Source organism: Azospirillum sp. Sh1, from assembly GCF_008365135.1.
Lineage (GTDB): Bacteria > Pseudomonadota > Alphaproteobacteria > Azospirillales > Azospirillaceae > Azospirillum > Azospirillum oryzae.
Map to the genome: position 1 here is coordinate 172,683 of NZ_VTTK01000006.1, position 57,671 is coordinate 230,353.

Here is a 57,671-nt window from a genome sequence, read left to right on the forward strand (position 1 = left end):
GAGGGTAAGGTTCAAAATGCTGTTGGCGGCTTGAAGGATACAGCGCGCGAGGCGCTCAAGAAAAACTGACGATCCGGCGCGTTCCTATTACGATCTACGGTTCGTCTCACAAAGTGCGGGTCCAATCTCACGGAGTCCGAGCAAGAATGCCGGTTCTGGTCCTCCGGGAACTGGGACGCAGCCTTGCGCATCCCTGCCCGAACTATGGCGGCGGAGATACAAACCACGGCCGTCGACCACAAGAGGCTGCTGCGACTGGGCATCGCCACGGTGACCGTGACGGCCGCCCGCGCCGCCTCCACCGATACGGCGTCCCCGGCCGCCGATCGGCTTACAGGCCGTGACGGACGCTTTGGTGATCGCCCGCATACGGGGTTTGTCCAGGGATCGCGCCGATCACGCTGATGCGCAAGCTCTCAATGCGATGGGCCTGCACACGTAGACCGGAAAGGAGAGGAACAAGGCCCGTTCGATCAATGCGCAAACACTATAGGCTTCCAACCGGCTGCCCGATCCGGACCGGCTTGATGGAGCCTCGGGCGGATGCACGGGTTTCCACCAAGGCTGCGGCGCAACGGCCGGGCATCTTGCGGGCGATCAAGGAACGGATGAACTTCGAAAGGTTCATGGCGTGGCGCGCTTAAAATTGCACAACGAACGTCACACGATCTCCCGGGTCGGCTGGCTTCGCGCCGCAGTGCTGGGGGCCAATGACGGCATCGTCTCGACTGCCAGCCTCATCGTCGGCGTGAGCGCGGTCGCAGGGTCACGTAGCGAGGTTCTGGTGGCCGGCGTGGCCGGTCTGGTCGCGGGCGCCATGTCGATGGCGGCTGGCGAATATGTGTCCGTCAGCTCGCAGGCGGATTCGGAAGCGTCAAATATAGCCCGCGAAAGCGGCGAGCTGTCCAACCTGCCCGAGCAGGAGCTTGCCGAGCTGACAAGCATCTATGTAGGGCGGGGCCTGTCAGAGCCGCTCGCCCGTAAGGTGGCCGAACAACTCACGGCGCACAATGCCCTGAGCGCTCATGCCCGCGACGAACTCGGGATCTCGGAACACACAGTCGCGCGGCCGATCCAGGCGGCGTTCACCTCGGCGGCGACGTTCGCAGCGGGCGCAGCATTGCCAGTGCTCGGCGTTGTCATGACTCCCCTTCATTTGACAGCGATCGTGGTCTCGGCCTTCTCGCTCGTGCTGCTGGCGGGTCTCGGTGCGCTCGGCGCGAAAGTCGGCGGAGCCGGTGTTTGGCGCGCCACTCTTCGCGTGACCTTCTGGGGCGCGTTTGCCATGGCTCTCACCGCAGGTATCGGATGGCTGTTCGGAGCCACGATCTGAAGAGATCACCGGAGTAGGGTTGGTGGTAAGCGGAGCGTGATCGCAGTAGTGACCCCAATGAGACTTGTTAATCCGTATGGCTGTGGTTGGCCGCCGATCCACATTTTTCTTCTTCGCAAACCCACGGCATCTATGACGTTATCCCGAATAGGCTTTGGTCCCTGTCCCAACAGGTCGAGGCCGCGGCGCACCTCGGATCGGGGATGGCGCCGGGAGGCCGGCCGTCTCAGGGAAACGGAACGAGCTTTCCGTGCGCTTCGTCCCACAGCCAGAGCCGACCTCCCGCCAACGCCGCACCCAGGGTGAGAGCGGGCACTTCCTGGAGCACCGGAAAGTGCCGGTGGCATTCCTCGAGACGATAGTTGGGAATGCGGGGGTTCAAATGATGGATGTGATGGAAGCCGATGTTGCCGGTAAACCATTTGAGAATACTGGGGAGGCGCAGGTAGGAGCTTCCCTGCAAGGCCGCCAGTTCCGGATCCCACTCCTCCTGGCGGACCCACAGCGTGTGCTCGAACCGGTGCTGGACCGAGAACAGCCAGACCCCGGCGATGCCAGCGAGGATGGTGATGGGCAACTGCACCAGCAGCACGGTGCCGACGCCGAGCCAGGCCGCGAGTGCCAGCAGGACGACGGCGATCATCAGGTTGGTCGTATGGACGGACAGCCGCTCCCACCGCCAGTCGGGCGGCGTGTCGAAAGGGAAGCGGTACAGCATGAGGAAGACCAGAGGCGGCAGCAGGATCAGTGCCATCACCGGATGGCGGAGGAGACGATGGAAAAGACGCTCGCGACGGTCGAGCGCATTGTATTCACTCAGCGTCAGGCAGGATGAATAGATGTCGTATCCACTGTTTCGCCGGTCGAGATTGTTCCAGTTGGCGTGATGACCGGCATGCTGGCGCCGCCAGTTGGCATAGGGGGTCAAGGTCATGACGCCACACAGCGTGCCGACGGCGTCGTTGACCCGGCGCGACCGGAAGAAGGCGCCATGCCCGCAATCGTGTTGGATGATGAAAATGCGCACCAGAAAGCCGGCGGCCGGAATGGCCAGCAGCAGCGTGACGGCGTAGCTGATGTCGAGGCTGAGGACCATGAGTGCCCAGCACCCGATGAAGGGCAGGACCGAGGTCGCCAGTTGGGCGAGGCTGCGGGTGAGGCTTGGTGTCTGGTAGGGACGAAGCCGATTGCGCAAAAGCGCCTGTCCACCGTTACCGATGGAGACATCGTCGCGCGGAAGCATTTTTATGCCGGCGGCACCCTGAGTCATGGGCCCTCTCCTCGAAGACGCTATTGGAGGCCGGGGCATACTTTCACGGGGGTGGCGTAACGAACCTCAATCGTGACTGCGACATTTATACTCGATGTCGTTTGCCGAAGAGCTGTCCACCCGTGTCCAGATCTCGCTCCGCCCAAAGATCGGTAGCCCTATATAGGCACGAACTCTCAATGATTCATCCGACAGGACGGTGATGCCACCGCTATAGGTCCGGCCATCCTGAGGATTGTAAACGGACCCATCCCAATGATCCGGACCGGCTGGGGTGAGGCCGGTTATGACGACGAGGCCGCAGATCCGCTGTGCCTGCCTCGCCGGGTCCGGGTTCTTCTGATCCAGGCGAGGCGAACCGCTCCGATCCATGGCGTTCTCCAACCAGATGATCCGACCGCAGAATCGATCGCCACAGCGGGTGATCCTGAGGACCGCATCCTTGTCTGCGGTCAGCCAGACACCTTGCAGGTCGGCTGCCGAAGCCGCCCCCGTCAGTCCGGCGAGCGCCAGGCATCCGGCCGATACCACGACGCTCCGGAACATCGCCAGCTTGTCCAATGCCGCCTCCTCCTGATTTCACGGCACGCGTTGATATCGTGGACACCCGACCGGATCGCCATGGTCGACGTCCACCATCCTTATCAGCGGCACGCTTTCGTAACGGTCCATGTTCTGCCCGAAGGCAGCGTTGCAGAATTGCCGGCGGCCGTTCCGGCGTCACGCCGGGCTATCCCGTTCGCATCGTTCCCTCGTCACAGGCGATCCTCTAGGCTGGAGGCTGCCGCACAGCCCGGAGGCATGCCGTTGGTCGAGGACAGCGCCACCGACGAAGCCTGGAGCCGGCCGATCTCGGCCGTCCTGGAGACGCTGGGTGCGACCCCCGCCGGGCTGAGCCGAACCGAGGTGGAGACGCGCCGACGCCAATACGGCCTCAACCAGCCGCTGGCGCGCCGCCGCCGGCCATTGTGGCTGCAATTCCTGACACGCTTCCTCAACCCGCTGGTGCTGATCCTGCTGTTTGCCAGCGGCCTGTCGGCAGCCACCGGCAACGTCACCAGTTTCGTCATCGTCCTCGTGATGGTCGTACTCAGCGTATCCTTGGACTTTGTCCAGGAAATGCGGGCTGAGAATGCCGTGGATGCGTTGCGCCGCACCGTCTCGGTGCGCGTCCAGGTCCGCCGGGACGGCGTGGAGGTGTCGGAGCCGGTGGATCAACTGGTCCCTGGCGATGTGGTCCGTCTGGCCGCCGGCGATCTGGTTCCGGCCGACTGCCGCCTCATCGAAGCGCGCGACCTGTTCGTCAACCAAGCCATGCTGACCGGGGAGCCCTACCCGGTGGAAAAGCACGCCGATGCCGTCGCAATCCCGGCCGGAGATGCCGGACAGGCGCCCGGCACCATCTTCATGGGGACCTCGGTCATCAGCGGCAGCGCCATCGCCGTGGTCTGCCGGACCGGCAACATGACGGCGTTCGGCCAGTTGAGCGGCACCCTGCAGGCGCCTCCACCACCCACCGCTTTCGAGTTGGGCATCCGCCAGTTCGGTTTCCTCATTCTGCGTCTGACGATCTTCCTGGTGCTGTTCGTGCTGGCGGTGAATGTCCTGTTCCACCGGCCCTGGCTGGAATCCCTGATGTTCGCCCTGGCCTTGGCGGTCGGGCTGACGCCGGAACTGCTGCCGATGATCGTCACCGTCACCCTGGCGCGCGGGGCGATGCGGCTGGCGAAGCGCCGGGTCATCGTCAAGCGGCTGGCCGCCATGCACAATGTCGGCGCAATGGACGTCCTGTGCACCGACAAGACCGGGACGCTGACCGAGGCGACGATCCGGATGGTCCGGCACCTGGACTTCCGCAGCGAGGAGAGCGAGCGGGTCTTCCGCCTCGCCTATCTGAACAGCCATTTCGAGAGCGGCATCAAAAGCCCGCTGGACGAGGCCATCATCGCCTTCCGCAGCCTGGACGTGTCCGGCTGGCGGAAGATCGACGAGGTGCCGTTCGACTTCGAGCGGCGGCGCGTTTCGGTTCTCGTCACCGATGGCACCGAGCGGCTGCTGGTGGTCAAGGGGGCGCCGGAGGACGTGCTGCGGCAGTCCACCCATTATGAAGGAGAAGGAGGCGTCGAGAAGCCGCTCGACCCGGCGGCGCGGGCCGAGTTGGATGCCCTGTTCCAGAAGCTGGGAGAGGACGGGTTCCGGGTGCTGGCGATCGCCTCCAAGGCGATGGGACCGGAGCATGCCTCCGCCGCGCTGGGAGACGAAAGCGAGTTGGCCTTTGCCGGCTACGCGGTTTTCCTCGACCCGCCCAAGGCAAGCGCGATGGCGGCGATCCGCGATCTGACCGGGGCCGGGGTGGCTGTCCGCATCCTGACCGGCGACAACGAGCGGGTGACGCGGCACGTCTGCGCAGAACTCGGCCTGCCCGTCACCGGCCTGATCACGGGCGACGATCTGCGGGCAATGAGCGAGGAGGCTTTGCGCGCCCGCCTCCCCAAGGTCAACGTGTTCTGCCGGGTGACGCCGGCGCAGAAGGAACGCGTGCTGCTGGCCTTCAAGCGGTCCGGCCGGGTGGTCGGTTTCCTCGGTGACGGGATCAACGACGCCTCGGCCCTCCACGCCGCCGACGTCGGCATCTCGGTGGACAGCGCCGCCGACGTTGCCAAGGAAGCCGCCGGTTTGATCCTGCTCGACCACGATCTGTCTGTGGTGCACGAGGCGGTGATGGAGGGGCGCCGGACGGTGCAGAACGTCACCAAGTACATTCTGATGGGAAGCAGTTCGAATTTCGGCAACATGTTCAGCATGGCGGGAGCCTCGCTGTTCCTGCCCTTCCTGCCGATGCTGCCGACCCAGGTGCTGCTCAACAACCTGCTCTACGATGCATCGGAAGCCGGCGTTCCGCTCGACAACGTGGAGGCGGAGGCGTTGGCCCTGCCGGTGCAGTGGGATCTGCGGCTGATCCAGCGCTTCATGCTGGTACTGGGCCCGGTCAGCTCGCTGTTCGATTTCCTGACCTTCTACGCCTTGCTTCACCTCTTCAACGCCGATGAGGCGCTCTTTCAGACCGGATGGTTCGTGGAGAGCCTGGCCACCCAAGTGCTGGTCATCTTCGTGATCCGTACCCGCCGCAGCCCTTGGCTCAGCCGACCCAATGCGACCCTGGCCGGGTTGTCGCTGGGAGCCGCCGCCGTCGGCGCGTTGCTGCCGCTGACACCGCTGGCATCCTTCTTCGGCTTCGTGGTGCCGCCAGCATCCTTCTATCTGTTCCTGGCGGCGGCCGTCGTCACCTATCTGGTCCTCGTCGAGATAATCAAGCGGGTGTTCTTCCGCTATGTCGCTCCACGGCGCGGCGTGCGAGGCCAAGTTACATTGCGACGCTGATCTTGCGACCCATTCCTTCCGGGAGGTTTACCGGGTTATCGCCACGGAATGACGATGCCGGTCGGATCAGAACCTGTTCGCAGCGGGTGCGTCCCATCCGGCTTTAACCGGGATGCTACTTTAGGCTGAGCAAGCGTGTTGCGGCAGGAGCGTGATCTGGTAGGTCTGCCGCGCTCGATGTCACCGCTTGGAACCGCACTCCATGGGCACTGCCATTCGTCCCGCAAGCACCACCCCAGCCTCCCGGGACGCGTTCTCGGATGTCGATGCCTTTGTCGAGGAGGTGCTGTTCGAGTTGACGGCGATGGCGAGTGACGGCACTCGTCCAGCCCGCACCGGGCCCAAAGCGCCTCTCACCGGAGCGCCGCTGCGCAAGGCGACTATGGCGATCTGGTGTGTATGCTTCTGCGGCATGCAATAGCGCGCGATCGGGCAGCTCACCGGCATCCCGTTCGGCATGTTGTACATTCTGTTTGTCCGCTGGACCCGGCTCGGGCTGTGGCGCCGGCTCGACACCCAAGCCGGTAGCGCGTGACGTCTACGAACAGCTTCTGAGGACGATGTTGCCGTGGCACAGCCCGCTGTCGATGGATTCCGGCGGAATTGATGCCGATGGTCGCCAAAGACGCCGTTGACCCATCGCGGGTCTTGATGGTCGTCAGGCGTCCGGCGATGGCGAAACTTGTAGCGGAGCCATCGGCCTTCGGGCCAATTCGGGCATTCGTTCCGCCTGCCTACCAACAAGTTGATCGTGCCGGGGAACGGCATCGACCGCGAAACGCTGCGCGGGTTGCATATCATCTGTCGGACACCCCCAAACGCCGTTCTGTCAATGCCTGGAAGATGCGCTGGAAGTGATAAATATAGACAAGAAGTGACAGTAAAGTAAAATGAATACACTTGAGTGCTTTTTACCTCATATGTCGTATTAACAAGATAAGACATCCGCCTTTGGTGATTGACATAGGTCGTTTATCATTTTATTTCACGAAGCGTGGGCCTGGCGGAAGATGTCGTGGATAATAAAGCTTCGTCTATCTGACTCAGGCGATACTTTGAACCGACGTATCCGGTCAGATAATGGGGTCACGTACCTCTGTTCCCACACAATGCAAATGTATTCAACAATTTGGTGAGGAGCATTTAGTATGAGCAGCTTAGCAACGCTTTCCGTTCTGAAGCACGGCCCGAAGACCACGGGTATCAAGGCCTTCGTCGATTCGGCGAAGAACGCCGGCGCCGAGCCGTTCTACACCTATGTCTCGCTGAACGGCGATCGCTCGGTGAAGTTCGTGTATTCCCCGGTCGAGGGGCACGCCAAGCTTCTGAACCAGACCGCCACCCTGGAAGCCAAGCACGGCACCGAAACCGCCGTCGGTCTGGCTTCCGCCGCCGCCAAGGAGGTCGAGGCGCTGGCCATCCAGCACCTGCACGTCGTCGCCCGCAGCCATAAGAACGAAAAGCCCTCCACCTATGTGCAGGTGTGGGGCGTCAAGGTCTCGGACAGCGGCCAGTTCCTGGAAGCTCTGGGCGAGATCGCCAAGGCGACCGGCGACAAGGTCCGCTACGCGGTCCTGCGTCCGAGCGACTCGGGCGGCCATGGCAAGTGGCTGATCCTGATCGGCTTTGAAAACCTGTCGGATCTGGACGCCGACGGCAACCTGAACCAGGCCCATCTGGTGAACGCGGTCGGCCAGGAAGAAGCCGTCCGTATCGGGAAGCTGCTGGCCGGTTCGGTCGAAGGCTACCTGAAGCACACGCTGCAGTTGCTGCCCCACGTCAGCCACTTCTAATCGGCTGTCGTCCGGTCCAGCCGTCGACACGGCGGGTTCCGATGGCCGGGGGTCCGGAGAGGCGCGCTCTCCCCGGATCACCGGTTCATCGACGGCGCCTTTCTCGACCCTCCGATCGTCCCCATGCAGTAGCGGAGTACGTGGTTTGTCCATTGCTATCATTGGAATGGCCGCCGTCATGCCACAGGCGGCGTCGTTGGACGAATACTGGTCGAACATCCTGTGCGAACGGGACTGCATCACGGACGTTCCCGAGTCGCGCTGGAACCGGGACTGGTACTTCGACAGCGATCCGGCCACGCCGGACAAGACCTATGCCCAGCGGGGGGGATTCATCCCGTCCATCGCCTTCGATCCGGCACAGTTCGGGATTCCCCCGGCCTCGCTGGAGGCGATCGACACCACTCAGTTGATGGCGCTCGCTCTCGCCGCCGAGGCGTTGCGGGACGCCGGCTATCCGGCGGGGCGCGAAAGGGATCACAGCCGGACCTCGGTGATCCTGGGCGTGGTCGGCATGACGCTGGCCAACATGCGCGACCTCGCCTCGCGCACCGAAATCCCGGCGTGGGAATGGATGATGCGCCAGCAGGGGGTCGATGGGGAACGCCTGCGCGCGGTCGCCGACACCGCCCGCGCCTATTACCCGGCATGGTCCGAGGACAGCTTCCCCGGCTCCCTGCCCAATGTGGTGGCCGGGCGGATCGCCAACCGGCTGGATCTGGGCGGGCTGGCCTGTTCGGTGGACGCCGCCTGCGCCAGCAGCCTGTGCGCGCTGTCCTTCGCGATCGGCGAATTGCAGGCCGGGCGCTGCGATCTGGCGGTGACCGGGGGCGTGGATATGGACAACTCCCCGACCAGCTACCTGTGCTTCGCCAAGACCCATGCCTTGTCGCGGAGCCAGCGCGTGCGGCCCTTCGCCGATGGGGCGGACGGCACGCTGCTGGCCGAAGGGGCGGGGCTGCTGGTGCTCAAGCGGCAGGAGGACGCCGTCCGCGACGGCGACCGCGTCTACGCGCTGATCCGGGGGATCGGCGCCACCAGCGACGGTCGCCACCGCAGCATCTACGCCCCCCGGCCGGAAGGGCAGGCGCGGGTTCTGGCACAGGCGTACCGGGCCGCCGGTGTCGATCCGGCAACCATCGGCCTGATTGAGGCGCACGCCACCGGGACCGAGGTCGGCGACATCGTCGAATGCGAGGCGCTGGACGCGTTCTTCGGCCAAGCCGGCGCCCGCCCCGGCAGCGTCGCGCTGGGCAGCGTCAAATCCCAGATCGGCCACGCCAAGGCGGCGGCGGGCGCCGCGAGCCTGATCAAGGCGGCGCTGGCGCTCCATCACCGGGTGCTCCCCGCCACGCTCCACGCCGGACGGCCTGGCGGCTATCTCGGCCGGGACGGATCGCCGCTGAGCGTCAACACCGCCACCCGCCCCTGGTTCGCCCCGCGCGATGGGGAACCACGGCGGGCGGGGGTCAGCGCGTTCGGCTTCGGCGGCGCCAATTACCATGCGGTGCTGGAGGAGGCTCCCGCCCACGCTCTTGCCGCCTCCGTGGAACCGGCGTGGCGGCAGGCCGGAATCGTCATCGCCGCCGCCACGCCCGAGGAACTGGCCGGCTCGTGCGCCCGGCTGGGCGCGGAACTGGCGGGCGCGGAGGCGGCGGAGGTCTTCGCCCGTCTGGCCGCCGCCGATGCCCCGCCGGCCGATTGGGCGCGGATCGGCTTCGTCGCCGGGAATCCCGCCGAGGTGGCGGAACGGCTGGCCGCCGCCGAGACCGTGCTGCGGCGGCGTCGCACCGAAGTGGCGTGGAGCCTGCCCGCCGGTGTCTTCTATCGGCGCAGAGCGGTCGGCGGGCCGGGCGGCCTCGTCGCCCTGTTCCCCGGCCAGGGATCGCAGTTCGTCGGCATGGGCTGCCGGCTGGCGGCCCTGACGGACGAGGTGCGGACCATCGTCGAGGCGTTCGACCGTCGCCTGACGGCCGGTGGTCACGATCCGCTGTCGGCGGTGATGATGCCGCAAGGTGCCGCGCCCGCCACCGCCGACGCTGCGCTGCGCCGGACGCTCTACGCGCAGGCCGGCATCGGCGCGCTGGGCGTCGGGCTGTTCCGCCTGCTGCGTCAGGCCGGCGTCGAGCCGGATTTCGCCGGGGGGCACAGCTTCGGCGAGTTGACGGCGCTGTGGGCGGCGGGCGTCATGGACGAGGACACCTACATCGATCTCGTCATCGCGCGGGGCGTGGCGCTGACCCCCCCGGCGGATTGCGTTGACGCCGGCACGCTGCTGGCGGTGCAGGCCGACGAGGAGCAGCTTCGCCCGCTGCTGGCCGAGTTGCCCGGCGTGTCCCTGGCCAACGCCAACTCCCCGCATCAGCAGGTTCTGGGGGGCAGCCGCGACGCGGTGCTGCGGGCGGAAACCCGCCTCCAGGCGGAGGGGCTGACCGCCATCCCGCTGTCCGTGGCGGCCGCGTTCCACACCCCGCTGGTCTCCTACGCCATGCCGCGCTGGCGCGGGGCGCTGAGGGACGTCCGCCTGTCGTCCCCGCGCATTCCGGTCGCGGCCAACGGCTCGGGCGGAACCCATGGCGACGATCCGGCGGCCATCGCCGCCGTCCTGGCCGAACATCCGTTCCAGCCCGTGCTGTTCCGGCGGAACATCGAGACGCTCTACGACCAGGGCGGCCGCATCTTCCTGGAGATCGGCCCGCGCCCGGTGCTGAGCCGTCTTGCCGGCACCATTCTGGGCGACCGGCCCCATGCGGCCATCGCCGTCAATCACAGTTCAAGCGCCGACGCCGCCGTCCAGCTTCAAGAAGCCCTGCTGCAGCTCCGGGTCGCCGGTCTGCCGCTGCCGGCGGCGGCGGTCCGCAACGCTCCTGTGCCGACCAGCCCCACCACCATCCGTCTCGGCGCCCAAGCCATCGGCCGCCCGAAACGGACCGCCGTCCTTACCCGGACGCCCGCCGCCATGCCCAGCGAACCGACCATGCCCCGACCGATCCCGTCCGCGCCGCATCAGCCTGCGGCACATCCGGCTCCCGTAACCACGGCTCCCGTAACTCCGGCGCCGATCGTTTCCTCGTCTGCGGCCACGCTGGTCGGGGAAGGATTCGCGCTGGAGCGGGCCATGCTGGACGCCCATGCACGGTTCCTCGACCTGCAATCGGTGGGCGTCCGCCTGCTGGGCGCGCTGGCGTCGGGCGATGCGGCGCGGGCCGGCATCGATCCGACCTCGGTCGCCGACAGCTTCGACCGGCATCACCGCGATACCGTGGCCCTGCACGAGGCGTTCCTGAAGCGTAGCGATGAAGCCTTCCGCACGCTGGTGACGGGGCAGGTTCCGTCCGCCGCCGGCTTCGGGGCTGCGGTTTCGGCCGCCCCTGCCGCGCCGGCCGCGCCGGTTCCAACGGTCGTCGCGAATCCGGTCATCCGGCACCCGGTCATCCCGAACCCGGCTCCGGTGGCCGCGGCGTCCGTTCCGGTTCCGGCGGCGTTCGATGCGCTCGATGCACTGACCGGAATCGTGGCGGAGCGGACGCAATACCCACGGGAATTCCTCGACCCTGACCTGGATCTGGAAGCCGATCTGGGTATCGACAGCATCAAGCGGGTGGAAATCCTGTCCAACCTGCGTCAGGCCGTGTCCGGTCATCACGGCCCGGACGCGCTCAGCCCGGCCGTCGTGCAGGCGATGGCCCGTGCCCGCAGCCTGCGGGCGATTGCCGCCTTGGTGCCGGCCCCCTCGACCCCTGTCCCCCCGCCTCCCGCCGTGCCTGCCGCCCCCGCGATCCCCGCGCCTTTGGCGACCGGCTCCCTGGACGTGGACACGGTGCTCAAGGCGCTGGTCGGGATCGTGGCGGACCGCACCGGCTATCCGGAGGAAATCCTTGATCCCGCCCTGGATCTGGAAGCGGATCTCGGCATCGACAGCATCAAGCGCATGGACATCCTGTCCGCGTTGCGCGCCATGGCGGAGGGCCATGGGGCGGTGGTGCCCGCGCCGTCCCGCTTCATCGGCGCCCGCAATCTGGGCGAGATCGCCCGTCTGGTCCTGGAAGGCGGCGAGAAGGCGGCTGTTCCGACGCCGGTTGCCGCCCCTGCGGGGGATGAGGCGTTCGAGCCGCGCGTGCCCACCCTGATCCCCCTGCCGCCGGTGGTTCCGGCGGCCGATCCCCGGCGCGGCGGGGTGGTGGTGCTGGGCGACGACACCGGGCTCGCCCCGGCGCTCGTCCGCGCGCTGTCCGCTGCAGGGGGGGGCGCCGTGCTGGTCCCCATCCTGGACGATCCCGCCCGGCTGGCGGAGAATCTGGCCGAAGCGGCGCGGCGGGCCAGCGGGGCCGAAACCCTGATCGCCGTCCTTCCGGCGCTGCCGGGCCATGGTCCGGCCGGGCTTGAGGCGGCCGGGCAGCGCGCCCGGCTGCGCGCCGTGCTGCTGGCGGCGGGACAAGCCGGGGCGTTGCTGAGCGGCCGGCCGGCCTTCCTGACCGTGGGGCGCCAGGACGGCGCCTTCGGCCATGGCGGCCGGGCGGTGCCCGCGGAACCGGCGGGTTTGGCCGGGCTGGCGCGCACCCTGCGGCTGGAGCATCCCGGCGTGTTCGCCCGCGCGCTCGACATCGACGAAGCCCTGCCGGAAGACGAGGCGGTGACGGCGGTTCTCGCCGAACTGGCCGATGCCAGCACCGACGACGCCGTCGTCGGGATCGACCATCGCGGCCGGTGGGGCATGTCCGCCGTTCCGGCGGTTCCCGCGACCGCGGCAGGAAATGCGCCCGGCGCGGAGGACCTGTTCCTGGTGACGGGCGGCGGGCGCGGCATCACCGCCGCCTGCGTCGCCGCCCTGGGGCGGGCGACCGGCTGCCGTTTCGTCCTGGCTGGGCGCACGTCCATCGACGGGGATGAGCCGGAATGGGCGCGCGGGGCCGCCGAGGGCGATCTGCGCCGGCTGTGCGCCGCCGCCCTGCCGCCGGGGCCGGACGGACGGCGTCCGCCAATCGCCGCCATCGAAGCGGCGGTCCAGGGGGTGCTTCGCCGCCGGTCGGTGCTGGGCACGCTGGACGATCTGGCCCGGCAGGGGATCCGCGCCCGCTACGTCACCGCCGACGTGTCGGCGCCGGACGCCCTGCGCGTGGCGCTGGCCGGTGCCGGATGCGGCCAAGTGACCGGACTGATCCATGGGGCGGGGGCCTTGGCCGACCGTAGCCTGGACCGCAAGACGGCGCAGGATTTCGACACCGTGTTCGCGCCCAAGGTGGATGGGCTGGCGCGGGTGCTGGACGCGCTCGATCCCGCCGCCCTGCGCCACATCGTCCTGTTTTCGTCCACCGCCGGGCAGTACGGCAACACCGGCCAGGCGGACTATGCCATTGCCAACTGCGTGCTGGACGGCGCCGCCGCCTGCCTGCGCCACAGCCTGCCGCAGGCGCGGGTGACCTCCATCGCCTGGGGGCCGTGGCAGGGCGGCATGGTCGATCCCGGCCTGCTCCGCCATTTCGCCGCCCGAGGCGTGCGCAGCCTGCCGCTGGACACGGGCGCGGCGCTGTTCGCGCGGGCGGTGTGCGGGGCGTTCGAGAACCGCTCGGCAGTGCTGGTGGTCGGTGACGGTCCCGACCCCGGCGGCACCGCCGACGCTCCAGCGGCTGAAACCGGCCGGATGGCGGAGACCGCGCTGGCGGGGGTGGGTCGATGACCGCGCCCGTCGCCGTCAGCGGCCTCGCGGTTCTCACCGCCGATGCGCCCGATCTCGCCGCGTTCTGGCGGAACCTGACGGTCGGCCACGACGCCGTCAGTTTGGCCACGGCGGAGGATTTCGGCTTCGATCCCGCCACCATCCTCGCGGCCGGGCGCGGCGTGGTGGACCGCGTGTGCAACCTGCATGGCGGCTGGCTGCGGGGGTTCGCCCCCGATCTCCAGGGATTCCGTCTGCCGCCCGAACAACTGGCGGGGCAGGGGGATTTGGCGCTGTGGGGGCTGTCGCTCGGCCGCTCCGCCCTGGCGGACGCCGGTTTCAGCCCCGATGCCCCGCCGCCGCGCTGCGGTGTGGTGCTAGGCGCCTATTCCTGGGGGGCGGAGCGGTTTTCGACCGAGCAGTTCCAGCCGCTCTACGACGCCGTCCTGACGCCGAAGCTGGCGGCCCGGCTGGGCGATCCGGGATTCGTCCTGCCGCCCGTCCCGCCGGCCGGCGGGGTTCCCGAAGCCGCGCGGGCCGCCGGCGGCGTGCCCGGACTGATCGGGCGGGCGCTGGGGCTGGACGGGCCGCGCTACGCCATCGACGCGGCCTGCGCCACGTCCCTCTATGGGCTTGGTCTGGCGGCGCTTCATCTGGCGGCGGGCGATGCCGACACCATGCTGTTCGTCGCCGTCAGCAACCTGTCCCCCGCCTTCGCCTGCCAGGGTTTTTCCGCCGTACAGGCCCTGCCCGAGGGCGGGCGCAGCCGGCCCCTGGACGCCGGCTCCGACGGCATCGCCGTGGGGCAGGGGGGATGCGCGTTCCTGCTGCGCCGGCTGGACGCCGCCCGGCGGGACGGGGGCCGCGTCCGCGCCGTCATCCGTGGCGTGGGGCTGAGCAGCGACGGTCGCGGCCAGCATATCGTGACCCCCAACCCCAAGGGCCAGATGCTGGCCTGCCGGCGCGCCTATGACGCGGCGCGGCTGACCCCGGCGGATATCGACGTGGTGGAATGCCACGCCACCGGAACCCGCGTGGGCGACCGCTCCGAGGCCGAGGTCATCGCGAAGCTGTTCGGCGGCGACGGCGCGCTGCCGCCGGTCGGCACGGTCAAATCCAATGTGGGCCATCTGCTGACCGCCGCGGGCGGGGTGGGGACGGCCAAGATGCTGCTGTCCATGGAAGCCGGCGTGCTGCCCGCCACCATCGGGGTGGAAACCCCGATGTCGGTCGATGGCGTGACCCTGCCGGTGGTGCGAAAGGCCCGGCCATGGCCCGACCGGCCGGCGCGGCCCCGGCGGGCGGCGGTCAACGCCTTCGGTTTCGGCGGCACCAACGGCCATCTCATCCTGGAGCAGGCGACCGAAACCGATGCGGTCGCCGACGCCCCGGCGGATGTTCCCGCCGCGGAGGTCCCCCTGGCGGTGGTGGGCATGGACGGCGCTTATGGCAGCGCCGGATCCATCGCGGCGTTGCGCCGGCGGACGCCGGGCGGCGTTCCCGATATGCGCCCGCTGGCCGGCGGTTCGCGCTGGCGCGGCCTGGATGCCGATGCTGCCGCCCTGGCCGCGCTGGGCCTGACCCCCGACACCCTGCCACGTGGGGCATGGATGGACGACATCGCCCTGGACGGCCTGCGCTATCGGCTGCCGCCGGGGGAATTGCAGGTCCTGAATCCGCAACAGCTTCTGATCATGAAGGTGATCGACGCCGCCCTGCGCCGCTCCGGCATCGCCGAAGGCAGCCGCACCGCCGTGATCGTGGCGATGGAATGCGAACATGCGGTCAACCGGCTCCAGGCCCGCTGGGATCTGGAACGGCGGGTGCGCGACGGCATCGCCCGCGGTGGCCTGTCCCTGTCGGCGGAAGAGGTTGACCGTCTGGTGGCGGAAACCCGCGACAGCCTGCACGCCCCGTGCGATCAGGCGGTCGTCCTGGGGTACACCGGCAACCTGACCGCCAGCCGGATCACGGCTCTGTGGGATTTCAACGGGCCGAACTTCTCCCTGTCATCGGAAGAGAACGGCGCGTTCCAGGCGCTGGCGCTGGCCGGGCTGCTGTTGCGCAGCGGCGAGGCCGACGCCGTGGTGGTGGGGGCCGTCGATCTCGTCGGCTCGCCCGAGGCGGTGATGCTGCGCGGCCGGCAGGTGGGCGGGCCGGGTGCCGCCTGGCTGCCGGGCGAAGGGGCCGGCGCGCTGGTGCTGAAGCGGTTGGACGAGGCGACGGCGGCCGGCGACCGCATCCACGCCCGTATCGAAGCGGTCGGGCGCGCCTCGGCGCTGTCCAGGGATGCGGACGGGATGCGGGCGGCGGCGGCGATGGCGGCCCGCGCCGCCTTCGCGCGGGCCGGCGTCACCCCGGCGGAGGTCGGATTCGTGGAAATGGCGGCCCAGGGCGAGGCCGGGGCCGATGCGGCGGAAGAGCTTGCCCTCGTGGATGTTTATGGCGGTGCCGGGGCGGAAGGGGTTGCTGTGCCCCCGGTGCTCGGCAGCGGCAAGGCGCAGTTCGGGCATGCCGGGGCGGCGGCGGGGATGCTCGGGCTGCTTCGGGCCGTCCTGGCGCTGGGCGACCGGGTTCTGCCGGCCATGCCGGGATGGGCCGGTCCGCCGGCCGGGGCGGCATGGCCGGACGGCCTGTTCCGCGTTCCGCCGCGCCCCCAGCCTTTCCTGCGCCCGGCGGGTGGGCCGAGGCGGGCGGCGGTGCATGGGCTTGGCCTGGACGGCAGCGCCTCCTGCGTCGTGCTGGCGGAGGGGGAGGCGGCCCCGCCGCGCCTGGGAACGGAGGAACAGCCCGCCCACGTCTTCGAAATTCCATTCGACCTGGACGGGGGAGTGGACGCGGCGCTCGACCGTTTCGAAGCCGATCTGGCCAAGGCGCTGAAGGCCGATCCGGAGGCGCCGCGTGCGCTCGCCACGCTGTCGGCCGACCGGCTGAAGGCGGCGGGGGCCGTCGCGGCTCCCCTGGCCGTCGCGCTGGTGGCGGCCACGCCGGAGGGGCTGCGCCAGGAAATCGCCAAGGCGCGCAACGGCGTGCCCAAGGCCCTGGCGACCAAGGGGGCGGCGCAAGGCCTATGGCAGACCCCGGCGGGAAGCTGTTTCGCGGCCCGCCCCGTTGGCGACGTTCCGATCGCCTATGTGTTCTCCGGCATCGGCGGCGCGGCTCCGGGCCTGGGGCAGGAGCTGTTCTCGCTGGTTCCGGAAGCGCTCCAGGCCCTGGACGAGGCCTTCCCGGATGTCCGTGGCCTGCTGCGCGGCGACCTGCTGTTTCCCGCCGGGTTGACGCCGGACGCCGGGCGGCTGGCTGAACGGGCCGAGGAGCAACTGCGCGGCACCCTTCAAGACCAGCTCGCCATCGGCGTGGTGATGCCGGAGGCCCTGGTGGGGGCGCTGGAGCGGCGCCTGGGTCTGCGGCCCGCGATGGCGTTCGGGCACAGCCTTGGCGAGATCGCCATGCTGTTCGCCGCCGGTGCCTGGGGGCATGGCGAGGGCCTGCTCGAACGGGTGGTCGGCAGTGACGTCATCCGGAACCGCCTCAGCGGGCCCTGCACCCTGCTGGACGAGCTGTGGGGAGCGCGGACGGGCGACGGCCCAGCTTTCACCACCCGCGTCCTGATGTGCGCCGAATCCCAGGTGCGGGCGGCCCTGGACGGACAGGACCGGGTCTGGCTGTCCATGGTCAACGGGGCCGGCGAGGTGACCATCGCCGGCGCCCCCGACGCCTGCGACGCGGTGATCGCCCGGATCGGCTGCGAAAGCTTCCGTAGGGCCGACGATCTGGTGATCCATTGCGGCCCGGCGGAAGCGGAACGGGATGCCCTGGCCGCCCTGCTGCCCGGCGATCCGCCGAAGCCGCCGTCCTGGCGTCTGCTGTTCGCGGCCGGCGAGGAGGACCGCGCGCCGGAGGCGGGCGGCCGGCACCTTGCCGGGCGGGTGGCCGATGGTCTGGTCCGCGGCGTGGATTTCCCCGCTCTGGTGGAACGCGCCTATAAGGCGGGAGCGCGCGTGTTCGTGGAGATCGGTCCGGGTGCCGCCTGCTCCCGCTGGATTTCGGCCAGTCTGCAGGGCCGTCCGGCGGTGGTCCTGTCGGTCAGCCGGCGTGGCGTGGGCGATGCCGCCATGCTGGTCCGTCTCGCCGCCGCGCTGCTGACCCACCGTATCCCGTTCGACCGGGAGCGCTGGGCGGCGCTGGCAGGCGGCGAACCGGCGGAGGTCCGCCGCCTGCCCATCACCGTCAGCCTCGGCGGGCCGCCGATCGGCCCGGCGGCGCCTATTCCGGCGGCCATTCCAGTCCCGGCACCGGCCCCCATTCCGACGCCCAAACCCGCGCCAAGGGCCGCGCCCCAACCCGAGCCCCAACCCGAGCCTGTGGCGGCTCCGGCCATGGCGACCCCGGCCGCGTCGCTTCCCGCTCTGCCGGGGCGGGCGCTGGTCGAACAGGCGGTCCGGCTGGCGGCGGATGCGGCGCGCGGCCATGCGGAGTTCCTGCGGGCACGGGGCGCCCGGCTGGAAGCCCTGCTCGGCTTGACGCGGGGGACCGCCCCCGCCGGGGAAAGGCCGCCGGTCCACGACGAGGCGGCGGTCCTGGAATTCGCCGAGGGCAGCGTCGCCCGCGTCCTTGGCCCGGAATTCGCGGATGTGGACGGCTATCGCCGCCGCATCCGCGTGCCCGCTCCGCCGTTCATGGCGCTGAGCCGGGTCACGGACATCCGCTTCACCCCCGGAGAACTGGGGCCGGCCTTCATCCGGACCGAATACGACATTCCCGCGTCCGGCTGGGGCATCGTCGATGGGCAGATCCCCTATCTCGCACTCGATGCCCAGGGGGTGCTGATCCTGCTGAGCCGCATGGGCATCGACCGGCTGCTGAAGGGGGAGCGCGGGTATCGCTGGCTGGATGCGGTGGTCACCTACCTTGGCGATCTGCCACGGGCCGGCGACCGCGTGACCTACGACATCCAGATCGAGCGGTTCGCCCGCAACGGCGACCAGTTGCTGTTCTTCACGACGTTCCTGTGCTCGTCGGGCGGACGTCCGGTGCTGCGGATCGACGACTGCTGCGCCGGCTTCTTCACCGAGGCGGAACTGGTGTCGGGCAAGGGCATCACCGACGCCCACCGCGTCCGCCGCCAGCCCCCCGCCGTGGCCCCGGCCCCGGTCAGGGCGGCGGTCTCCACCCTCGGCCCGCGCGAGTTGGGGCTGCTGCATCGCGGGGAGTTGGAGGCGGTCTTCGGAGCATCCTTCGCCACCCCCGGACGCAACCCGGATCTGCGCCTGCCGCCGGAAGAGGTCCACATGATCGACCGCGTCGTCCAACTGGACGCCCAAGGCGGTGATCTGGGCCTGGGGCTGCTGGTGGCCGAGAAGGATCTCGACCCGGAACACTGGTACATCCGGACCCATTTCGTGGACGATCCGGTGTTCGCCGGCCCCTGCATGATCGAGGGGGCGCTCCAGGCGCTCAAGGTCTTCATGCTGGCGGCTGGGCTGCATCGCGGCTGCCAAGCCGGGCGCTTCCAGCCCGTCGTCGGGCAGCCGGTGCGGATCAAGTTCCGCAGCCAGATCCCCGGCGTGCGCAGCGTCTTCACCTACCGCATGGAAATCGTCCATCGGGAGGACGGCCCGTCCCCCTGCGCCGTCGCCGACGTGGACCTGATCCATGACGGGCGGGTCGCGGGGCGGCTGGAGGGGCTCGGCCTGCGCATCGTCGACGCCGCAGGGTCGCCGGTTCCTTCCGCATCCGTATCCAGCCGTGAAGGGGTGCCGGCATGAACCGGGCCGGCGACGCGATCCTTGATGATATGCGCGGCCTCCTGCTCGACCTGCGCCGCCCCTGCCGTGTCATGATCCGGGACGGCCGGGTGACGGGCCTGTCGGGCGGAACCACCGGCGCGGCGGGGGAGGTGGTCGCCCTGCCGCCGCTGCCGCCGGAACATTTGGGCTGCGCCGCCTTCCGCGCCGACCATGGAACCCGCTTCGCCCTGATGGCCGGGGCGATGGCGGGGGGCATCGCGTCGGTGGAGCTGGTGCGGGCGCTGGCCGAAGCCGGCTTCGCTGCCAGCTTCGGCGCCGCCGGACTGCCGCTGGCCGATACGCTGGCGGCGGTGGACACGCTGCGCCGGTCGGTGCCGGGACGGCCCTGGGCGGTCAACGTCATCCATCGCCCCGATGCGCCGGAGGCCGAGGACGCCCTGGTCGATGCCCTGCTGGCGGCCGGCGTCGAAACGGTCGAGGCGTCGGCCTTCATGGATCTGGCGCCCTCCCTCGTCCGCTTCCGTGCCGCCGGCCTGGACGGCGGCGGGCAGGGCCGTCCCCGCACGCGGCTGGTGGTCAAGCTGTCGAACCCCGAGCTTGCCGCCCGCTTCATGGCGCCGCCGCCCGTGGCGCTTCTCGATGCCCTGGCCGGCGCCGGGCGCATCACCCGCGCGCAGGCGGCGCTGGCCGCAACCTTGCCCCTGGCCGGCGACGTGACGGTGGAGGCGGATTCCGGCGGCCATACCGATGGGCGTCCGCTGGTGTGCCTGCTGCCGATGGTACTGCGGCTGCGCGACGCCGCCGCCCGGTCCTTGCCCGGCGCGCAACCGGTTCGCATCGGCGCCGCCGGCGGGATCGCCACGCCGGAGGCCGCCGCCGCTGCCTTCGCCATGGGCGCCGACTATGTGGTCACGGGGTCGGTCAACCAGTCCTGCGTCGAGGCCGGCACCTCCGACCTCGTGAAGAGGATGCTGGCGTCGGTGGGGTGGGGCGACCTGTCCATGGCGCCGGCGGCCGACATGTTCGAATTGGGCGCCCAAGTGCAGGTGGTGCAGAAGGGCACCCTGTTCGCCGGTCGGGCGCGCCGCCTGCGCCGGCTTTATCAGGACTGTGCCGGGCTGGAGGATCTGTCCCCGGCGGATCGCCAGTGGCTGGAGCGCGACGTCCTGCGCCAGCCCGCCGAGGCGGCCTGGACCGAGACCGCCGCCTATCTGGCCGGACGCGACCCCGCCCTGCTGGAGCGCGCCCGGCAGGACCGCAAGCTGCGCATGGCGCTGGTGTTCCGGGGGTATCTGGGCCTGTCGTCGCGCTGGGCCGTGGCCGGGCGGGCCGAGCGCGGGGTGGATTTCCAAATCTGGTGCGGCCCGGCCATGGCCGCCTTCAACGCCTGGGCGGCCGGCAGCCGGTTCGAGAGGCCGGAAGCCCGGCGGGCGGTGCCGGTCAACGAAGCGATCATGACGGGGGCCGCCTACCTGCTGCGGCTCGGCTGGCTACGGGCGCACGGCGCCGTTCCCGGCCCCGAACTGACGGCCATCGGCCCCGACGATTGCCTGGAAACACCGCCCCAATCCCCCGCGTCATCCCCCGCGCGGACGCCAGCACAGACCGAGAAGCGAATCATGGACGCCGACGATATCCGAAGCTTTCTGACCACCGAGATCGCCCAGCGGCTGAGCCTGAGCGAGGACGAGATCGATCCCACCGCGACCTTCGAGACCTTCTCCATCGACAGCGCCACCGCGATGCTGGTCATGGCCCGTCTGGAAAAGCGGCTGGGGCGGCGGCTGTCCGCGACGCTGATCTGGAACTATCCCACCATCGACGCCCTGGCCGCGCGCCTCGCCGAACCGGTGGCCGGAGGGGTGGCATGACCGCCTGCGCCAACCCAGCGCTTGCCCGCCCTGTGGCGGAGCAATCCCCCTGGATCGCCTTCCGGGCCCGGCCGGAAACACCGGCGCGGGTGCGGTTGTTCTGCCTGCACCACGCCGGCGGCAGCGCGCTGGCGTATCGCGACTGGGGCGTCCTGGCCGGGCGCGGCGTCGATGTGTGCCCGGTGCAGACGCCCGGGCGCGGCCATCGCATCGGCGAGGACCCTTGCAACAACCTGGGCCTGCTGGCCCGGCGGCTCGCCGACGCGCTCGCTCCGCTGATGACCGAACCCTACATCCTGTTCGGCCATTCCATGGGAGCGGCACTGGCCTATGAGACTGCGGTGGTGGCCCGCCGCGCCGGGCTGCCGCCGCCCGAACTGCTGGCGGTGTCCGCCCGCCTGCCGGCCCATTGGCCGACGCAGCGCATGACCTCGCGCCTGTCCGACGCCGATTTCCTGCAAGAGCTGCGGCGGTTGAACGGCACGCCGGACGAGCTGCTGGACGATGCCGAGATGGCCGCGCTGATCCTGCGCATCGCCCGCACCGATTTCGAAGCCAACGACCGCCACGTCGCGGTGGGGCAGAGGCTGGACTGCCCGATCCTGGCCTTGGGCGGCATGAACGACGAGCTGGTCAGCCGCAGCGAACTGGAAGGCTGGGCCGAACTGACGGCCAGCCGGTTCCGCCTGTGCATCCTGCCCGGCGACCATTTCTACCTGCGCGGCGCCGCCCCGGCGATCGGCGACCTGATCCTGGAGGAGGCGGGCATCCCATGACCGACGTGACCGATCCCCATCTGGCGGCCCTGATCCAATCGGCCGCCCCGGAGGACCTGATCCGCGACCATGTCCGGCAGGCGCGGTCGGCGCTGGCCGCCGGGGCGGCGGCGGGGAACCGGGGCGCCGTGTGGCGTCCGGGGGAACCGCTGCGGCTGTTGCTCGCCGGCTACAACGGCACCGGCAACACCGGGGCCGACGTCCGCACGGCCGAGATCGTCCGGCAGATCCGCAGCCTGCTGGGGCCGGACGCGGTCGCGCCCGAGATCCTGGTGCTCAACGGCTTCCTGCCGGCGGAGCTGTTCCCCGGCGTGCGGCAGCGGTCCATGGATGGCTATTTCGTGCCGGCGCTGGCCGGTCTGGCGCTCGATTCCCATGGGGTGATCGGCTGCGAAGGGGGGCTGTTCAAATCGAACATGTCCGGCAGCTTCTGCACCATGGTCGCTGGCGCCATGGGCATGGCGCGGGCGCTGGACAAGCCCGCCTGCGCCTATGGCGCCGAGGCCGGGGCCATGGGCGGCGGTCTGGTTCCCTTCGTGCGGGAGATGTGCGACGGAGCCCTGGTCATCACCCGCAACGGGGAATCGAGCCGCCACCTGTCGGCCGTCGGCGTGGAATCCGAAACCGGGGCCGACACCGCCTGGACCTTCGATCCCGCCCCGCCGGAGCGGGCCGAGGCCCTGCTGCGCGCCGCCGGCTGGGATGGGCGGGCGGAAATCCTGGGCCTGTGCCCGGTCAACCCGTTCTGGTGGCCGCTGACCCTGGACTTGAAACGGGTCGCGGCGGCGGAGGATCCCCGCCATTACGGCGGCGGCTTCTTCCACCGCGACGACGAGGAGGCGCGGGCGGCCTTCACCCGCTATCTCGACGGCATCGCCACCGCCGTCACCGCCCTGCGGCGGGAGACCGGGATCTTCCCCATCATCGTCGGCATGGAGCGGATCGACCGCGAAGCCTGCGCGGCGCTGGCCGAACGGCTGGGTTCGGGGGTTCCCGTTTTCGTCAGCGGTTCGCGGAGTCCGGGCGAGCTGGTGGCGCTGCTGCGCCGTTGTGGGCGGCTGGTCAGCTCCCGCTTCCACGCGGTCGTGACCGCGATGCCGGCGGGCGTGCCCGCCGTGGCGCTTTCCATGGATGAACGGCTGGGCCGGCTGCTGGGCGAGGGGGCGGACGGCGGCGGACGGCTGATCGCCACCGACGATCCGCTGCTGGCGGAACGGCTGCTGGCCGCACTGCGCGCGATCCCGGCGGAGCGGGATGCCCACGCCGCCCAGGCCCGCGCCGTCACCGCGGCGGCCGTGCGGACCATGGGCGCCATGGGCATCCGCCTTCTCGACCATCTGCGCGGCCACCTGCCGGATCTGCCGGTTCCCGACCGCCCGCGCCGCTGGGACACCCATCTGCCGCCGTTGCCGCCGCTGATCCAGGCCATCCTGTCCGGCGACCGCCACGAGGGGACCGGAGCATGACGGCCCGCGCCGCTTTTTCCCGTGGCCCCGTCGCCATCATTGGAATGGGATGCCGCTTTCCGGGGGCCGACGGCCCTGACGCCTTCTGGGATCTGCTGGTCCGGGGCCGCGACGCCGTGACGGAGATTCCGCCGGAACGGATGGATCTGGACGGCCTCTATGATCCCCAGCCCGGCCGGCCGGGCCGGATGAGCACGCGCTGGGCCGGGCTGATCGACGGCATTGATCGCTTCGACGCCGGTTTCTTCGGCATCGCCCCACGGGAAGCCGCCGGCATGGACCCCCAGCAGCGGCTGATCCTGGAAGTGGCGTGGGAAGCGCTTGAGGATGCCGGACTACCCCGCGAGCGTCTGGCCGGGTCGCGCACCGGGGTGTTCGTCGGGATTTCGTCCTTCGATTACGGCTCGCTGCCGGCCACCGGGCTGGACGGCGTGGACGCGTGGTCGGGGACCGGCCATTCCCACAGCATCGCCGCCGGGCGGCTGTCCTACTGCCTGGATTTGCGCGGCCCCTGTCTGGCGGTGGACACCGCCTGCTCCTCGTCGCTGGTGGCGCTGCATCTGGCCCGACAGGCGCTGGCCGCCGGGGAATGCGACACGGCCATCGTCTGCGGCGTCAACGCCGTCCTGTCCCCCGGCCCGATGATCGCCTTTTCTGCCGCCCGCATGATGGCCGCCGATGGCCGCTGCAAGGTGTTCGACGAGCGCGCGGACGGCTATGTCCGTGGCGAGGGCTGCGGCGTCGTGGTGCTGCGCCCGCTGGACAGGGCGCTGGCCGAGGGCGATCCGGTGGTGGCCGTGTTGCACGGGACCGCCATGAACCAGGACGGGCGCAGCAACGGCCTGACCGCGCCCAACGGCCCTGCGCAGGAGGAGGTTATCCGGCTGGCCCTGGCCGACGCCGGCCTGTCTCCCCAGGATGTCGGGGTGGTGGAAGCGCACGGCACCGGCACCTCGCTGGGCGATCCCATCGAGGTTCTGGCCTTGGCCTCGGTCCTGCCGGGACCGTGCCTGATCGGGTCGGTCAAATCGAATATCGGCCATCTGGAAGCCGCCGCCGGCATCGCCGGGGTCATCAAGGCCGCTCTGGCCGCCCGCCACGGGGTAGTGCCGCCCAGCCTGCACTACACCCGGCCCAACCCGGAGATTCCGTTCGAGCGGATCGGGCTGCGGGTGGCGGCGGTGGCGGAACCCTGGCCGGCGGGCAAGCTGTGCGGGGTGTCCGGCTTCGGCTTCGGCGGCACGAACGCCCATGCCCTGATCGGCCCGCCTCCGGCGGAATCCGGCAGGGACCATCCGGCAGGCGACCATGCGCTGGAGCTTCTGCTCGCCGTATCGGCCCACACGCATGAGGCGCTGGCGCGGCGCGCTTCGGATCTGGCGGAACGGCTGGCCGGCGGGGCCGATCCGGTCGATCTGGCCTTCACCCTGGCGCGGCGGCGCTCCCATCTCGATTACCGTCTGGCGGTGGTGGGGGGCGATGCCGCCGCGCTGGCGGATGGTCTGCGCCGCGCGGCGCGGGGGGAAACCGGACCCGGAATCGCCTTGGGCCGCCGGCTGCCCAGTCCCCGCCCCGTGCTGGCGGTGTTCGGTCCGGCGGTGGAGTTGGACGCTGCGGCGATCCGCCGCCTTGCCGATGGCGAGCCGGCCTTCGGCCGCTGCCTGGACGAATTGGGAGCCGCCGCCGAGACCCTGGCCGCCGTCGAACCGGGGGAGCGGACCCTCGCCGACACGGTACGCCTGCAACTGGCTCTGACCGCCGTCTGGCGGGGGCGCGGCATTCGGGTGAAACGGGCGCTGGGTTTGGGGGTGGGCGCGCTGGCCGCGTCCGCCGTGCTGGGCCGCATGCCGGCCATGGACGCCGTCTCCGCCGCCGGGGAAGCCGCCGCCGTTTCCGATGACGGGATCGCGGCGCTGGTCGCCGCGCTGGACGCCGACGGCGTCGCGCTCCGCCTGCCGGTGGGGATCGGCGGAGCGCTGGCGGCAACCCTGGGGCTGTCGTCCGCCGGCCCGTCGCGCGGGGAGGAACTGGCCGTTCTGGCGGAGCTTTACGTCCACGGGCATGTCCCGGATTTCGCCGCGATCCTGCCGGCGGGCCGCCCGGTGCCCCTGCCGCGCTACCCCTGGCAGCGGAGCATCCACTGGTTCGATCCGGCGGCGGCCCCCTCGGCCCGCGCCGTTCGCCGGGTGGTTCTGTCCCTGAGCACCGAAAGCACCCCCGGTCTGACCGAACACCGCATCGACGGGCGGATTGTGGTTCCGCTCGCCACCGGGCTGCTGCTGGCCGCCGACGCCCTGGACTGCCGTGGCGTGAAGAACGTCCGCGTCCTGCGTATGCTCGAACTGCCCGAGGCGGCGGATGGCGCGCCGGGCCGCCTGGAACTGACGGCCATCGCGCGCGATGGCCGTTGCCGCATCACGGCGCCGGAGGGCGCGGTCTGGATGGAGGCGGAGGCCGATCCCGGCTTCGGGCCGGAAACGGCGGCGGAAGAGGACGGCGGCTCGTCGCTGGAGCGCCCGGTGGCCGGCACCGACCGTGCGGTGGGGCTGACGGCGGCGCTTTCGCTGTTCCGCGATCTGGCGCCGCCCGGTCCGGGGGTCTTCCTGCCCACCGGCGTCGGGCAGGTCTGGCTGGCGTCGCCGGACGCGGATGGCGGCGCATCGACGGGGGAGGGGACGGCCCGCGCCGTTCTTCATGACGGCCCGATGGCGGTTCCGGAGTCTCCGGGCCGGGCATCGGGCAGTCTGCGGCTGTGGGATGCCGGCGGCGCTCCGCTGGCGCGGCTGGACGGCATCCGGTTCCAGGCGCGACGCCAGCCCGCCGAACTGCCCGCCGCCTTCGATCCGGGACCGGCGCTGGAGCGGGAGCGGGCCCGCCTGCTGGCCGAGGCCCCCGACAGTGGGGCAGAGGACTTGGCCGAGGCACTGGCGGCGGTGGCCGCGCTCTACGCCCGGCGGGCGGTGGAGGCCCTGGCCCCCGATAGCGGGGCCGGCGCGGTGGTGCCGCGCCACCGGCGGCTTTTCGCCCGTCTGGAGGTCATCGGGCGGGACGCCGATCCCGCCGCCGATCCCGCCGCCGATCCCGAACCGCTGGTGCAAGCGGCGGCGGCGCGGTGGCCGGGGCGTGCCGAGGAGATCGCTCTGGTGGCCGATTGCGGGCGAACGCTGCCGGAAATCCTGACGGGCCGGCGCAACCCGCTGGAGATTCTGTTCCCCGGCGGCGATTCCAGCCGGCTGGCCGCCATCTATCGCGACAGCCCGGCCATGCGGATCGGCAACCGGCTGACCGCCCTGGCGGTGACCGAGATCCTGCGGGCGGAGGCCACCGCCGGCCCGCTGAGCATCGTCGAGATCGGGGCCGGCACCGGCGGGACCACCACCCATGTGGTGGAAGCGCTGACGGCGGCCGATGCCGGCGCCGTCTCCTACCTGTTCACCGACGTGTCGCCCCCGTTCCTGGAACAGGCCGCCGCCGCCCCGTGGGCGCCATGGTGGCTTTCCACCCGGCTGTTCGACGCCGAACGTTCCCCGGCGGAACAGGGTATGCCCTGCGGCGAGGCCGGGATCGTCATCGCGGCCAACGTGCTGCACGCCACCGCCGATCTGGCCCGGACCCTGGCCAACGCGGCGGCGCTGCTGAAACCGGGCGGCCATCTGGTCCTGATGGAGCTGACCGCGCAACGCCCCTGGCTGGATCTGGTGTTCGGCCTGACCGATGGGTGGTGGCGCTTCACCGATGCGCCGCTGCGCCGGAACGGCCCGCTGCTGGCGTCGGAGGAATGGGCCGCTCTGCTGCGCCGGTCGGGCTTCGCCGATGTGGGGAGCCATGCCTGCGATGCCGGACAGGCGGTGATCGTGGCCCGCTACACCGGGGCCGCCGCCCCTGTGCGGCAGCCGGTGACGGGGGCCGCCGTCGCCTGGTCCCCGGCGGGGCCGGCGGCGGTGCGGCGGCAGTTGGACGAGTTGGTCCGCCGCATCCTGCGGCTGCCGCCCGACGTCCCGCTGGACCCCGACTGTGCGCTTCAGGACATGGGGCTGGATTCCCTGACGGGGCTTGAGCTGCGCGACGCGCTCCAGCGCGCCACCGGCCTCGACCTGCCGGCGACGGTCGTTCTGGAGCATCCCAGCATCGCCGCCCTGGCCGCCTATCTGCACGCCGCCGGTGCGTCGGCCGCCCCAACTCGTTCCGCGCCCCGAATTGCCGCTTCTCGGCCCGCCGGGCCGGGCGGCCCTGGCGCGGTTCCCGCCATCGCCGGGGGAGGCTTGAACGGCCTGCTGGCGGACATGGCCCATATGGATGACGCCGCCGCGTGGCGTCTGCTGTCGGGAGCGACCGTCTGATGCCCATACCGACCGACACCCCGGCGACGGAGCCGGCGGAGCTTTCCCCCGTCAAGTACGCGGCCCTGGCCGGCTTTCTACGCCGCCGGGCGGATGCCGCCAGCGAAGCCGCGATATTGATGAGCGAGCCGATCGCCATCACCGGGATGGCTTTCCGGCTGCCCGGCGGCTGTTCCATGGCGGAATTCGACGATTTCCTGCTGGCCGGACGGGATGCCATCGGGCCGGTACCGCCGGGCCGATGGGCGGGTGGCGATCTGCCGGCGTCGGTTCCCCAGAAGGCCGGCTTCCTGCCCGACGTGCGTAGCTTCGATCCCGCGCTGTTCAACCTGTCCGGACGTGAAGCGGAGGCCATGGACCCCCAGCAGTTGATGCTGCTGGAAACCGTGTGGGAGGCGATGGAGACGGCGGGGCTGAATCCGCGCCGGCTGAAAGGGTCGCGCACGGGGGTGTATGTCGGCCTCGCATCGCGCGATTACGCCGACCAGAAGATCGCCGGCGGCGATGCCGGGGTGATCGACGCCTGGTTCGGTCAGGGGACCCAGCCCGGTTTCGCAGCCGGGAGGATTTCCTATGTGCTGGGGCTGAACGGCCCGGCCCTGGTGGTGGACACCGCCTGCTCCTCGTCGCTGGTGGCGTTGCACGTCGCCTGCCAGGCGTTGCGGGCGGGGGATTGCGGACGGGCGGTGGTGGCCGGGGTCCATCTGATCCTGTCGCCCGGCGGGTTCATCTTCAACGCCGCCGCAGGGGCGCTGGCGCCGGACGGGCGCAGCAAATCCTTCGACGCGTCGGCGGACGGCTTCGGACGCGGGGAGGGCTGCGTGGCCCTGATCCTGCGCCCGCTGTCCGACGCGCTGGCCGATGGCGATCTGGTGCTGGCGGTCATCCGGGGATCGGCGGTCAACCAGGACGGCGCCAGCGGCGGGCTGACCGCCCCCAGCGGCGCGGCGCAGGAGGCGATGCTGCGCGCCGCCCTGGCGTCCGCCCGGCTGCGCCCCGGCGACATCGACCTGATCGAGGCGCACGGCACCGGGACGCCCCTGGGCGATCCCATCGAACTGCGCGCCCTCTCCGCCGTCTTCGGGCCGGACCGCGCGGCCGGACAGCCGCTTCTGGTGGGGTCGGTCAAGCCGAACATCGGCCATCTGGAAGCGGCTTCGGGGCTGGCCGGGGTGGTGCGGGCGGTGCTGTCCCTGCGGTCGGGGCGGATCGCGCCCCACCCCTGCCTCGTCACTCCGACGCCCCATGTGGACTGGTCGGGCCTGGGCATCGCCATCCCGCGCGACGCCATGCCCTGGCCCGACCGGGGCCGCCCGCGCCGCGCCGGGGTCAGTTCCTTCGGCATGTCCGGCACCAACGCCCATGTGGTGCTGGAGGAGGCGCCGCCCGATCCCCGCCAGCCGCCGGACGCGGATCGTTCCTGCCACGCCCTGGTGCTGTCCGCCCGGTCGGTGGAGGCGCTGCGCGTCCTGGCCGGCGCGCAGGCCGAGGCTTTGGCCGCCGGAGACGCGCCGCTCGGCTCCGTCTGCCTGACCGCGAATGCCGGGCGGGCGCGGCACGCGGCGACCCTGGCGGTGGTGGGAACCTCGTCGCCGGACATCGCCGGACGGCTGGCCGCCGTCGCCCGTGGCGAGCAGCCCGCCGGGGTGATGCTGGCCCCGTCCCGCCCGCGCGAGGCCCCGGCGCTGGCCTTCATGTTCACCGGACAGGGGGCGGCGATCCCCGGCATGGCGCGGGAGCTTTACGACACCTCCCCCGTCTTCCGTGGATTGCTGGAGCGGTGCGCCGGCATTCTGGACGGAGACTTGGACGTTCCGCTCCTCGACCTGCTGTTCGGGGAGGGCGATGGGCGGCGGCTGGAGCGGACGCGCTATGCCCAGCCGGCGCTGGCCGCTGTGGAATGGTCGCTGGCCACGCTGCTCCAGGGCTGGGGAGTGACCCCGGCGGCGGTGATCGGGCACAGCCTGGGCGAATACGTCGCCGCGTCGGTGGCCGGCATGATCGCGGTGGAAGATCTGCTGCCGTTGCTGGCGGAGCGGGGCCGGATGATGGACGCGCTGCCCGGCGGCGCCATGGCCGCCGCCCCGGTGACGGCGGAGGAGGCCGCCGCCGCCATCGGCCCGGATGCCGCATGGGTGTCCGTGGCGGCGATCAACGGCCCGCGATCGACGGTTCTGGCGGGCGAGCCGGCGGCGCTGGAGCGGGTGACCGCCCGGCTGGAGTGCGCGGCGGGCAGAGTGCGCCGGCTGGCGGTGTCCCACGCGTTCCATTCGCCGATGATGGACCCGGTTCTCGACGCGCTGGCCCGGCGCGTCGATGCCGCCGGCTGGCAGCCACCGCGCATTCCCCTGGCGGCCAACCTCACCGGGGGACTGCTGCCGCCCGGCATGGTGCCGTCCGGTGCCGATTGGGCGCGCCATGCGCGTGAGCCGGTGCGCTTCGCCGACGGCATTGCCGCCATCGCCGGGCTGGACATCCCCCTGTTCGTGGAGATTGGGCCGCGCCCGGTGCTGACCGCGCTCGCCGCGGCCTGCCTGCCGCCCGGCGCGGGTCCGGCGCTGCCCACCCTGTCGGCCGGCGGACAGGAATGGTCCGGCCTGCTCGACACGCTGGCGCGCCTGGATCTGGCGGGCGTTCCCATCGACTGGGAGGCGCTCGACCGGCCCTACCACCGCCGCCGGGTCCTGTCGCCCCCGTATCCCTATCAGCGTCGCCCCCTGGGCCAGAATGGTTTTCCGATGACCAACCAATCCTCCGCCGCCCCGTCCTCCGCCGCCCCGTCCCGCCCGGACCTGCTGCCGCCGATCCTGGAACTGGTGTCCGAAGCGCTGCGCACCCCGGTCGGGGAGCTGGACCCCGATGCCCTGTTGCTGGAGCTTGGGGCCGATTCCCTCAGCTTCGTGGAGATTGGACGGCTGGTTCTGGAGCGTTTCGCGGTGACTTTGGCGGCGCGGGATTTCTTCGACACCGTGACCAGCATCCGGGCGCTGGCCGATCACGTTGCCCGGCAGGCGCCGCCCCCGGCCACCATCCCGGCGGTTTCCGCGCCAGCGCCCGTTTCCGTACCCGCGCCCGCCGCGCCGGCCGTTGCCGTCCCCATCGCCCCGGCGCCGGTCCCGATCCCGGACGGCGGTGGCCTCGCGGCGGTCTTCGCCCAGCAACTCGCGCTGGTGGAGAGCGTGGTGTCCCGGCAGATCGACGCGCTGCGCGGTGCCGCCCCGGCCGCCGCGCCGCTTGCGCCGCCCTTAGCCGAACCGGTCCAGGCACCGGTCCCGGCGGCAACCCCCGTGCGGAGCGCCGAATCGTCGGATCACGGCCCTTACCGTCCGCCCCGGCTGACGGCGGCCCCGGAATCGAATCCGGCCCGCCGCCGTCATCTGGAGGTGCTGACCGCCCGCTTCACCGAACGGACCGGCGAAAGCAAGCGGCGGGCGGAGGCGGCGCGTCCCCGTCTGGCCGACAGCCGGGCGGCCGCCGGGTTCCGCCCGTCCATCAAGGAAATGCTCTATCCCATCACCGGAGCCCGCGCGGCGGGATCGCGGCTGTGGGACATCGACGGCAACGAATACGTCGATGTCTCCATGGACTTCGGCGTCAACCTGTTCGGCCACCGCCCCGCCTTCCTGGAAGAGGCGATGGTCGAGGCCGTGCGTGACGGGCTGGTCATGGCGACCCGGTCCCGCCATGCGGGCGAGGTGGCGGAGCTGTTCTGCGGCCTGACCGGCATGGACCGGGTGGCGTTTTGCCAGTCGGGCACGGAATCCGTCATGACCGCGATCCGTCTGGCCCGTCTGGCCACCGGGCGGCAGACGGTGGCGCTGTTCCGCAACTCCTACCACGGCCATTCGGACGGCGTTCTGGCCCAGGCGGCCCTGGCGGCGGACGGCAGTCCGGGCGCCCGCCCCATCGCCTCCGGCATTCCCGAGGACATGGTGTCGCGGGTCATGGTGCTCGATTACGGCGAGGATTCGGCGCTGGACACCATCCGCCGCCACGCCGGGCGGCTGGCGGCGGTGCTGGTGGAGCCGGTGCAGAGCCGGGCGCTGCACCTCCAGCCCCGCGAGTTCCTCCATCGGCTGCGGGCGCTCACGCGGGAATTGGGCATCCTGCTGATCTTCGACGAGATGATCACCGGCTTCCGCCTGCATCCCGGCGGCGCGCAGGCGTGGTTCGGGGTCGAGGCCGACCTCGCCACCTATGGCAAGGCGCTGGGCGGCGGCGTGCAGATGGCGGCGGTGGCCGGGCGAAGCACCCTGGTGGACGGCATCGACGGCGGGGTGTGGCGCTACGGCGATTCCAGCTTCCCATCGGTTCCCACCACCTTCTTCGCCGGCACCTTCAACGGCGCGCCGCTGGCGATGGCGGCGTCGCGCGCCGTGCTGGGCGAGATGGTTCGGCGCGGCCCCGCCCTGCAGGACGGGATCAACCGGCTGGCCGGGGACTTCGCCGCCGAGCTGAACGGCTGGCTGGAGGCCGAAGAGGTGCCGATGACCGTCGTCACCTGCGGGTCGCTGTTCCGTTTCGCCTATTCCGGCAACCTGGACCTGCTGTTCTACCATCTGCTGGAAAAGGGCGTGTTCGTCTGGGAAGGGCGCAACTGCTTCCTGTCGGCGGCCCACACCCCGGCCGACATGGCGCTGGTGGGCGAGGCCGTCCGCGACAGCGTGCGCCAGATGCGCGAGGGCGGCTTCGTTCCCCCGGCATCACGGGCGGCGGCGGAACGGCCAGCCCCGGTTTTGGTCTCAGCTCCGCAACGGCCGGCGGAACCCGTTTCCCTGCCGCTGACGCTGGCGCAGCAGCAATTGTGGCTGCTGGCCCAGATGGGGACCGCCGGGGTGCAGGCTTACGCCGAGCCCATACTGCTGACGCTGACCGGCCGTCTGGACCTTCCGGCGCTTGAGCGGGCCTTCGACCGGCTGGTGGCGCGTCACGAGGCACTGCGGACGGCCATCGACGCCGATGGGCGTCATCAGGTGATCGGCGCGCCGGGGCCGCTGCCCCTGCCGCTGGCGGGACCGGTGTCGGTGGGTGCGCCGCCGGAGGAGCAGCGGGCGGCCTGGGTCGCGGAACTGCTGCGGACCCCGTTCGTCCTGACGCGCCCGCCGCTGCTGCGGGCCGCCCTGTGGCAGGAAGCGGAGGACCGGGCCGTCCTGGCGGTGGTGGTTCATCACATCATCGCCGACGGCTGGTCGATGGGCGTGCTGGTCGAGGATCTGTTCGCCTGCTATGCCGCCGAAACCGGCGGCGGCGCCCTTCCCGCCGCCCCGGCGGCCCAGCTTTCCGATCTGGTCGGCTGGCAGTTGCGGGAAAGCGCCAATCCCCCGCCCCGCCGGCGGGAGCTGGAAAGCTACTGGCGCAAGCGGTTGACTCCCCTGCCGCCGCGCATCGAGCTTCCGTTCGACCGCCGCCCCACCGCCGCCGACCGGCTGGAGGGCGGACGCCGCTGCCGGGCGCTTCCCCCCGACACGCGGGCGGCGCTGGAGGCGCTGGGCCGGCGCCAGGGGGCCACGCCCTTCGCCACCCTGCTGGCGGTGGTGCTGTCCTTCCTGCACCGCCTGGCCGGGCAGGAGGATCTCGCCATCGGTTGCCCGGTGCTGGGGCGCGGCGGCGAGGCCCGGCTGATGGGGGCCGTGGGCTACGCCACCCATCTGGTGGTCGTGCGCAGTTCCGCCGGGGAGGCCGGTGGGTCCGTCCCCTTCACCGAATTCCTGAAGGCCACCCGCCAGCGCCTGCTGGAAGCGCTGGATCATCAGGATCTGCCCTATGCCGAGCTTTTGCGGGTGCTGGGGGTGACGTGGTCGCCCGACCGGCCGCCGCTGGTCGATGTGCTGTTCAACCTGGATCGTCCGCTGGGCGGGCGGTCGGCCGGCGGCCTGGATGTTGGTTGGCTGGCGCCGCCGTCGCGGCCGGCCAAGTTCCCCCTGGGGATCAACGCGCTCGACCTCGGGGCCGGCAAGCCGCTGGAGATCGAGCTGGACTATGACGCCGGCCTGTTCAGCCCGGCCGCCGCCGATGTGCTGATGGGGCAGTTGCTGGCCTGGGCCGACGCGGTGATCGCGGCGCCCGATGCCCCGCTGTCCACCCTGACCCCCGCCGGGGCGGAGGAGCAGGCGCTGATCGCCCGGTGGTCGCACACCCCCCGCGCCTGGGCCGACGACGCGCCGCTGCCGGTTCTCATGGCCCGCGCCGCCGCCGCCTGGCCGGATGAACCCGCCGTCAGCTTCGGCGAGGACACCCTGACCTATCGGGAACTGGACCGGGCGGCGGCGGCGCTGGCGGCGCGGTTGTGCGCCCTGGGCGCCGGACCGGACAAGGTGGTCGCCTGCCTGTTCCAGCGGTCGCTGGAGATGGTGGTCGCCCTGGTGGGGATTCAGCGGTCGGGGGCGGCCTTCCTTCCCCTGGGTCCCGAGGACCCGCCGGCCCGCCGGTCGGCGATGCTGGCCGACGCCGCCCCGGTGGCGCTGGTGATGGCGGCGGGAACGATCCTGTCCGGCGACGGGCCGGCGCTGCCGGTGATCGCCCTGGGGCCGGCGGAGCTGCGTCCGGCGGACGGGGTTCCGCTGGCGCCCCCCGCGACGCCGGGACCGGCCGATGCCTCCTACGTCATCTTCACCTCCGGCTCCACCGGGCGTCCGAAGGGGGTGGTGAACACCCAGGCCGGGCTGTCCAATCGCCTGCGCTGGATGCTGGAGACCATGCCGCTGGCGCCGGGCGACGCCGTGGTGCAGAAGACCCCCTATACCTTCGACGTGTCGGTGTGGGAGTTCTTCTGGCCGCTGCTGATGGGGGCGCGGCTTGTCGTGGCGCCGCCGGGCGACCACCGCGACCCACGGGCCATCGCCCGGCTGATCCGCCGGGAAAGCATCACCGCCGCCCATTTCGTGCCGTCCATGCTGTCCATGTTCGTGGCCGAACCGGAAGCCGCCGGCTGCACCAGCTTGAAGCTGGTGCTGTGCAGCGGCGAGGCGCTGACCCTCGACCAGCAGGAACGCTTCCATGCCCTGGGCCTGCCGGCGCAGCTTCACAACCTCTACGGCCCGACCGAGGCGGCCATCGAGGTGACGCATTGGCATTGCGTTCCCGACCCCCGCCTGCCGGAGGTGCCGATCGGGCGCCCGCTCTCCAATGTGGTGGTGCGCGTTCTGGAAGCCGACGGGCAGCCGGCGGCGATCGGGGCCAAGGGCGAGATCTGCCTGGGCGGCGCATCGGTGGCGCGGGGCTATCTGAACCGCCCCGATCTGACCGAGGCGGCCTTCGTTCCCGACCCCTTCGCGCCCGGGTGGCGTCTCTACCGCACCGGCGACCTTGGCCGCTGGCGGCCGGATGGCGGCGTGGTCTATCTGGGCCGCCGCGACAGTCAGGTGAAGCTGCGCGGCCAGCGCGTGGAGATGGGCGAGATCGAGGTGGCGCTGCGCCGCGCCCCCGGTCTGGCCGACGCAGCGGCCGGCGTGGTGGAGATGGAGGGCAGCGGCCAGTCCCTGGTCGCCTGGATCGTGCCCCACGACGCCGACGCCTTCCCCCGCCGGGTGGTTCCGCTGCCCGTGCCCGCTGGGACCGGCGGGGAGACCGCGATGCGGCTTCCCAACGGGCTGGTCGTCGCCGCCGTCAACCGTGGCGAGACGGAATTCCTCTATCGCGAACATTTCATCGACCGGGTGTGCCTGAACCAGGGCGTCGGCCTCGGTCCGGCGCCGGTGGTGCTGGACGTGGGCGCGAATATCGGTCTGTTCGCCCTGTCGGTGCTGGGCAGCCGGCCCGACGCCGCCGTCTACGCCGTCGAACCGGGGGCCGAGGCCTTCGCCGCCCTGTCCCGCAACGCCGAACGCCATCCGGGGATCAAGGCGCTGCGCCTCGCGCTGGGGGCGGAACGCGGCACGGCCACCCTGACCGTCTTCCCGCGCCTGACCCTGATGTCGGGCATCGGGGCCGAGGCCAGCAGCGTGGGCGATGCGGTGCGCGGCTATCTGGCCGCCACGGGATCCGGCGGGCCGGCGGCCGGGGAGTTGCGGGAGGAGATGCTGGCCGGACATCTGGAGTCCCGTCAGGAAATCGTCGATCTGGCCACCGTCTCCGACGTGATCGCCGCCCATGGGCTGGAGAGCGTCGATCTTCTGAAGGTGGATGTCGAGGGCGGCGAACTCGACGTGCTGCGCGGCATCGCCGCCGCCGATTGGCCGCGCATCCGCCAGGTGGCGGTGGAGGCGCAGGACGGCGAGGCCGGCGGCACGCTGGCGGCGATCACGGCGTTGCTGGAATCCCACGGCTTCCGCACCGCCGTGACCCAGGACGAGACGCTGGCCTCGTCCGGGCTGTACATGGTCCACGCGGTGCGGCCCGACGATCCGGTGCCGCCGGCCCCGCCGGTTCCGGTGGCGCTCGCCCCCGCCGACGCCGTGGCCGGGCTTCACGGCCACCTGTCGGCCCTTCTGCCGCGCGGCCTGCTGCCGACCCGCTTCGTGATGATGCGCGGCCTGCCCCTGACCGCTCACGGCAAGGTGGACCGCCGTGGTCTGGCCGATCAGCTTTTGTGGACCGCGCGGGAGACGGACGCCGCTTTGGCCGGCTCCGGCGGGCGGGACGCGGTCTCCGGCCTGGGCCGACCGCCGGAGGGAGAAGTGGAACAGCGCCTCGCCCGCCTGTGGGCGGAAAGCTTGGGCCATGCGCCGGCCGGCGTCGACGAGGACTTCTTCCAGGCGGGCGGGCATTCGCTCCAGGCGGCCGAGCTGGTCCTGGCGGTGCGCAAGGCCTTCGGCGCCGAGTTGCCGGTGGGCACGTTCTTCGCCCGTCCGAACATCGCCGGGCTGGCCGCCGCCCTTGACGGCGCGGCCGCCACGGGTGCCGCGCCCCCCGCCGTCCCGCCGATCCGCCGCCAGTCCCGCGACGCGCGGCGCCAGGACATCAGGACGCTTGCGAGCGCCGAAAAGCCGGAGCCGGTGCAATGACCGTCCTGACGCCCGTGACACAAACGCCCGCCGGCTCTTCCGATGACAGCGTGCTGGTCTTCCCGGCCAGCCCGACCCAGCGCCGGCTGTGGATCGTCCAGCAGGTGCATGGACCCAGCGCCGCCTACACCCTGGCGGCGGCGTTCCGGCTGTCGGGCCGGCTCGACCCCGCGACGCTGGCCGTGGCGCTCGACCGGTTGGTCGCGCGCCACGAGGCCTTGCGCACCGTCATCCTGGAACAGAACGGGGAGCCGGTGCAGGCGGTCGCCGAGACCGGCGGCTTCGTCCTTGAAACCCGGTCCCTGGAAGGGGTGCCGGCGGCGGAACGGGAAGCCGTCGCCGCCCGGCAACTGGACGCGGCGGCGCGCGAACCGTTCGATCTGGCGGTGGGTCCGCTGTTCCGCGCCCTGCTGCTCCGGCTGGCGGAGGACCGCCACCTGCTGATGGTCAGCCTGCACCATGCGGTGGCCGATGGCTGGTCGATCCGCCTGCTGGTCCGGGACTTGGCGGAGCTGTATCGCCGGGCGCTGGACGTCAGCCTGCCGCCCTTGTCGGAAGCGGAGCTTCAATTCGGCGATTACGCCGCCTGGGCCGCCGAGGCCGGCGTGGACGAGGAGGGGTTGCGCTGGTGGTGCCGGCGGCTGGAGGGACTGACCCCGCTGCCGCTGCCGGTGGACCGCCCGCTGCCGGCGGTGGTGCCGCCGGACGGCGCGCGGCTGGCCTTCCGCGTTCCGTCCGCCGACCTGACGGCGCTGGAGGCCCTGGCGCAGTCTGAGGGATGTACGCCCTTCATGGGCTGGGCGGCGCTGCACGCCGTCGCGCTGGCGCGGCTGTGCGGCCGGACGGACATCGCCATCGGGATGCCCGTCGCCAACCGCGACCGGCCCGAACTGGCCGAGGTCGTCGGCTTCTTCGCCAACACCGTGGTGCTCCGCATCGGGCTGGCGGGAGTGCGCAGCTTCCGTGAGGCGCTGGCCGCCGCCCGCAAGGTCGTCCTGGAGGCGCTGGCCCACCAGTCCGTCCCCTTCGACGCGGTGGTGACGGCGTTGCGCCTGCCGCGTAGCCGTGGGCTGCAACCCCTGTTCCAGACCATGCTGGTGTATGAGCCGGCCCCCCTGGACGGCGAGGGCGCCCTGCCGGCCCTGCCGGGTCTGACGGTGACGCCCGTCGAACTGGAGACGGGCGCGGTCAAGGTCGAGGTCGGGCTGGAGCTGGTGCGCCGGGCCGATGGGCTGGACGGCGTGCTGGAATACAGTACAGCCCTGTTCGGCGAAGACGCCGCGCGCCGCATCGCCGATGGCCTGCTGGCTGCGGTATCGGCGGCCCTGGCCGATCCGGATGCCCCGCTGGGATTGGCGGAACGCGATGCCGTCGCGGGACTGCCGGAGACCGCCCGGCCCGCAGCCGTGGAAGGGGCGGCGGAAGAGGCGCTGGAACAGCCGCCCGGCGATGCGCTGTCGTCGGGGCTGCGGGACCTGTGGCGCCATTTCCTGGAACAGCCGGACGCCGGGCCGCAGACGGATTTCTTCCTGTCCGGTGGCCATTCCCTGCTGGCGATCCGCATGGCTGCGGCGATCCGCGACCGCTGGCCGGCGGATGTGGCCGTGCGCGACGTCTTCACCCACCCGACCCCGGCGGCCATGGCGGCGCACATGCGCGGCCTTCTCGGCGCTTCCGACGCCGATCCGGCGGCGGTCCCCTCCCCCGAGCCACCGGCCGGGGAGGCGGGGCAGCGGTTTCAGGCCCTGCCGCTGTCCTCCGCCCAGATGCGGATCTGGCTGCATCAGAAGCTCCACCCCCGCAGTCCCGCCTACAACATCTTCGGCGCCTTCACGGTCAAGGGGCCGCTGGATCTGGAGCGGCTGCGCCGGGCGCTGGCCGCCTGCACCCGCCGTCACGAGGCGCTGCGCACCGGGATCCGTTCGGTGGACGGCCAGCCGGTGCAGGCCGTCGTTCCCGCCGCCCTGGTGGCCCTGCCGGTGGTCGATCTGGAACATCTGCCGGCGCTGGTCCGCCCGCTGGAGGTGCAGCGGCTGGCCCGCGAGGAGGCGCAGCGCCCCTTCGACCTGGGCTTCGCCCCGTTGCTGCGCGCGCAGCTCCTGCGGCTGGCCGAGGGGGATCACGTCCTGCTGGTGACCTTGCACCACATCGTCGGCGACGGCTGGTCCATCGACATCCTGGCCCGCGACCTCTTGGCATCCTACGCCCTGGGGGAGGTGCGGCTGCCGCCCCTGCCTGTTCGGTGCGCCGATCACGCCGCCCTTCGGGACGGCTTGTCGGCGGAGCGGCGGGCGGGCCTGCTGGACTATTGGCGGCGGCAACTGGACGGCCTGCCCAATCTGGATCTGCCTACCGACCGGCCCCGGCCGGCGGAACCGGGGACGGATGGCGGGATGGCCGCCTTCACCCTGGACGGGGCGCTCTTCGCCGGAATCCGGCAATTCGCCGCCGAGACGCGGGCGACCGCCTTCATGGTGGTGGCCACCGCCTTCGCCATCCTGCTGTCGCGCTACAGCGGCCAGACCGATTTCGCCCTGGGCCTGCCGGTGTCGGGGCGCGACCGGCGGGAGTTCGAGGACGTCGTCGGCTGCTTCGTCAACACCGTGGTGCTGCGCTGCGCCTTAACGGATGGGGATGGCGAGGAACCCGGCTTCCGCGCCCTGGTGGCCCGCATGCGCGACACCTTGCTGGATGCGGTGGAGGCGCAGGATCTGCCCTTCGAGCAGGTGGTGGAGGCGCTGGCTCCGCCCCGCGATCTGTCGCGCAACCCGCTGTTCCAGGTGATGATCGCCCACCGGGCTTCGGCGCCGGTCGATGGCGCCGCCGTTGCCGGGGGCGGGGCGCCGGGCATCGTCGCCGAACCGCTGGCGGTCGATACCCGCGTGGCCCAGTTCGACCTGACCCTCTATCTGCACGAGGAAGCCGGGCGGATGGCGGGCACCCTGGTGTTCCGCCGCGACCTGTTCGATTCCGGCACGCTGGTGCGGTTCGGGCGGCAATTGGTCCGGCTTCTGGAATCGGCCCTTGCCGAGCCTGAGCGGCCCTTCGGCGATCTGGACATCCTGCCCGGCGAGGAACGGGCGCGGCTGGCGGCGTGGAACGACACGGCCTTCGACTACGGCGTCTCGCCGGTGCTGACCGACATCCTGGACGAACAATTCGCCGCCGAGCCGGACGCCACCGCCGTCATCGCCGAGGAAGGCACCCTGACGCGCGGCGCCCTGCATCGGGCGGCCCTGCGTCTGGCGGGGGCGGTGCGGCGCCATGGCGCGGGGCCGGCTGCGCCCGTGGCCGTCTGCCTGCCGCGATCCCTGGATCTGGTGGTGGCGCTGGTGGCCGCGCTGAAGGCGGGGGCGGCCTTTCTTCCCCTCGATCCCGATTTGCCGGCCGAGCGCCGCCGCGCCATGATCGAGGATGCCGGCGCCCGCGTTCTCATCGCCGCCGGTGATCCGCTCCCGGACGATATTCCCCAGGGCGTCGCCGTGATCGACCCGGCCGCGCTTCCCGCCGATGACGGCCCGGTTCCGGACGGCGAGACGTTCCCTGGAAATGCCTCCGGTGGGGATCTGGCCGCCTATATCCTCTTCACCTCCGGCTCCACCGGGCGGCCCAAGGGGGTGGTGGTCTCCAACGCCGCGCTGGTCAACCGGCTGCTGTGGATGCAGCAGGCCTACCCGCTGCATCCCGGCAGCCGGGTCCTGCAAAAGACGCCGCTGTCCTTCGACGTGTGCGTCTGGGAATTCTTCTGGCCGCTGGCGGTGGGCGCGCAGTTGGTCATGGCGCGTCCCGGCGGCCATCGCGACCCCGGATATCTGGCGGGGTGCATTGCCGCCCACGGTATCACCCACGTCCATTTCGTCCCGTCCATGCTGGACGTGTTCCTGCCCGCCGCCGACCCGGCCCGCTGCGCGTCCTTGCGCCATGTCTTCGTCAGCGGCGAGGCGCTGACGGCGGAGCTGGAGCGGCGCTATTTCGAGCGGGGGCTGGGTGCCGGCCTGCACAATCTCTACGGCCCGGTGGAGGCGGCCATCGACGTCACCGCCTATGACTGCCGTCCGCCGGGCGGGGGGCGGATGCCGCCCATCGGCCACGCCGTGCCCAACACGCGCATCCACATCCTCGACCGTCGCGGCAACCCCTGTCCCATTCGGGTGCCGGGCGAAATCGTCATTGGCGGCGTTCAGGTGGCCCAGGGCTATGTGGGGCGGCCCGATCTGACGGCGGAGCGCTTCCTGCCCGATCCCTCCGTCCCCGGCGGGCGGCTTTACCGGACCGGTGACCTTGGCCGGTATCTGGAGGACGGCTCCATCGAGTTCCTGGGGCGCGTGGATTTCCAGATCAAGCTGTTCGGCCAGCGCATCGAGCCGGGCGAGATCGAGGCGGTGCTTCTGGCGCAGCCCGGCGTGCGCGCGGCGGTCTGCATCCTGGCCGGCGGCAAGGGAACCGGCCTTCCGCCATCCCTGGCCGCCTATGTGGCCGCCGAGGAGGGGGCGGCCCTTCAGGTCGCGGCCCTGCGCCGGGCGCTGGCGCAACGGGTGCCGGCAGCCATGGTGCCGGCCACCTTCACGGTGCTGCCGGCGCTGCCGCTGTCGCGCAACGGCAAGATCGACCGGGCCGCCCTGCCCGAACCCGAACCGAACCGTCCGGCCCAGCACGTCCCCCCCGGCGAAGGGACCGAGGCGCGCATCGCCGCCGTCTGGCGCCAGTTGCTGGGGCGGGCCGAGGTCGGGGCCACCGACAATTTCTTCGAGATCGGTGGCACGTCGCTGCTGCTGGTCCAGGCCCATGCCCGGCTGGAGCCGGATTTCCCCACCCTGCGCATCATCGACCTGTTCCGCAACCCGAGCATCGCGACGCTCGCGGCGATGCTCGACGCCCGTCCCGGCAGCGCCCACCCCGGCAGCGATGCCGGGCCGGTGGCTGCGCCGAACATCCCGGTGGCGGACACGGGGCCGGCGGCGGCGGAGGATGGGGCGGTCGCGATCATCGGCATGGCCGGGCGCTTCCCCGGCGCCGGCAGCGTGGAGGCATTCTGGGACAACCTGTGCGCCGGGCATGAGGCGATCCGCCGGCAGGAGCCCCTGTGCCCGCCGGACCGGCCGGGCCATGTGCGGGCCACCGCCCTGCCGGACGGCATCGACCTGTTCGACGCCGCCCATTTCGACATGTCTCCCGCCGAGGCCGCCGCCACCGACCCGCAGCATCGCCTGCTGCTGGAATGTGCGCTGGAGGCGATGGAACGGGCCGGGCAGGACGCACGGCGCCTGTGCGGACCGGCGGGGGTCTTCGTCGGGACCGGGATGCCCGCCTATGGCCTGTCGCGCATGATGGCCCGTGGGAATGTCTTGGGCGATGCCCAGGGAGATGCCCAGGGAGATGCCCAGGGAGATGCTTGGGGCGGCGATTTCGCCGGAGCTTTCCAGGCGATGATCGGCAGCGATAAGGATTACGCCGCCAGCCGCATCGCCTACAAGCTGGGGCTGACCGGCCCGGCCATGGCGGTGCAGACCGCCTGCTCCTCGTCGCTGGTGGCGGTCCACATGGCGTGTCAGGCGTTGAAGCGGGGGGAAGTCGCCCTCGCCCTGGCCGGCGGCGCCTCCCTCCCTCTGCCCGAGGCGGACGGCTATCCCTATCAGGAGGGCGGGATCACCTCTCCCGATGGACGGTGCCGGGCCTTCGACGCCGGGGCCAACGGCACGGTGCCGGCGGGCGGTGCTGGGGTGGTGGTTCTAAAGCGGCTGTCCGAGGCCCTGGCCGACCGCGATCCGATCCTGGCCGTCATCCGTGGCAGCGCCGTCAACAACGACGGTGCGGCCAAGGTCGGATTCACCGCGCCGGGGGTGGACGGCCAGGCGGCGGTCATCGCCGCCGCCCAGCAGGCCGCCGGCGTGTCCCCGGCCGCCATCGGCTATGTGGAAACCCATGGAACCGGCACCCGGCTGGGCGATCTGGTGGAGATCGGCGCGCTCACCCAGGCCTTCCACCGTGGGCCGGAAGTGGAATGGCCCCAGCCCGGCGCCTGCGTGCTGGGCGCGCTCAAGACCGGGGTCGGGCATATGGACGCCGCCGCCGGTATCGCCGGCCTGATCAAGGCGGCGCTGGCTGTCCGCCACGGCGTCATTCCGCCGACGCTTCACTTCACCGCCGCCGATCCCGCTCTGCGGCTCGACGGCGGCCCGTTCCGGGTGTCGGCGCAACGTCAGGACTGGTCCGCCGCCGGGCCGCGACTGGCGGGCGTCAGTTCCTTCGGCATCGGCGGGACGAACGCCCATGTGGTGCTCGGGGAGGCGCCGCCGCTACCGTCTCCATTGCCGTCCACCCGGCCCGTCCAGCTTTTCACCCTGTCGGCCCGGACCCCGGCGACGCTGGAGTCCCTGTCCAGCCAACTGGCGGACCATCTTGACGCGGCGGAGGGCGAGGGAATCCTGGCCGACGCCGCCTATACCCTGCAAACCGGGCGGCGGACCCATGCCCACCGGCGGATCGTGGTCGCCGACAGCCGCGCCGCCGCCGCCGCCGCCCTGCGCCGCCCTGCGGCGGGACCGGATCGGACGGCGGAAGCCGGCACTTCGGCCCCCGGCGTCGCCTTCCTGTTTCCCGGACAGGGCGCACAGTTTCCGGGCATGGCCGGGGGGATAGGGCCGGGCGCGCCCGTCTTCGCCGCCGTCATCGAACGGTGCCTCGCCGCCCTCGACCACCGGACGGCGGAAACCCTCCGCAACCTGATCCTCCAGCCCGGTTCCCGGCAGGATGGGGACGAGGAGGGTTCGGCCTTGCGCCGCACCGATCTGGCCCAGCCGGCCCTGGTGGCTACCGGCATCGCCCTGGCCGAACAATGGATGGCCTGGGGCGTCCGGCCCGACCTTCTGGCCGGGCACAGCGTGGGCGAACTGGCCGCCGCCGCCGTGGCGGGGATCCTCACTCCCGAGGATGCCATCCGGCTGGCCCAAATTCGCGGCCAGCTCATGCAGGCGATGCCCCCCGGCGCCATGCTGGCGGTGGAGCTGGACCCGGATCAGCTGGAGCCGCTGTTGCCCGATGGGGTGTCCATCGCCGCCTTCAACGGTCCCGGCAGCACCGTCGCCGCCGGGCCGGTGAGGGGGATCGACCTCCTGCGCGACCGTCTCGCGCGGGACGGCGTTCCCAATCACGGCCTCTACACCTCCCACGCCTTCCACTCCGCGATGATGGAGCCGGCGGCCGACGCCTTCGCCCGCGCGGTGCAGGGGGTGCCTCGGGGGACCGCGCGGTATCCACTTCTGTCGAGCCTGACCGGCGCACCCGTGGCCGGTGACGCCATGGCCGATCCCGCCTATTGGCGCACCCAGCTTCTCCAGCCCGTCCGCTTCGGCGACGTGGCCCGGCATCTGGTGCGGGGGCCGAGGCGTTGTCTGGTGGAAACGGGACCGGGGCGGACCCTGATTTCCCTGGTCCGCAGCCATCCCGATTGCCCGCCCGGACTGTCCGGCGTCTCATCGCTTCCCGGTCCGCTGGAAAACACGTCTCCCCTGGAGCATCTGACCGGGGCGGCGGGCCGGCTGTGGCTGGCCGGGGTCGAACTGGATTGGGAAGCGTTCCATGCCCCGGAACGGCCCCGCAAGGTGGCGTTGCCGACCCATCCCCTGGACCGGCGCCGCCATTGGCTGGAGGCCGGGACGGGGGCGGCCGGCGTGCCCGCCCTTTCCCCGGCGGTGTCGCCGATGGTGTCGCCCATGGGGGACGCGGCGCTCTACCGCCCCCGCTGGGACCGCGTCGGGCCGCCGCGCCTGCCTGATGGGCTGTCAGGCCAGCGCTGGGCGATCCGGGGGGAAGGGGCCGTGGCGGATGCCCTGGCCGATGCCGCCCGCGCCGCCGGGGTGGTCCTTGCCGATCCGGCGGAGCCGCTCGACCGCGTCGTCGTCGTAGCCGGAAACTCCGGTGCCGGCGATGCCGGGCTTGTCCTGGAAACCGTCCGCGCCCTGGCGGGGCGGGGCGGGGCGCTGCCGGCCCTGTCGGTGCTGACCCTGGGGGCCGAGGACGTGTTGGGCGACGAGCCCCTGGACGGGGCCTTGCCCTTGCGGGGGATCGCCCTGGTCTGCGGGCAGGAGGTGCCGGGCCTGTCCGTCACCACCCTCGACCTGCCAGCGGAGGCTCCCCTGCTGGGACCGGACGGGAATGGAATGCTGCTGGCCTGCGCCGCCGGCATGGGCGGGCGCGGCGCGGTCGCCCTGCGCCACGGCCAGCTCTGGCGTCAGGACTGGACCCCTTGGAAAGGGCCGGCGGGGGCCGCCCCCGTCTGGCCGCGACCGCCCGTGGTGCTGATCACCGGCGGGTTCGGGCGGGTTGGCCGCGCCATCGCCGGCCATGCGGCCTCCGCCTGGGGCGCGCGGCTGGTCCTGGCCGGGCGATCCGGTGCCGCCGGGCGGGAGGATGTTCTGGCCGGGCTGGCGGCGCGGACCGAGGTGCTGGCCGTCGCTACCGACCTGGCCGATCCCGCCGACGCCCGCCGGCTGGCCGGGGCGGCGCTGGAACGCTTCGGCACCGTCGATCTGGTGATCCATGCCGCCGGTCTCGCCCCCGAAGCCGTCCATGTGCCGCTGGCCGGGGTGGATGAAGACGCCCTGGCCCGGATCGCCGCGCCCAAGCTGGACGGGCTGTCCGCCCTGACGGCGGCGTTCGACACCCTCGGCCATGCTCCGGGCCGCTGGATTCTGTGTTCGTCCGTCGCCGGGATTCTCGGCGGTCTCGGGCTGTCCGCCTATGCGGCGGTCTGTCTGGGGCTGGACGCCGAGACCCTGCGCCAAAGCCGGCGGAGCGGAGCGCGCTGGACCAGCATCGCCTGGGACGGCTGGCTACCGGAAGCGGCGGAAGGAATGTCGGACCGGGAACAGGATCGGGCGCCGGGCCTGTCCGCGTCGGCGGCGGGCCGGTTGCTGGACGCCGTCGTCGCCGGGGAACTGGAAGGCCGGGTGGCCGCCGCCGCATCCCCGCTCGGCCCCCGCATCGCCGCCTGGGTCGATGCGGTGCCGCCGGAGCAAGCGCCCCCGGCGGGGCCGGCGGTGGAGGGCGGGGCGCTGGAGCAGGCCATCGCCGCCATTTGGTCCGACCTGCTGGGCGTGCCGGCGATCGGCCCCGACGACGATTTCTTCGCGGTCGGCGGCCACAGCCTGGCGGCGGTGCGGATGCTGGCCCGGCTGCGCGGTCTGGCCGGCGTTCCCTTGAGCCTGGAGGCCATTCTGGGTGCGCGGACCCCCGCCGGGATCGCGCGCCATATCGAAACCCTGCGCTGGACGTTGAACGGTCCCGCGACGCCCGGCAGCGGCGATGACGACGAGGAAGAAGGCGAGCTATGATGACCTTGTCCGGCCAGACCCTTTCCGGCCCGACTCTCTCCGATCTTCTGGACGATCTGCGCGGTGTCGGCATCCGGCTGTGGGTGGAGGAGGGGCGGCTGTGTTTCAAGGCGCCGCGCGGCGCGCTCGACGACCGCCGCCGGGCGGGGATCGCCGCCCACCGCGCCGAGCTGATCGCCCTGTTGGGCGGCGCCGGGGATCGTCCGGTTCCCGCCGGCGGCGACGGCGGGCCCTGGCCGCTGTCGCTGGCCCAGCGCCGGCTGTGGATCGTGGAGCAGTTCGACCAAGGTCCGGCCTATACCATCGCGGGGGCGGTGCGGATCACCGGCCCGCTGGACGCCGGGGCGCTGGCGCGCAGCCTGGACGAGCTCGCCACCCGTCATCCGGCCCTGCGCACGGGCATCCGCACGAACGACGGCGAACCGGAGCAGTTCCTGGCGGAGAATGGCGGGTTTCCGCTGGAGCATCTGGACCATTCCGACGCGCCCGACCCCTGGGCGGCGGGGCGGGCGGAGTTGGCGCGGCTGGCCTCGACCCGCTTCGCACTCGACCGGCCGCCGCTGGCTCGCGCAGTGCTGGTCCGCGTCGGCCCGGATCGCCACCTGTTCGGGCTGGCGCAGCATCATGCGGTGTCGGACGGCTGGACGGTCTCCCTTCTTCTGCGCGAGCTGTCGGCGCTGTACCGCGCACGGCGGACGGGCGTGGCGGCGGAACTGCCCGCCGCCGCCGTGACCTATGGCGATTTCGCCCGCTGGCAGCGCGACCCCGAACGGATGGCGGCGCTGGAACGCCATGTGGCAGCCCAGGTGGAGCGGCTGCGCGGGGCGCCGGAACTCCTGGAACTGCCGACCATCGGGCCGCGCCCGGCGGTGCAGTCGTCCCGTGGAGCGCTTTGCCGGGCCGTCCTGCCGGCGGCTGCCGTGGAAGCTCTGCGCGGCTGGGCCAGGGACGGGCAGGCCACGCTCTTCATGACCCTGCTGTCGGCCTTCGCCGTCATCGTCGGACGCTATGCCCGATCCGAGGATCTGGTCATCGGCACCCCGGTCGCCGGCCGGCAGAGGCCGGAACTGCATGGGGTGGCCGGGCTGTTCGTCAACACGGTGCCGCTGCGGCTCGACCTGTCGGGCGATCCCGGCGGGGCGGAGCTGCTCCAGCGGGTCAAGGCCGCGACGCTGGCCGGGCTGGCCCATCAGGACGCCCCGTTCGAACGGGTCGCCGATGCGCTGGACCACCGGCGGGACGCCCGTTACCAGCCGGTGTGTCAGGTGCTTTTCGCGTTGCAGAGCGCACTGACCGACCGGCTCGACCTCGACGGGGCGGTGCTGGAGCTTGAGCCGCTGAGCAACGGCACCTGCAAGGCCGACCTGTTCCTGGCCGCCGAGGAGCGTCCGGACGGCTCCATCGGGCTGGAACTGGAATACTGCACCGATCTGTTCGACGCCGGGGCCATGGCCCGTTTCCTGACCCAGTTCCAGCGGGCCGCCGCGCTCCTGGTGGCGGCGGAACGGCCGGTGGCCCGCCTTGACCTGAGCGGCGAGGATGAAAAGCGTCTGCTGGCCGGCTGGCACGGCCCGTCCGTGTCCCTGGTGGCGGACAGCGTGCCCGCAGCCTTCGCCGCGATCGCCGCCGCCCGGCCGGAGGCCGTGGCGGTGGAGGCGGCGGCCGTGGAGACCAGGACGGCGGGCGACGCCGCGCCGGTTCTCACCTATGGCGCGTTGGACCGCCGCTCGGCCCGGCTGGCGCGGCGGCTGGCGACGGCCGGGGTGCGGCCCGGCACTGTGGTGGCGGTGGCGGTGCCGCGCGGACTGGACCTTCCGGTGGCGCTGCTGGGGGTGCTGCGGGCCGGTGCCGCCTATCTGCCGGTGGATACCGCCCGGCCCGATCCGCGCCTTTCCGCCATGCTGGACGAGTGTGGCGCGGCGGCGGCGGTGATGACGGCGACGACCGATGACCCCGTCCGCGCCATGCTGCCCGGCGGTCTGCCCGTCCTCAGCCCACAGGAGGGGCCGGGGGATGCGGAGGTTCCGGACGCGGCTCTCGCCCTTCCCGATGCGGACGCCCTGGCCTACGTGATGTTCACGTCGGGAACCACCGGCGGTCCCAAGGGGGTGGAGGTCACCCACAGGAACATCCTGCGTCTGGTGGCCGGGTTGATTCTCGACCCCGATCCCGATGGCGGGATGCTCCAGTTCGCATCGGTGGCGTTCGACGCCGCGACGTTCGAGATCTGGGGGGCGCTGCTCACCGGGCGGCGGCTGGTGATGGCGTCGCCGGACGCACTGGACGCGTCGGAGATCGCCGCGCTGCTGGACCGCCACCGCGTCAGCACGGCATGGTTCACCGCCGGGCTGTTCCACCGGCTGGTGGAGGAGATCCCCGACGCGCTGGCGCGGCTGCGCCGGCTCTATGCCGGCGGCGACGTGCTTCACCCCGGCCCGGTGCGGACGGTGTTGGACCGCATGGCGGCGCTGGGCAACCACGGCGGCCTCGTCGTCAACGGCTACGGCCCGACGGAATGCACCACCTTCACCTGTCTGCACGCCATGCCGGCGGGCGGCAGCGTTCCGCCGCGCGTCCCCATCGGGCGTCCCATCGCCAACACCCGCGTGGAGGTCGTCGGCCCCGATGGCCGGCCCGAGCCGGTGGGCGTGCCGGGTGAACTGGTGGTCGGCGGCGACGGGGTGGCGCGCGGCTATGTCGGCCGCCCGGACCTGACGGCCGAACGTTTCCTGCCCGACCCGTGCCGGCCGGATCGCAGCCGATACCGTACCGGGGATCTGGTGCGCTGGCGGGAGGATGGAACCCTGGATTTCCTCGGCCGGATCGACCGGCAGGTGAAGCTGCGCGGCTTCCGCATCGAACCTCGGGAGATCGAGGATGCGCTGCTGGCGACCGGCATGGTCGGCCAAGCCGCCGTCATCCTGGTCGAAGGGGAGCCGTCCGGCTCCGGCCCAGGCGTCAAGAGGCTGGCAGCCTATGTCACCCCCCGCGACGGCGCCGCCGTCGACCGCGCCGCCTTGCGCCGGGCCTTGGCGGGGCGTTTGCCCGATTACATGGTGCCGGACGCCATCACCCTGCTGCCGGCGCTGCCGCTGAACCGCAACGGCAAGGTGGAGCATGCCCGCCTGCCGCCGCCGGCCCATCCGACGTCGCCGGATGGCGAGGATGCGACCGAAGACGCCGGGATCGAGGCCGTGGGGAGCGAGCGCCTGTCCGCCGTCCTCACCGTCTGGCGGGAGGTGCTGGGAACCGACCGCATCGGCCCCGCCGACAATTTCTTCCAACTGGGCGGCGACAGCATCCTGGCCATCAGGACCGTCGCCGCCCTGGGCCGTCGGGGCTGGCAGGTCAGCATCCGCGACATCCTGGTCCATCAACGGGCGGCGGCCTTGGCCGCCGTTCTCCAGCGGCAGGGCTCCGCCGATGGCGGCGCGGCGGAAGCGGTGCCAGCGGATGGCCCCCTGCCGGCGCTGGCGCCGATGCAGGCCGATCTGCTGGGCCGCCGGCTCGTCCGTCCGGACCATTGGAACATGCCGGTGTTGCTGGAGGTGAGGCAGGCCACGCGGGAACGGGTGGCGGAGGGGCTGGACTGGCTGATCCGCCGCCATGACGGGCTGCGCCAGCGGTTCCGCCGGGATGACGGCGGCCTGTGGTCGGCGCGCATCGACGCGCCCGGCCCGGCCCCCCTCCTGCCCGTCCACCGGCTGCCGGAGGAAGAGGGTGAAAGGGAGGCGGCGCTGACGGCCATCGCGGATGCGCTGCAAACCACGCTCGACCTCGACCGTGGCCCGCTGCTGGCCGGCGCCTGGGTGGAGCGCGTCGGCGCGCCGCCGCTGCTGCTGCTGACCGCTCACCATCTGGTCGTCGATGTGGTGTCGTGGCATCTGCTGATCGGGGAGCTTGGCGGCTTCTGCGCCAACCCGGCGGCGGCGCGGCGACTGCCCCCGTCCCCGTCCTGGCGCGCCTGGGTGACGGCGCTGGCACAGTCGGCGGAGCGGCGGGAGACGGAACTTCCCGTCTGGGACGAGGCGGTGGACGGCGACGCCGCGATTGCTGGTTTTCCGGCCGGTGCGGTGCTGGACGAGGCGGCGGCCGTCACGGTGTCGGTGACCCTGGACGTGGACGAAACGCGGGCATTCCTGACCGATGCTCCGGCCGCCTATCACACCGAACCGACCAGCCTGCTGGTTTCGGCGGTTGCCGATGGTTTCGGCGCCTTCTTCGGCCGCGACAGCCTCCGGATCGACCTCGAACGGCACGGGCGCGAAGCGCTGGGCGGCTTCGCCGGCGGGCTGGTGGGCTGGCTGACCGCCCTGGTGCCCCTGCGCCTGGACCGGCGCCCCGGCGATCCGGACGCCCTGCTGCTGGAGGTGAAGCGCCGGCTGCGGCGGGTGCCGGGCGACGGGTCGGGATGGGGGATTCTGCGCCATCTTTCCCCGGACCCGGCGGTGCGCCGCCGCGCCGCCGCCGTGGGGCGTGGCCTTGTGGCGGTGAATTACCTGGGCCAACTGGACGCCGGCTACGGCGACGGCCTTCCGCTGGTGCCGGTCGATGGGCCGGTGGGGAAACCCTACGCGTCCGGGGCGGAGCGCAGCCACCCCTTCGAACTGGTGGCCGCCGTCACCGGCGGGCGGCTGGCCATCCACCTGCGCTTCAGCCCGGACCACACGCCCGACGGGGATGCGCGGGCACTGGCCCAGTGGGTGGCCGACGCCCTGCGCCGGCTGCTGGCCCATGCGGCCGATCCCACGGCGGGTGGTCTGGTCCCCGAGGATGTGCCCGCCACCGGGCTGGACGGCGAGGGGCTGGCGGCGGTTCTGACGGCCATCGGGCCCGATGCGCACGGGCGTTGCGCGGCCCGGCGGATCGTCGCCCTGGCGCCCCTGTCCCACCAGCAGCGCGGGATGCTGATGGAAAGCCTGATGACTCCGGGCGGGGGGCTGCATCTGGAGCAGATGGCCTTCACCCTGACGGGGCGGGCCGACGTGGCGGCGCTGCGTGACGCGTGGCGCGCGGCGGCGGCCCGGCATCCGGTTTTGCGGACGGCTTTCCTGTGGCGCGGTCTGGCGCAGCCGGTGCAGGCGGTGCTGGACCAGCCGCCGGACATCGCCATCGCCGTACGGCCCGAACCGCTGCCGCTGCCCGACATCGCCGCCGCCCTGGCCGCTGACCGTTCGATGCCCCTGGACCCGGAGCGGCCCGGCGTGTTCCGGCTGAGCCTGCTGACCGGCGACGACGGCCTGACCCGGCTGGTGTGGACCTTCCATCATCTGCTGCTGGACGGGTGGAGCGTGGCCCTGGTGCTGCGCGACGTGGCCCTGGCCTATGGCGCGCTGGCGCGGGGGCGGGAGCCGCAATTGCGGGCCCCGCCGCCGCCCTACACCGATTACGTCGCGTGGCTGGGCCAGCGGGGCGTGGAGGAGGCGGAACGGTTCTGGCGGGACGCGCTGGGCGGCTTCCGGCCCCGGCCGGTGCGCCCCGCCGACGACCGGACGGAGGTGGGGGAAAGCCACGGCGATCTGCTTCGTACCCTCGACGCCGATCTTTCCCGGCGGCTGCGGGAGGCGGCGCGGCGGCATGGGGTAGCGCTCAACACCCTGTTCCAGGGGGGCTGGGCCACGGTTGTTGCCGCCCTGACCGGCGTGCCCGACCCGGTGTTCGGCACCACCGTCGCCGGCCGCCCGTTGGAGCGCCCCGATCTGGCCGGAACCGCCGGATTGTTCATCGACACCCTGCCGTTCCGGGTCCGGCTGCCGGAGGGCAGCGAGCCGCTGGGGGCGTGGCTGGCCCGGCTGCAACTCGATCATGAGGAGGTGCGGCGGCACGGCCATGTGCCCGCCGGGCTGATCCAGCATTGGGCGGGCGTCGCCGTCCTCTACGACACGCTGCTGGTGTTCGAGAACTACCCGCAGGACAGCCTCGCCCCGTCCGCGGACGGCGAGGACTCGCTGCGCATCGTCGATGTGGCCGGGCGGGGTGCCCGCACCCGCAATGCGCTGGTGCTGATGGTGATTCCGGACGGGGAGGGGCTGCGGCTGCATCTGGTCCACGACCGCCGCCGCTGCGGACCGGTCTCGGCGGCGGGTGTTCTGGACGCGCTGGAGACGGTGCTGGCGACGCTGGCCGATCCCGACGCGGCGTCGCTGCCCGCCCTCGCCATGCCGTGGCAGCCGGTCTCCATGGAGGCCGATTTTGCGGAGGCGGAGCCGGGAACGGTGACGGACGCCCCGGTCGGCCCGGTGGAGACGGAGGTGGCGGCGGTCTGCCGTGGCCTGTTCGGCCGGCCGGTGGGGCGGGAGGAGTCCTTCTTCGACATGGGCGGCCATTCGCTGCTGGTGCTGTCGCTGCTGACGACGCTGAAGGACCGCTTCGGCTGGCTCATCGGGCTGGACGAGTTTCTGGCGGCGCCCACGGTGGCGGGCATCGCGGCCGCCATCGGGAGTCGGCAATGGGGGGGCGCCGTTCGTCCGTCGCTGGTGCCGCTGAACCGGGGCGCCGGCCCGGCCGTGGTGATGGTGCCCGGCGCCGCCGGCAATCCCATGGCCTATCGCCGGGTGGCCTCGGCGGTTCCCGGCCATCGGATGCTCGGCTTCGCCTTGCCGGCGGGGCGCGGGGCCTTCGACGACGTGGCGGCGGCGGGGGCGGCCCTGGCCGACCGGCTGCGGGCCGAGGCGACGTCCGCCGGCCCTGTTTCTCTGATCGGGCATTCCTTCGGTGCGGCGGTCGCGGTGGAAGCGGCCCGCCGGCTGGCCGATGCCGGATGCCCGCCCGCCCTGCTGGTGCTGATCGACCTGCCGGCGCCGGGCACCGGCCCGGCCCTAACCGACCCTGGAGACGATTGCATGCTGCTGGCGGACATCGCCGAGGCCGCGGCCCGCTATTTTAACCGGCCCATCACCGTGACCGCCGCCGCCCTGGCCGCCCTGCCGCCGTCCCGGCGTCTGGAACGATTCACCACCGCCCTGGAAGAGGCGGGGGTCCTGCCGCCCGGCTCCGACGCCGGTCTGGCCGAGGCGATGGCCGCTCTCTACAAAAGCAGCCTGACCGCCTTGGCGCGCTGGCAGCCGGCCCCCTTGGCCCTGCCACGGGTGGTCGTCCTGTGGGCCGAGCAGAGCACGGCGGCGGGGGATGGCGGCGAGAATATGGGGGGCTGGGCCGCGCTGTTCCCCGGTTGCCGGCTGGAAAACCGCCGGGTGTCCGGCGATCACATCTCGCTGATGACCGGGGACCACGCCGACGCGCTGGGCCGGGTCCTGGCGGCGCTTCTGGCCGGCGGCGGCCCGGTGGTGGAGGCCGCGCCATGAGGGTGACGATGATCAGCATCGGCACCGTCGGCGACGTGATGCCGTTCCTCGCCTTGGGTCGGGTGCTGGCGCAGCGCGGCCATACGGCGATGCTGGCGACCTACGGCAACTTCGCCCCGCTGTTCGCCGGCACCGGGGTGATCCATCATGTGCTGCCCGGCGACGCCACCCGGCCCATGCGGTCGGAAGCGGCGACCCGGCTGGCCAAGGCGGGAACCCGCCCGCTGGCCTATCTGAACGGGCTGCGCCGTCAGGCGCGGGAAGCGGCGGCGCGGGCGAGGCCGCTGCTCGACAGCGCGGTGGAGGGGTCTCGCGATGCCGACATCCTGGTCTATGGCCTGACATCGCTGATGGGCGGCAGTATCGCCGCCGCCATGGGCATTCCCGAAGTGCAGGCGTTCTTCACCCCGGTCACGCCGACCCGGCGTTTCGCCAGCGTTCTGGCGCGGCGGGACCGGCCCTTCGCCGGTGGGATCGGTAACCTTTTCAATCATCTGGCGACCGAGCAGATCCTGTCGCAGCCCTACCGCGTGCCGCTCAACACGTGGCGGCGGGATGCGCTGGGGCTGCCGCCGGTGCCTTTGAGGGGCATGCTGCGCGACGCCAACCGCCGGCGGGTGCCGCTGCTCTACGGCTTCAGCCCGGAAATCCTGCCGCCGCCGCCGGATTGGGGCGGGTGGATCGACGTCACCGGCTATTGGACCCTGCCGCCGGCCGATTACCAGCCACCGTCCGAACTGGCCGCATTCCTGGCGGACGGCCCCCCGCCGGTCTATGTCGGGCTGGGCAGCTTCGCCGATTACGACCCGGCGGCCGTCACCCGCACCGTGCTCGACGCGCTGGACGGCCGGCGGGCGATCCTGGCCGAAGGCTGGGGCGGTCTTGGCGGCGGCGATCTTCCATCCACGGTGCTGCGCGGCGCCCATTGCCCGCACGACTGGCTGTTCCCCCGGCTGTCGGGGATCATTCACCATGCCGGCGGTGGCACCACGGGGGCGGTTGCGCGATCGGGCGTGCCCGGGCTGGCCGTTCCCACCGTGGGCGACGGATTCTTCTGGGCGCGGCGCCTGCACGAGATCGGGGTGGCGCCACCGCCGGTCCCGTTGCGCGAACTGAGCGCCAAGCGACTGCGGCAGGGGCTGGACGCGCTCCCGGCCTTGCGCGGCCAAGCCGAGGGACTTGCCCGGCGGATGGCCGGCGAACAGGGCGCCCTGCGCGCGGCCCGACTGATTGAAGAGGTCGCGGCGCGCGGAAGAGGGGCTGGCGATGATGAATAATTGCAGAATTGTCTTTGCGGATACGGTGTTCGGTCGGAGGAAGTCTTGAAGAAAGTTGTCATTGTCTGCGTCGGCTCCAGTGGCGACGTCCTTCCGATGTTTCCCTTGGGAATTGCCTTACAGAAATTGGGGTGCCATATCACCCTGGTCTATTCGGAAGACGTGCGGGAAATGGCCGACGCGGCTGGATTCGCGCTGGTGTGCCGGGACGGAAAGAGCGCCAAGGCGCGCCACCGCGACACGGCCGATGGGCTGGATTATTGGACCACGGGCTGCATCAAGGAATGGAGCATCGATTCGGTCGCTCCCTTCAAGCAGGTGTTCGACAGGCTCGTCGCCGCGTGCCGGGGCGCCGATCTTCTGATCGACACCAGCATCGACCTGTGCACCCGCCTGGTTGCGGCCAAACTGAACCTGCCACGGATCTCGGTCGCCCTTTCGCCGATGTCGGACTGGCGGCCGGGTCCCCCCTTGCTGACCCGTCTGGCCGAGGCGGCGCTGGCCGGGCATGACCTGACGGCGGCTTCGGCCGCCCGGCGACTGGTCGATGAGCTTGGCGTCGATGCGTTCGAATCCGCTGAACATCTGGCCGAAAGCCTGAGCCGCTTCGACCGGTTGATCCGGGACGAAATGATGACCCTGCCGGTCTTCAAGAGCTTCGCGGAGTGGGCGGCAGGCGAAGGTCTGCACGATGTCGTCTCGCGTCCGGGTTTCCGTCTGATCGGCAATGACAAGGCCATTTACGCGGCACCCGCGGAGTTCTGCCGGCCCGATGCGGAATATTCGACCAAGACGATCACCAGCGGTTTCTGGTTCTACGACGATCCGGGAAAGGGCCGGAACGCCGGGGCGCTCCCGGATGGGGACGATGCCGCGCTTTCGGCCTTTCTGGCCCGGCGGCCGGCGGTGCTGACCATGGGAAGCATGATCGTCTCCAATCCCGCACGCTTCCTGCGCCGCCATGTGGAAGCAGCCCGGAGCTTGGGCTGGCCGCTGCTGGTCCAGCGCGGCTGGGCCGGGTTCGGCCCGGACATGCTTCCTCCGGAACTGGCGGATTCCGACGATCTGCATTTCGTCGATTTCATTTCCCACGACCGGCTGTTCGAATCCTGCCGGATGGTGATCCATCACGGCGGCATCGGCACGATCGGACGCTGCCTCAGGCATGGGCGGGCGATGCTGGTGGAGCCTGTCTGCTGCGATCAGGCCTTTACCAATTGGCAGGTGGTTCGGAACGGCGTCGGCGCATCGGTGCATCCCTACGACACGCCGGCATCCGCGCTGGCGGAGGTGATGGCCGCCGTGGCCTCCGATCCCGCCATTGAGGCGCGCTGTACCGCCTGGAAGCATAAGATCGCCACCACCGATGCCCTCGGGCCCATCCTGACCTTGGCCCGTGCCGTTCTGGAATCCGGAACCGCTCCGGAGATGGGGGCGACGCCGGAGGAAGGCCGGTGCGGGGCCGAGTTGCCAATGCCGGCCCCGATCCCCAAGGCTTTCTCGGCCAAGGATCTGGAAATCCTGTCGCTGGCCCGTGCCATGGTCCGCTTCAAGCCCCTCGGCCTCATCGCCGCCCGCTTCCTCGAACCTGAGGTGGCCCCCGTTTCCCTGACAGTCGGATAAGCTTGGTTCAGGTTCGTGTCATGACGCCAATCCGACCCGGTCCGGTGTGCCCTGGTAGGCCTCTATCGGGGTTCTGCCGCCGAGCACCGAGTGCGGGCGGTCGGCGTTGTAGTAATCGATCCAGCGGCCGATCCCGGTCCTGGCCTGGCTGCCGGTTTTGAAGGCGTGGAGGTAGACGCATTCGTACTTCATCGATCGCCACAGGCGTTCGATGAAGACGTTGTCCATCCACCGCCCGCGCCCAACCGTCGACACCTGAATGCCGGCCTTGGTCAAGACCGTTGTGCCGGCGGAATCAAGCTGAAGTGCGACAACACGTTTTTATTGATCGGGCGGCCCGCATTTTTATCGATCACGTCAGGAGAGGAGAGCTCGTACCGGTAGTCCATAGGCTTGATCCGCACGCTTCCATCGCGATGGAACTTTGTTGCGGCGAGGCAAATCCGGTGGCAAGAAGCCCTTCCCCGGCGTCCTGGTTACGCGACGCGGACGCAGTCCGGGCGTTCGAGATCGAACATGCGGTTCAGGATCCGAACCGCGATGGCGATCTCGGTGGTCCGCCGATCATCGGTGCGGAAGCGCAAGCCGTCGCCGATGACTCGTTTCCAGCGGCTGAAGGACGTCTCGACCAGCGCGCGAACGTTGTACCGGGAGGCTTTCCGCCACGCCATGCGTCCGTGCTCGGCGATGGCCTGCAGGTGCTGATCGCGCTGTGTTGGATTGGTTTCAGCGGTTGCGCTCGGCACCGCCGTGGACCGGGGCGGCACGATCACCACGGCGTCTGGTGTGTGCTCCGCTACGGCTGCGGTCACGCCAGTCTGGTGGTAAGCACCATCGGCCACGAACGCGGCAAGGGGCTCCTCGATCTGATCCAGCAAAGGGGCGACTTGCGAACCGTCATCGATATTGTGGTCGGTCAGAGTCGCCGCCACGATTCGCCCGCTGACGGCCTCAAGCCCGACGTGCAGCTTCCTCCATGCGCGTCGGCGCTGGGTTCCATGCTTTTCGACCAGCCACTCGCCCGGCCCGCACAGCTTGACGCCCGTGCTGTCGACCAGCAGTTCGATGGCTCCGGTCGAGGAGCGTGGCACGACCGGCAACCGCACGACCTTGGCGCGCCGGCTGAGGGTCGAATGATCGGGAACGGCCAGGTCCACACCGAGCAGGTGAAGGATGGAGCCGACCAGACCTTTGGTCTGGCGCAACGGCAGCCGGAACAGGGCGCGCACGGTCAGGGCGGTCGTGATCGCCAGATCCGAGTAGGTGCGCCGCCCACCCGGCGTGGCCCGCGTTTCCGCCCGCCAGCGCGCGACGGCCTCGGGCGTGAACCAGACCGTCAGGCTGCCACGCGCCCGAAGCCCCGCGTCATACTCCGCCCAATTGCGAATCCGATGCCGCTGCTTCGGGATGTGATGACGACGCGACGCGTTGGCTTTGAACGGCATGGGGCGGAACAGAGCGCGGAATGAGGGGGAATATTTCTTTCTACGCCCTCATCCCCAGTTCGGCAACGGGCAGCCTCGATGCAACAAGGTCCCCTCAAGGCGCCTTACGTCT

18 protein-coding genes and 1 pseudogene (1 of these 19 only partly in view) are annotated in these 57,671 nt (G+C 71.5%); 15 read left to right on the forward strand and 4 right to left on the reverse strand.

Annotated elements, in window-relative coordinates; genetic code table 11:
* Together FZ029_RS09000 and FZ029_RS09005 are read left to right on the forward strand one after the other, a co-directional pair.
* Positions 1–69: the final stretch of a CsbD family protein gene (locus tag FZ029_RS09000; protein WP_149268948.1), read on the forward strand. Its footprint begins 117 nt before the window's first position; 69 of the gene's 186 nt are visible here — the last part of the coding sequence; its start codon lies beyond the left edge, outside the window; the stop codon is at positions 67–69.
* A 577-nt stretch (positions 70–646) separates the two neighbouring features.
* Positions 647–1,333, forward strand: a complete 687-nt coding sequence (locus FZ029_RS09005; protein ID WP_247892221.1) for a VIT family protein — start codon at positions 647–649, stop codon at positions 1,331–1,333.
* Between the two features lie 226 nt (positions 1,334–1,559).
* Here the strand turns inward: FZ029_RS09005 and FZ029_RS09010 are convergent, their stop codons facing one another.
* Positions 1,560–2,603 (reverse strand): fatty acid desaturase, encoded by a 1,044-nt coding sequence (locus FZ029_RS09010; protein WP_247892222.1) that lies wholly within the window; start codon positions 2,601–2,603, stop codon positions 1,560–1,562.
* 66 nt (positions 2,604–2,669) lie between these two features.
* A complete protein-coding gene (locus FZ029_RS09015; protein ID WP_149268950.1) occupies positions 2,670–3,164 on the reverse strand; it encodes a DUF2147 domain-containing protein in 495 nt (164 codons plus the stop codon).
* Between the two features lie 240 nt (positions 3,165–3,404).
* On the opposite strand from FZ029_RS09015, the gene mgtA reads away from it, so the two are divergent.
* The 13 genes from mgtA to FZ029_RS09080 all read left to right on the forward strand — a co-directional run bounded on the left by mgtA (position 3,405) and on the right by FZ029_RS09080 (position 56,114).
* Positions 3,405–5,984, forward strand: a complete 2,580-nt coding sequence (gene mgtA / locus FZ029_RS09020) for a magnesium-translocating P-type ATPase (protein WP_149268951.1) — start codon at positions 3,405–3,407, stop codon at positions 5,982–5,984.
* Between the two features lie 1,148 nt (positions 5,985–7,132).
* Positions 7,133–7,777: a hypothetical protein gene (locus FZ029_RS09025; protein ID WP_149268952.1), complete on the forward strand. Its 645-nt coding sequence runs from the start codon at positions 7,133–7,135 to the stop codon at positions 7,775–7,777.
* 145 nt (positions 7,778–7,922) lie between these two features.
* Positions 7,923–13,454, forward strand: a complete 5,532-nt coding sequence (locus FZ029_RS09030; RefSeq protein ID WP_149268953.1) for a type I polyketide synthase — start codon at positions 7,923–7,925, stop codon at positions 13,452–13,454.
* The gene (locus FZ029_RS09035) at positions 13,451–19,201 is read left to right on the forward strand and encodes a type I polyketide synthase (protein WP_149268954.1); all 5,751 of its coding nucleotides are present in this window, start codon (positions 13,451–13,453) and stop codon (positions 19,199–19,201) included. Before FZ029_RS09030 ends, FZ029_RS09035 begins: the two co-directional genes overlap by 4 nt.
* The gene (locus FZ029_RS09040; protein ID WP_149268955.1) at positions 19,198–21,054 is read left to right on the forward strand and encodes a PfaD family polyunsaturated fatty acid/polyketide biosynthesis protein; all 1,857 of its coding nucleotides are present in this window, start codon (positions 19,198–19,200) and stop codon (positions 21,052–21,054) included. The genes FZ029_RS09035 and FZ029_RS09040 overlap by 4 nt, the downstream gene beginning before the upstream one ends.
* Entirely contained in the window at positions 21,051–21,830 is a 780-nt protein-coding gene (locus FZ029_RS09045; protein WP_149268956.1) for an alpha/beta fold hydrolase, read from the forward strand. Before FZ029_RS09040 ends, FZ029_RS09045 begins: the two co-directional genes overlap by 4 nt.
* Complete coding sequence (locus tag FZ029_RS09050; protein WP_149268957.1) at positions 21,827–23,296, forward strand: polysaccharide pyruvyl transferase family protein; 1,470 nt, start codon at positions 21,827–21,829, stop codon at positions 23,294–23,296. Before FZ029_RS09045 ends, FZ029_RS09050 begins: the two co-directional genes overlap by 4 nt.
* Complete coding sequence (locus FZ029_RS09055; RefSeq protein WP_149268958.1) at positions 23,293–27,636, forward strand: beta-ketoacyl synthase N-terminal-like domain-containing protein; 4,344 nt, start codon at positions 23,293–23,295, stop codon at positions 27,634–27,636. Before FZ029_RS09050 ends, FZ029_RS09055 begins: the two co-directional genes overlap by 4 nt.
* Positions 27,636–36,578 (forward strand): non-ribosomal peptide synthetase/type I polyketide synthase, encoded by an 8,943-nt coding sequence (locus tag FZ029_RS09060; RefSeq protein WP_149268959.1) that lies wholly within the window; start codon positions 27,636–27,638, stop codon positions 36,576–36,578. Before FZ029_RS09055 ends, FZ029_RS09060 begins: the two co-directional genes overlap by 1 nt.
* A complete protein-coding gene (locus FZ029_RS09065) occupies positions 36,575–45,910 on the forward strand; it encodes a non-ribosomal peptide synthetase/type I polyketide synthase (RefSeq protein WP_149268960.1) in 9,336 nt (3,111 codons plus the stop codon). The genes FZ029_RS09060 and FZ029_RS09065 overlap by 4 nt, the downstream gene beginning before the upstream one ends.
* Complete coding sequence (locus tag FZ029_RS09070; protein ID WP_149268961.1) at positions 45,907–53,214, forward strand: non-ribosomal peptide synthetase; 7,308 nt, start codon at positions 45,907–45,909, stop codon at positions 53,212–53,214. Before FZ029_RS09065 ends, FZ029_RS09070 begins: the two co-directional genes overlap by 4 nt.
* Positions 53,211–54,491, forward strand: a complete 1,281-nt coding sequence (locus FZ029_RS09075; protein WP_149268962.1) for a glycosyltransferase — start codon at positions 53,211–53,213, stop codon at positions 54,489–54,491. Before FZ029_RS09070 ends, FZ029_RS09075 begins: the two co-directional genes overlap by 4 nt.
* 171 nt (positions 54,492–54,662) lie before the next feature.
* The gene (locus tag FZ029_RS09080) at positions 54,663–56,114 is read left to right on the forward strand and encodes a nucleotide disphospho-sugar-binding domain-containing protein (protein WP_149268963.1); all 1,452 of its coding nucleotides are present in this window, start codon (positions 54,663–54,665) and stop codon (positions 56,112–56,114) included.
* Positions 56,115–56,132: 18 nt separating this feature from the next.
* Here FZ029_RS09080 and FZ029_RS09085 read toward each other — a convergent pair.
* Positions 56,133–56,393, reverse strand: a pseudogene (locus FZ029_RS09085) (integrase core domain-containing protein); the annotation flags it as partial.
* 197 nt (positions 56,394–56,590) lie between these two features.
* Positions 56,591–57,559 carry an IS5 family transposase gene (locus FZ029_RS09090; protein WP_149268964.1) on the reverse strand — a complete coding sequence of 323 codons (969 nt, stop codon included), beginning with the start codon at positions 57,557–57,559 and terminating at the stop codon, positions 56,591–56,593.
* Positions 57,560–57,671 lie beyond the last annotated feature (112 nt).

Coding starts and splice junctions, on each gene's coding strand:
- FZ029_RS09010 (WP_247892222.1), bottom strand. CDS start 2,603: ATGACTCAGGGTGCCGCCGGCATAAAAATGCTTCCGCGCGACGATGTC.
- mgtA (WP_149268951.1), top strand. CDS start 3,405: ATGCCGTTGGTCGAGGACAGCGCCACCGACGAAGCCTGGAGCCGGCCG.
- FZ029_RS09025 (WP_149268952.1), top strand. CDS start 7,133: ATGAGCAGCTTAGCAACGCTTTCCGTTCTGAAGCACGGCCCGAAGACC.
- FZ029_RS09035 (WP_149268954.1), top strand. CDS start 13,451: ATGACCGCGCCCGTCGCCGTCAGCGGCCTCGCGGTTCTCACCGCCGAT.
- FZ029_RS09040 (WP_149268955.1), top strand. CDS start 19,198: ATGAACCGGGCCGGCGACGCGATCCTTGATGATATGCGCGGCCTCCTG.
- FZ029_RS09045 (WP_149268956.1), top strand. CDS start 21,051: ATGACCGCCTGCGCCAACCCAGCGCTTGCCCGCCCTGTGGCGGAGCAA.
- FZ029_RS09050 (WP_149268957.1), top strand. CDS start 21,827: ATGACCGACGTGACCGATCCCCATCTGGCGGCCCTGATCCAATCGGCC.
- FZ029_RS09055 (WP_149268958.1), top strand. CDS start 23,293: ATGACGGCCCGCGCCGCTTTTTCCCGTGGCCCCGTCGCCATCATTGGA.
- FZ029_RS09060 (WP_149268959.1), top strand. CDS start 27,636: ATGCCCATACCGACCGACACCCCGGCGACGGAGCCGGCGGAGCTTTCC.
- FZ029_RS09065 (WP_149268960.1), top strand. CDS start 36,575: ATGACCGTCCTGACGCCCGTGACACAAACGCCCGCCGGCTCTTCCGAT.
- FZ029_RS09070 (WP_149268961.1), top strand. CDS start 45,907: ATGATGACCTTGTCCGGCCAGACCCTTTCCGGCCCGACTCTCTCCGAT.
- FZ029_RS09075 (WP_149268962.1), top strand. CDS start 53,211: ATGAGGGTGACGATGATCAGCATCGGCACCGTCGGCGACGTGATGCCG.
- FZ029_RS09080 (WP_149268963.1), top strand. CDS start 54,663: ATGGCCGACGCGGCTGGATTCGCGCTGGTGTGCCGGGACGGAAAGAGC.
- FZ029_RS09090 (WP_149268964.1), bottom strand. CDS start 57,559: ATGCCGTTCAAAGCCAACGCGTCGCGTCGTCATCACATCCCGAAGCAG.